Genomic DNA, 57,371 nt, shown 5'->3' with positions numbered 1-57,371 from the left:
AAGCTTGAAATCTCTTGCGGGCACAAGCTTTATGATGGTGCATAGCACCCGTCAATCATGTATGCACATCAATCATATGAGCGGGCAAGTCAGTTCGGGGCGGGTAATGTGCGGCTTGTTTGGAAGCTTGAAATCTCTTTCAGGCACAAGCTTTATAGAAGCTGAACCGGCATTATTCTTTTTACCCTTCAAAGTGATTTATTCGACAAAGCAAGGATCACTAAGCTTTCGAGCCGAACGAACCATCAGCAGTTTTTCAAGCGACGTTTTGCAATGAACTGTCTTTGCAGCGGGAGATCGGGAAGGTTTGTTTTTTTTGTGAGCTGCATCGACAAAAACAAACTATCCGGTATTTTACAAAAAAACCGCCTGAAAAGGCGGTTTTCAATTCGTTATCTGTTAAAGGCCGTTCATGGCCAAAGTTTTAGCGCAAGCTTGCGCAGAAGCGTTGAATGCGCCGGCAGGCTTCTTCCAGCAATTTTTCAGAAGTTGCATAGGAAATGCGGAAAGCTGGTCCCAGACCGAAAGCGGCTCCGTGAACAACTGCAACAGCTTCTGTTTCAAGAAGGGCGGTGACAAAATCTTCATCAGTCTTGATGACCTTGCCTTCCGGTGTTTTCTTGCCAATCAGTTTTGCGCAGGAAGGATAAACATAGAATGCGCCTTCCGGTGTCGGGCATTCAAGGCCGTTTGCCTGATTGAGCATGGAAACCACGAGATCGCGTCTTGCCTGAAAAATCGCTTTATTTTTCGCAATAAAATCTTGCGGGCCGTTCAAAGCTTCAACAGCAGCCCATTGCGAAATCGAGCTTGTGCCCGATGTCTGCTGGCTCTGGATGGTTTCCATTGCCTTGATAAGCTCGACCGGACCGGCTGCATAACCAATACGCCAACCCGTCATTGCATAGGCTTTTGAAACACCGTTTACTGTCAATGTGCGCTCGTAAAGCTTCGGCTCTACCGCTGCCGGTGTAGCAAACTTGAAATCGTTATAAGTGAGGTGCTCGTACATATCATCGCTCATGATATGGACATGCGGATATTTCAAAAGCACATCGGTCAGTTTTTTCAACTCGTCATGGGTGTAGGCAGCACCCGACGGGTTACACGGAGAATTGAAAACAAACCACTTTGTTTTATCGGTAATGGCTGCTTCGAGATCTTCCGGCTGAAGCTTGTAATTGAATTCTTTTTTGGCATCGACGAAAACCGGTGTGCCATTATTGACAGCGACCATTTCCGGATAGCTTACCCAATAGGGGGCTGGGATAATAACTTCGTCGCCCTTGTTCAATGTTGCCATGAAAGCATTGAAAAGAACCTGCTTGCCACCAGTACCGACAATAATCTGCTGCGGCTTGTAATCAAGATTGTTTTCACGCTTGAATTTTGTTGCAATGGCTTGGCGAAGCTCCGGAATGCCGGCAACAGGAGTATATTTTGTTTTCCCCTGACGGATTGCCTCGATAGCAGCATTTTTAACGTTATCGGGTGTGTCGAAATCAGGTTCTCCTGCACCGAGTGAAATTACATCACGGCCGGTAGCCTTGAGGTCACGGGCCTTTTGTGCAACAGCAATAGTCGCGGAGGGCTTGATACGGGATAGCGTATCGCCAATGAATGCCATTCTATTATCTCCTCAGATTGAATAAGCAATAGACTGATTCTTGCCTTGAAGTGCAATAAGTCAGCATAATAAATCTATGTCCCAAGCGCTTTAAAAGTGCAAGAATTGTCTTCATCAATTTATCGTAGAGGGAAGGAAACTATTGGTGAAGCCACCAATAGTTTAGAGTTTAGCCGGTCTGTCGGGACCAATTCTTGCAAATTTTATCATTCTTGAGAAATTCGCGCCATTCTCCCGATATTCCAGCATTTGCGCAACGTTTTCTATTCCCCTTTATCGACACGGGAAAAAATGTCGTCAAAGCGCTTTTTTGCAATGCCGGGCTGCTTATGATCGCGGTAGGACTGCGGCAAAGCCTGATCGTCACCCACTTTAATCAACATAATCATTCCCATGGCATAATGGGGAATACATTTAATGCCGTAAAAGCCGGGTTTATCGAAAGTCACTTGCAGTTCTTCATCAATCTTGCCTTTGAAGGGTGTTGCGCCTTCCGGTATCATGTCATCAATGGTTGCAGCGTTGTGACTTTTCTGTGTGGCAATGAATTTCACCGAGTCGCCGGGTTTGAGTTTTAGATAATCCGGCTCGAACACCATAGCACCGGCTGTTCCGCGATTGAGCATTTTGACTTCGTAAGTTTCGGCATTTGCAGAAGCGGTAAAGGCGAATAAAGCCAGAAGAGCGACGAGTGTTTTCATTTTTTATCCTTTCAATGAAGGTGGCAGCAGGTAACGTATATGAAGCCTGCCATTTTCAAGCTTGTCTATTTCGGCATTGGCACGGAAGTTGGTCAATATTGTTTGTTTCGTCAGCACGTCTTCGGGAAGCCCCGAACTTATCAAACGCCCATGATCGAGCAAAGCGATGCGATCGCAAAACATGGCTGCATGATTAAGATCGTGAAGGGCAATCAGTACCGAAAGATCAAGCCTGCGAATGAGAGAGAGTATCTCCAATTGACATCCTATATCAAGATGATTTGTCGGTTCATCGAGAATGAGAATACGCGGTTTTTGTGCCAATGCACGGGCAATGTGGATGCGTTGCTTTTCACCCCCCGAAAGACTGTTCAGAAGACGCTTCTCGAAGCCTTTCATATTGACTTTTTCGAGTGCATCCTGCAACGCCTCTTCATCTTCGGGAAACCACGGTGAAAGCAATGTTTTGTGTGGTGTGCGGCCAATTTCTATGGCGTGGCGCACGTCGATGCGCTCATGCGGTTCGACCTGTTGTTCGACAAAGGCAATTGTTTTTGCAAGTTTACGCCGCGACCATTTGGACAAGGCAATATTATCAAGGCTTATATCGCCTTTTGTCGGTGTAACAAGGCCTGCAAAAACAGATAAAAGCGAACTTTTGCCCGCGCCATTGGGGCCGATAATGCCTAAAATTTCATGGTCGTTCAATGTGAGCGTTATATCATCAAGAATCGTGTGATGGTCACGTTCAAGCGATAAATGTTCGCCGACAAGCATATCAATTTCCTTTCTGCCGCAACAGCAACAGGGCAAAAAGCGGAGCGCCGATCAATGCCGTGACAATACCGACCGGAAAAGCAAGGCCGGGCACAATAATGCGCGAAATCACATCGGCGGCAATCATGAAAAGTGCGCCGATCAATGCCGAAGCGGGTATCAGAAGCTGGTGGCGCACGCCGACAATAAGCCGTGCCGCATGGGGAACAACCAGTCCGACAAAGCTGATTGTACCCATAATGGAAACCATAACGGCAGTAACCAGAGCAACAAGAGTAATCAGCAACATGCTCACATAATTGACAGAAATACCAAGCGATTTGGCGGCACGCGAGCCGAAGACGAAAGCATCGAGAATGCGGGAAAATGCAAGGAAAATTAAAAATGCCAGAAGTGTTAACGGGAAAGCCAGTAAAGCATCACTCCATCTTGCTCCGGAAAGATTTCCGATCATCCAGGCAAAAATATTCGAGCGTCCTTCAAGTGGCGTAAAAATCATCAATATGAGTGCTGTCAATGCGTTGAACAGCATGGCGCTCGCAATACCGGCGAGAATAATGGCGGTTGCATTGCGTCCGGAATGATAGGCAAGAAAAACAACAAAGAAAAACGATAACAGACCGCCGATCAATGCACCCGTTGAAAGTGACAGAATACTCAAATTCATGCCGAAAGCGGTAACCAATGCCGCACCTGTTCCCGCACCCGACGAAATGCCGAGAAGATAGGGTTCGGCAAGGGGATTTCTCAACAAGGCCTGTAAAATAACCCCGCACATGGCAAGACCGGCACCACAACATGCGCCCACCACTGCACGCGGCAGACGCCACAGCCAGATCACCCGACTATGGAATATATCCACCTCGTAACCGCTACCGAACAGATGGTTGGCAATGGTTTTCAAAAAAGTTGAAAACGGAATGGCAATCTCGCCAATTGCTGCACCTGTCACAATTGCGCATAGCAAAAGACAGATGCAAAAAAGCCAGATGATAATCGTGCGGGGTAAATGTGTCACTCTTTTTCAAGACCAAGTTCGACAATGGCATTTGCCAGTTTTTCGATACCGTCAATGGTGCGCATGGTTGTATTCATGGATTGCACGTCCATGTTGACAAGACGGTTATTCTCGACAGCCGGTAGCAGTTTTGTAACGGGATCTTTCTTCAAGAAATCACGTTTCACGACAACATCATCGGCGGGAAAACGGCGGCGATCCATTTCGGCAAGAACAATAATGGTCGGGTTCGCTTTAACGATGGTTTCCCATCCCACAGTCGGCCATTCATAATCGGATTTGATAACGTTTTGAATGCCGAGAATTTTCATAATATAACCGGGTGCACCAAGGTCTCCGGCAACATAGGGGTCAATATCAAGATCGGCACTCGAATACCAGAAAACCGCGCTGAGTTTGCCCTTGGGCAGGTTTTTGACTTTGTCGATTGCAGCCTGTTCGCGCCCTTTCAGCTCTTTAACAAGTTGTTCTCCTTTATCCTGAACGTTGAAGATCACTGAAAGTTCGGAAATTTCCTGATAGATGAGATCCATCGTAAAGGGGGCTGTTCGCAAACCGTCGCTACCGGCAAGGTTGTCTTTTCCCACGCAATCGGCAGGAGCGGTATAAACCGGAATTTCAAAATCCTTGAACTGGTCATAGGTTGCAGCACTTCCCGCAGGCCCTATAACCCATTCCTGATGGCTTGCCACAAGATCGGGTTTTTCGGCAATGATGCTCTCGAAACTTGGAACATCATGGGAAAGCATTTTTACGTTTTTGTTGACTTCGGTAAATTGCGGCAAAACCGGCGAATACCAGAGTGCAGTCCCTTTGACCTTGTCGGATAATCCCAAAGCATAAAGTATCTCTGTCGTATTTTGTCCGACCGAAACAACGCGTTCCGGTGCTTTGTTAAAAACCAGTGTGCGGCCGCAATTTTTTACCGTTAACGGATAATGCGTTTCTTCAGCCAAAGCATTGCTATAAAAATTAACCGCAAAGAAGGAAATCACCGCAGTTAAAATTGTCGTCTTCAAATGGATGGTTTTCATGAGTTTGCTCTTCTCGTTCAAGCCCAAGGCAAGGCCGTTTTATGAAGGTTTTGCCTTGTCACGGGTTTCAAATATTTCACGAGGGCGTTCGGGAAAGTTTTCAAGCAGGGAAAAGCCCATTCGTTCAACGTCGAAGGCTCTATTTGCCGCGTATCATCCGAATGAAGAGCCTTACAAAAATTCTCCACCGGGAAGGCATTGATAAACGCTGTTGAAACGCCTGAAAGCCCTTTTATTGCGGTTGTTTTTAAAGCAATAAAAAACGCTTTGCCAACGTGGTTTATCTTTTCTTCTCTTGAGCAAAATAATGAAAGAAGCGGTTTCCGGATGTGTTGTTGGCAAACGATCAAAAAGCGCAAAAAATACAATATTTGTTGCAACACAATCTGCTGCAACATTGCTATCACTTCATAAACCGGACGGGATAAAAAAATCCGTATAAGCATATGAGAGGCGACAAACTTGGCGCCTGACCGGATTGCCATGGTTACCTTTCCTTTGCACCCACCGTGCGTTAGGGATATTCAATGACAGGCTCGTGAAAGCCTATGATTGACGGCAGGTCTCCTGGCTCGCGGCATTTTTTTTGCACCTTTTACCTTCCCGCTTTCGCAGTGGCCGGATAAATCCCTAAAAAAGGTGCTGCCGTTTACAGTTGCGGGGGCAGCCACGGTTGAAATCCCTTGAGTGCGGTCAATTTTTCCGTGTTCCCTATTATTCCCCTTTTGAAGACATCCTGAAGGGGAACCGTCAATAAAATTTATAGCTTATCTAAATAGAAGTGCAAGCAGCTTGTTGACGTTCTTCTTGAAATAGCAAAACGATATTCTTCCGTTTGGCTTTCAAGAGCGAATGTTTGTTATTCCGGTCAGAAAACAACGCGGGCGACGTTCAAGAAAAATATCGCAGGAAACTTCTTAGGAAACATGGGGACAAAACAACGGGAAAGATGTGACGAAACATTGCCGAGCCGACATGGGAAAATAAGGGGGGAAAAATAAGGGGGGGAAAAATAAGGGGGGAAAAATGAGGGGGAAAAAATAGGGGGAAAGATCGAGGAAAGAACGGAAACATATAAAAGTGGGGGGAATGGGGGCTTCGAGATCAAATTGATAAAATGATTAGACCATTAAAAAAGCCCTACCGAAAAACCGGTAGAGCTTTTTGTAATAACTCGTGAATGGTAGCGTTGAAATGCCGATAAATCTTTTATTGTCGAATTAAAAGCATTCAAGCCGCTTGTCATTAAAGAGCTGAAAGATTGCCTGCAGCAGATTTTCCCGAACGGCGATCCTGCACAACCTCGTAAGACACTTTTTGTCCTTCGGTAAGACCATTCATGCCTGAACGTTCAACAGCCGAGATGTGTACAAAAACATCTGCACCACCATCATCAGGTTGAATGAAGCCGAAGCCTTTTGTTGTGTTGAACCACTTAACTGTTCCTGTAGCCATAGGAAACTCCTGTAATAAGAAATGATTGCATCGACACATACAGTGTTGATACATTTGGTAGATCGAAATTTAGAAAGGGGAGTTTCGTTAAATAGTGCTTGCTGCACGGTTAAGAAAGTCGCACAACCGAAAAATCGATTGGCGCTTCATTAGACCCTCTAAAACCGGAAAGCAAGTTTTATTAATATTAAAATTGCAAGCATTCTTGCTTTTGCTATTTTGATTGCCGACACTATCTGGTGTATAAGGGTGCAATCAATATTTTTAACTGTCGTCAGAATGTCGCGATTGTCATGTAAGGGGAATTGATTGAATGGCCAAAAATGGCAGCGATAAAGACGACGTTATGCCCGATAATCCGGTCGATGCCGCTCCCGGTTCATTGCGCGAAGGCATTGTCAAAAATACCCGTTTTTCCCATCAGGCAAAAATTCTTTATATCGCTTTCTGGCATTCGCACACGCGCAACACGTTGATTGCGACATTTCTTGGAATACTCGTGCTCATTATTCTGATTGGCCGCGGGCAATTGCAAATCAATGAGTGGACCAAGGATTTCTGGAACGCGATCAGCCGTAAAGATTTGCATGAGTTTGTTTTCCAGCTCGGTGTATTCTTTGTCATTGCCTCGGTTCTATTGATCTTCAACATTGTCCAGACTTTTTTGAACCAATATTTGAAGATGAAATTGCGTGAAGGATTGACTGACGACCTTATCAGCCAATGGATGCAGCCCAAGCGTGCCTTTCGCCTGACAATGGCAGGGGAAGTCGGCGTAAACCCCGACCAGAAACTCCACGAAGATGCCCGACATCTTGCCGAATCAACCGCTGATCTCGGCATCAATCTGTTGCAGGCCAGTGTAACATTAATCATCTTCATTCCGACGTTATGGGCAACAACGGCCGGTTTCGTTTTCAGCTTTTCCGGCTACAGTTTTCCGCTTCCCGGTTACATGATCTGGGCGGTGCTTCTCTATGTCGGTGCGGCTTCCTTTCTCACCTGGTTTGTTGCGCGTAATCTGGTAACGATCAACGCCAACCGCTATGCGCGTGAAGCAGATTTGCGTGCCGCTTTAATGCACACCAACCGCTCTATTGATTCGATCACGCTGATGGGGGCTGAGAAAGACGAGAAGCGCTATCTCGACGGGCGTGTGCAAAATGTTTTGAACGCCATTTGGCATATTGTTGTCGCAACGACCAAATTGACAGGCATTACCGCCGGTTATGGCTGGGTATCGAATGTTGCCCCTTATATTATCGCCTCGCCGATCTATTTTGGCGGCGGTATTGACCTCGGCGGTCTTCAGGCTGCTGTTCAGGCCTTCAATCAGGCGCACCAGTCATTGCGCTGGTTTGTTGACAATTATGGCGCTCTGGCCGACTGGCGGGCAACGATGTTGCGTGTTGCAACTTTCAGACAAGCTGTTGTGCAGATGGATGATGTCGATCGGCTGAAGGGCGAACATATCGTCGTCAAAACCAATGATTCCGATATTATGACCTTCGACAATCTGTTGATCCGCACAGCCAACGGCAAATTGACTTTGACACCGTCGAATTTGGCAATCAAACGCGGGCAGAATACTCTGATCTATGCGCCGCAAGACGTTGACAAAACCATTCTTTATCACGCTCTGGCCGGTTTGTGGCCATGGGGGCAGGGAACGGTAGGTCTGCCCAATTCCGGTTTGCCGAACTATATTCCCGATGCGCCTTATATTCCACCGGGCACATTGCGCACGGTTCTTCTTTATCCCGCAACGGATAAAAACCCGACAGACGATGAAATCGAACACGCGCTCGAAATCACCGGTTTGAGTGATTATTTTTCGGCACTTGATGAAGAAAATGTCGATTGGGAAAAACGATTGAACGATGTTGAACGCCGTTCAATTGCTTTTGCCCGCGTGCTTCTTACAAATCCCGAATGGATTGTCGCCAATCAGGTTATGGACGGTATTGATGAAACGGTGCGCAAGCGCATTGCCGCGGTTGTGTTCCAGCATCTGAAACATACCACTTTTGTTTATATCAGCCGCCGCAATGACGAAAGCTATCTGTTCGACGTGATTGTGGAAGTCAAATTCGAGCCTTCGGAACAGGCTTTGCAAAGGAACGAGAACGAAACATCAAACGGCAGAACTTCCGCTTCAACAACAAACGATGAAAACACGACCGCAAGCAGGACAGTGCCCGCAGCGGACGCAGGTGATAAATCTGCAGATAATAAGCCGGAAAATGATGAGCCGGAAATAAAATAGTCAGGTTTTTGGCAAACAATCTTTCATAATTTTCGGGCAAAAATACCTTTATCCGTGCGAACACGTTTCTCTTAGAACACAAAAGCCTTTTGAAGGCGAAACTCTTCCGGAAGAGTATGCCCTTTTTGAAGACTGGCTCCTTTTTGAAGACACTCCCCTTGTAGAAGAAAAATTTTTTGTAAAAGAAAACCTCTTTATAGAAGGCAAAAGCAACGCAAATCTTTGCGGATAGGGTTTCTTTATCGGTGATTTTATTGATGGTCTGCGTATGGCACCTGCTTTTATAATCTGCATTGAGAACCTGCTTTAATGAAAAGCAAAGAGAATGTGCATGGTTGATTTAGGGGATGAAATCTTGATTGATTTGGCGGTGGGCAACGCGTTCTCAATTCCATTGAAGGCATAAGATTTATAAAGGCTCGATAAGGCTTTTGAAAAATTCCGGCGACAGGTTTTGGTTGAACTGCGGCTGATCTAATGAGCTTTGAAGAAAAAAACACATCCGAGTTATAATGGGCGGGATAACGGACGGGATAACAGGCAGGCGATTTTTTAACGAGGGTCGAATTTTAAGCTGTTCTCATGCCGGAAATACCGGATTATTTTTGAGCGGGAGCGGGAGCGGGAGCGGGAGGATGGCCGATATAGCCGTTCGATTGTACCTCGTCGAACGGTTCATGTATTTTTCGCGTCAATCTTGTGGGGGTATGTTTTAGGGCGTTATCGGTTTTGGCGGGATTGTTTTTTTGGCATACCGATTTTCGGGGTTATTGGTTGCAAATTTAAAAGCTCCCGTTCAACCGCCGGTTCGACGCTATGATCGGATTTTACTTCCCGCCGACCGGTAAAAACCGGAATGCATGAAGAGGTCAGGTAGCCAAATGGCATATGTGCCAAATGGAAAGGGTTATTTGCCTGATTGTTTGCAAGATATTGCCGATCATTGGCTCTTTTGCATTATCTCTCTTCCTCGAGCTTTTGAGGTGGTCTCCCGCCTCAAGAATAGGGCGGTATGATGGCCTTTAACGTTTAAGCAGCCATTTGCTCACGCGACATTTAGAAAAAACTGTTTTACCAGCCCCAGAACATAAGCCACCATGCATAGACGATAGGAACACAAGAAACAGCAAAAAGGAAAAAGCCCAGATATTTGCGGATGAGGCTTGCCGGCGTTCTTTGCAAGATTCTTGCCGCAAGATAAAGGCTCCAGAGCGCAGTTAAAGCAAGAATGAACGCACGTGCATATGGCAACCACCAGAAGGTGATGCCATCATACATTAAAAGTTTTACAGTTGTTGCTGTAAGCCCCAAAAACAGACCGGCAGCCGCCAGTGGCAAAAACGCTTGTGCCAAATGATGGAAAAGTGTCTGCGAACGCATGAGCGAGGCGATAGCCCATAACATCAGGGTCAAAAATGTGCCAAAAAGCAGACCACTTCCTAAGATGTAACTTGCAACACAAAAGCCGTCTACCCAGTTGAAACTGTCATTATTGGCGGGGTGGTTTGTCAATACCCACCACGGAGCGGTCGGGTCGAGTGGCCAGAAAATATTGTGGTCGACAAGCCATTCGGCTATTGCCTGCTTGAAAGTCACAAACCACGGGCTGACAGTCCATGTAAACGCCCCGATTGCAACACCGATCATACCGAAAAGCAGTAATCTTGTTTCCCATGGGCTTGCGTTTTTGTCTTCACCGTAAACGACAACTTCTTCCATAACCGAGCGTGGTTTCAGAGCCACAGCATCGCGGAAGCCGGCACAGCGCGCGCACATATGGCAAGCATTAACACCATGAAGCTGGTGAATATTTATCATTGGAGGGCAATTGGGGTTTTCCTGACGGCCACCACAATAATGCGCCCATTTTTCCTGATCTGTCTTGAACGAAATAGGAGCAAGGCGGGAAAGCAGGTTGAAAACGCCATTAACAGGGCAAAGATAACGGCACCAGACGCGCGTTCCTTTACCGAAAAAGAAACCGATTGCCATTGCTGCCAATGTCGAGCCGCCCAGAATGAGAAGTGCTGCTTCCGCATAATCATAAACGCTGATTAACTGGCCATAAAGCGTTGTCAGAATAAAGGCAACTGTCGGCCAGCCGCGCCATTTGAGCCAGCGCGGGATACTTTTATTACGCCCGACAGTGCGGCTGGTAAATTCGGCCAAAGCCCCTTCAGGGCAGAAAACGCCGCACCAGATACGTCCTATAAACAGCATGGAGAGAATAACGAATGGCCACCAGATTCCCCAGAAAACAAATTGTGCAAACAGCACGAGATTGCCAAGGATATGTTCCTGCCGTGGCGGCAATGGCAGAAATGACGGCACAATCAGGAGAAACAGGTAAATGGCAACAACACACCACTGTATCGTCTGGATCACTGTCCTATGGCGATGCATGACAGTGCCCAGATGATAGACGGCAGTGGTGATGATACGTGACATGGTTTTTTTTAAAAAATTGGTTTCAGGTAACTTTCAATGGGGGGCGAACCGCCGTTTTGGCAGGCTTCCTGTTACAAAGAACAATGGCTGCGATCCAGTAAACTGCCAATACAACGACTTGCATCAAAGACGGTTCCGCATGGTAGCCGGTCAGTCCCGTCAATGTGCTGTTATCGGGAATAAGCCAGCTTGTACTCCATAGCGGATCATCCATAAAGCTGTAGAGCCATTCGGGTAAATCATAAGCCGAAATCTGGGCTGCCGCTTTGTCAAAGGCAGTAATCAACAAACCGCCACCGATGAGGAGAAGGACAAATTCACTTCCCAAGAAAAACCATCTCCACGGGATGATTTTGGAAAATTTCTGCAACAACCAGAAAGTGAAAAGTGCAAGAATAAAGCCGAGCACACCACCAAGAATGAACATGCCGAGCGAAGCGCCATTTTGTTGCGCACCGACACCGGCAAGAAACACCACTGTTTCAGAGCCTTCGCGGGCAACGGCAATCATTGCAAGGAGCATAATACCGAATCCGCCGGAAGATTGCAGGCTTTCGGCCGCTTCACGTTCCAGAGTATGTTTCATTGAAGCACCGTGGTGGTGCATCCAGACGATCATTTGCATAATGAGAAGGGCGGCCACGGCCATCATAGCGGTGAAGAACCATTCCCCGCCGGGGCCTGCAAACCATGTGCCCGCAACATAAAACAGAATGGCGAGAATTCCGGCAAGAACAAGCCCTAATGCAGTTCCCGCCCACAAACGGTTTTTAAGCGTTAAAAGATTTTCGCGCCGCAACCACGTATAAAGGATGCCGATAACGAGTAGCGCTTCGATACTTTCACGCCAAACGATGAAAAGAGGTGCACCCATTTGTCTGCTCTCCTATTTTACGTTAATGTCGAAACCGGCCATATCCATGTGAAATTCGTCAATAAAATGGTAACTGCCGGGTTTGAGCGGGTGAATGACAACAAATGATTCAACGCCTGCGCCTAAAACTTTTTCAACGCGCATTGACAGGTTTTCAAATTCGGCCGGCCCAGAACCGATATTTTTAACCGAAATTTTAAAACGTTGTCCCGCGGGTACTTCAATTGATTGCGGTTCAAATACACCATCTTTGATGGTTACATTATAAAGCGAAAGTTCGTCGGCTCCGGCAAAGAGGGGAAACAGACAAAACAGCAAAACCAATATTGCGCGCATAACAAAACCCTTTTTTGAACCAAAGCGAGCTTTCCGGAATGAATGGTTTACTTTCCAGAGAACCAAAAAATCCCCGCTAAAAAGCAAGACCGGCTGTGGAGGTCACAACGGCCGGTCTGCTCGGAGGGGTTACTTCTAATGGTGGATGATCGAAAGTAAACCCCGACATTACAAACAGGTCTCGATCTTTGGGGATAAGATTGACTGGAAACTTATCCCGAAACTGTTTCCGGCAGAATTAGACTGCCGGTCATAACAATCAATAGCCACCCTTTTTGCCGGTACCGGCATAGGTGAAGTCATATTCGACAACGCATTTGTCAAACCACGGGCCAACGCCGGTTTCTTTATCGACATGGCGGCCGAACATGGACTCTTTTGAAGGTGGCAAAATGGTGTATTTCAAATGATATTTGCCAGCACCATCGAGCTTGATATTTTCGCCATAGTGCGGGCCGTCATTGGCAACCATAGGATGGAAATGACCGCTCAAAGGCTCTTTTGCACCTTCTTTGGTCAATTCATATGAGACCTGAAGATAGGGTGCCCATGCGCCTTCCGGAAGACCGTTCTTATTATCCTCTGTCGCATGAATATCCGCTTCCAGATGGATGTCGGACTTCGCAGCCGCAAGCATAATGCCCTCCGGCTCCATTTCGATCGGTTGCAGATAAACAGCCGCAATCTCAAGGCCACCGCAGTGCTGTGGTTCGCCAATCGGATATTCGACAGCCAAAGCCGGTGTTGCAAACAGAGTGCAAGAAGCAGCCAGAATTAGTTTGTTTAAATTCATAATTTAACCCTCGGAATAAAACATGACTATATATATCATCTTTTATCAAAAGCGCAAATTTAAAATTTACCAAAATTATCAAGTTCATTTATAAAACTTATAAAAGTGGCCGAATTTTGCTTTTGTTTGTTGAAAAATAACAATTGAATATATAATAGATAACGGGATATTAGACGGCGTAAAAGAAGTAAAAAAATAAAAAATATACTATTTATTTTATCGCAATAATGAAAATATTATTCAAAAAAATATTGATGCTAATTTTATTTCATAATGAAATAAAATAATTTATTAAAAATAACTGGGTGAGTTTGTTATTTTAAAATTTTTTAGCTTTAAAAAAATTTAAGAAAATATTGAATCAAAGAAACATAAAACGTGACAATGTCGCTCATGAGACCCGTTATTTTAAGGCGGGCATGTGTGGGGCAGGATTATGGCGGCGAGGGGCAAGTCGGGTAGGGTTCAGCCAAAACGGCTTTTAGGGTGAAGCAGAAGTGATAATCGCTTTAAACCGAAGTGGAAATTATTGGCGCATCAAATGCGATCGGCACTTCATAGGGGGTTGGCACGCCGAACGCGATCGGCACAATGAAAGCGATCGGCACGTTGAAAATAGTCGGGACGTTGCAAATGATCGGCACGTAAAAGGTTGGGGGTGGCAGAAATGATAAGTAAAGCAATGCGATAGAAACACTTTCCGCATTTTCCCTTTCCCCATTTCTCATAGTGCGCGAGATGAAGAGCCGGTAACACGAAAGCTGTCCAGAAATGTGCTGATAAAAGCTTGAAAGCTATTTGTTGCAAGAATCGGAATTGCGCTCATGACTGGCGGGGGCGGGATAATTTTGTTTAGCGGCTAAGTCATTTCTTGGGCGCTGAGCAATCCGGTCGAAAATTATAAAACTTTGCAAAGTCTGTTGTGTGGCAAAATAAACCGCGTAAAGTTGTGTGCCGGAATGAGCCGGTAACACGAAAGCTGTTCAGAAATGTGCTTATAAAAGCTTGAAAGCTATTTGTTGCAAGAATCGGAATTGCGCTCATGACTGGCGGGGGCGGGATAATTTTGTTTAGCGGCGCAGTCATTTCTTGGGCGCTGAGCAATCCGGTCGAAAAGCATAAAACGTTGCAAAGTCTGTTGTGTGGCTAAATAAACCACGTAAAGTTGTGTGCCAGAATGAGCCGGATAAAAATGTTCATTCCGGTAAAATCCGTAAGTTATTTCAGGCCTGGCGGCTTGAAAGCAGGCTCATATGATTGGCTGCGGGAATAGATAAGCTCAATCAGGAAGTGTTTTTGTCGTGTGAAAGTTGAAACAGGTCAGGGCTTGAGGGGCTAATGCCTTGAAGGCAGGCGGCTAATGGCTTGAAGGCAGGCACTTGGAAATGGAAGAGTGATGGTTAAGCCCGATCGAGAAGTGTTTTCACCCCGTGGCAGCTAAAACAGGGTAGGCCTTCGGGCTTGATGGCTTGAAGGCCAGCACACGGGATGGGGTGGAGAAATGAATAAGCCCACGGCAAGTTATGCTTTTGCCGTGGGCCAGACGATTATTCGGTATATTCTTGCAGCGAACGCACTTGAATTGTGCCATTCTGCAAAGCTTCTATTGCGTCAACAACCGATATAGCGCCCGACATTGTCGTGTAATAGGGAACCTTTTGCATCAAAGCCGCGCGACGCAGCGATTTTGAATCAGAAATTGCACTTGCCGTATCCGTTGTATTGAAAACAATCTGCACCTGACGGTTGCGAATAGCATCTTCAATATGCGGGCGACCTTCGAGAACCTTGTTGATCTTCTTGGCCTTCACGCCATGCTGTTCGAGAAATTTTTGTGTTCCTGTTGTTGCAAGAATGGAAAAACCGAGTTTTGCCATGCGCTTGACAGCGCCAAGGACGCGGGTTTTATCATCATCCTTGACGGACACAAAAAGTGTTCCTTCCCGTGGCAAATCATTTCCTGCACCAAGCTGCGCTTTGGCATAAGCAAGAGCAAAGCTGTAGTCGAGCCCCATGACCTCGCCGGTTGAACGCATTTCCGGTCCAAGCAAGGTATCAACGCCCTGAAAGCGGGCAAACGGGAAAACAGCCTCTTTCACAGCAATATGCGGTTTTTTCTGGGCTTTTGGTCTTCCGCCATAATAATTGATTGTTTTTTCGAGCTTTTCACCGGCCATGACACGGGCAGCCACCTTGGCAATCGGCCGTCCGATTGTTTTGGCAACAAAAGGAACGGTACGGGAAGCGCGCGGATTAACCTCAAGAATATAGATAACGCCTTCTTTGACGGCATATTGCACATTCATCAAACCGCCAACATGAAGCGCTTTGGCAAGCTCGATTGTCTGGCGTTTCAACTCTTCAACGATTTCAGGCGATAATGTGTGAACGGGGAGCGAACAGGCCGAGTCACCCGAATGGATACCGGCTTCCTCGATATGTTCCATAATACCGGCAACGAAAGTATCTTCGCCATCGCACAGGCAATCGACATCAACCTCGATTGCATTGGTGAGGTAGGTATCGAAAAGAAGAGGATTTTTGCCGAGAAGTGTATTGATCTGGCCGGTTTTGTCGTTCGGGTAATGAGCCTTGATTTCTTCGGGAACCAGTTCGGGAACAGTGTCGAGAAGATAGGATTGCAAATTGCGTTCGTCATGGATGATTTGCATGGCGCGGCCGCCAAGCACATAAGACGGGCGCACAACCAGCGGAAAGCCCAGATCATTGGCAACAAGGCGCGCCTGTTCGACCGAATAGGCAATGCCGTTTTTAGGCTGCGTCAAATCAAGCTTGATGAGCAGTTTCTGGAAACGGTCTCGGTCTTCTGCGAGATCAATAGCATCGGGCGAGGTTCCAAGTATCGGAATGCCGGACTTTTCAAGCGAGGCTGCAAGCTTCAAGGGGGTTTGCCCGCCAAATTGGACGATAACACCGACAAGTTCGCCTTTTTCTTTTTCCGCTTCGAGAATTGAAAGCACATCCTCGGCAGTCAACGGCTCGAAATAAAGCCGGTCGGATGTATCATAATCTGTCGAGACAGTTTCCGGATTGCAATTGACCATAATGGCTTCATAGCCGGCATCATGAAGTGCAAAAGCGGCATGACAGCAGCAATAATCGAACTCGATACCTTGTCCGATACGGTTAGGGCCGCCACCAAGGATAACCACCTTTTTCCTGTCGGAAACATCGGCTTCCGAACGCATTTTACCGGCGAAAGGCACTTCATAGGTCGAATACATATAAGCAGTCGGTGAAGCAAATTCGGCAGCGCATGTATCAACGCGCTTATAAACCGGCTTTACATTGAGTTCATGGCGCGCTTTTGTAACCTCTTCGGTTTCAAGACCGGTAATGCTGCCAAGCCGCGCGTCTGAAAAGCCCATGGATTTAAGCATACGGAAATTCTCCGCATCCTTCGGCAGGCCTTGTTCGCGCACACGCTGTTCCATGTCGACAATCGAGGCAATCTGTTCAAGAAACCACGGGTCGATTTTGCTGATCTGGTGAATTTCGTTTAATGGCATCCCCATGCGCATAGCCTGCGCAACAAAGCGCAAACGATCAGGCGTCGGTGTGCCGATAGCGGCACGGATAGCATTTTTCTCATCGCCTTCAGCGTGTTCGGGAATAGAGATTTCGTCAAGACCGGTTAAGCCGGTTTCAAGCCCGCGCAAGGCTTTTTGCAAAGATTCCTGAAAAGTACGGCCAATTGCCATAACTTCACCAACCGATTTCATCGCCGTGGTCAAAGTATGCGAAGCACCAGGGAATTTTTCAAAGGCGAAACGCGGAATTTTGGTAACGATATAGTCGATTGACGGCTCGAACGAAGCCGGTGTTGCTCCGCCGGTAATATCGTTTTCCAATTCGTCCAATGTGTAGCCGACAGCCAGTTTTGCGGCAACTTTGGCAATCGGAAAACCGGTCGCTTTCGAGGCAAGGGCGGAAGAACGCGAAACACGCGGATTCATTTCGATCACAATCAAACGGCCATTTTCCGGATTGACTGCAAATTGCACGTTGGAACCGCCGGTCTCGACACCGATTTCGCGCAAAACCGCAATCGAGGCATTGCGCATCATCTGGTATTCTTTGTCGGTCAAAGTCAAAGCCGGTGCGACTGTAATCGAGTCACCGGTATGAACGCCCATAGGGTCAAGATTTTCGATCGAGCAGACGATGATGCAATTGTCCTTTTTGTCGCGAACAACTTCCATCTCGAATTCTTTCCAACCCAGAACACTTTCTTCAATGAGAACTTCTGTGGTTGGCGAAGCTTCAAGCCCGCGTTCGATAATTTCATAAAATTCCGAACGGTTATAGGCAATGCCGCCACCGGTTCCACCGAGTGTGAAAGACGGGCGGATAATTGCAGGAAGTCCCACAACATCGAGAGCTTGACCGGCTTTACCGGTTGCATGGGAAATATAACGCTGTTTTCTGTCGCCTTCACCCAAATGCCAATCATGTTCGAGTTTTTCGAGTGCTTTATCAAGCTCGTCACCTTCAAGCTCGGCTTTGAGCTTGTCGCGCATTGCGTCGTGGCGTTTGCGATCTTCTTCCTTGATTTCGGTTGCATTGGCAAGCATGGATTTCGGTGTTTCAAGACCGATTTTTGCCATGGCTTCACGGAACAATGCACGGTCTTCGGCTTTGTCGATTGCCTTGGCATCCGCCCCGATCATCTCGACATTATAACGATCGAGAACACCCATACGTTTTAGCGATAAAGCGGTGTTCAAGGCAGTTTGCCCGCCCATAGTGGGAAGCAGTGCATCCGGCTTTTCGCGGGCAATAATTTTGGCAACAACTTCCGGTGTTATAGGCTCGATATAAGTGGCATCGGCAAGATCGGGATCGGTCATGATTGTTGCCGGATTTGAATTGACCAGAATGATCCGGTAGCCTTCTTCCTTCAAGGCTTTACAGGCTTGCGTTCCGGAATAGTCGAATTCGCAGGCTTGACCGATAACAATAGGCCCCGCACCGATGATGAGAATGGATTTTATATCTGTGCGTTTTGGCATGGCTGCATCCTATCGCAAACACCCGCGCAGGAAAAAACTGGCAGGTTCAACATTTCTTTTTTTAAGGCTAAGCCTGCCTTATAGGTAAAACCGGCGTGAAAGTAACCCCCTAAATTTTGCTTTTCCTAATTTTTTTTGCTTTACTAAGGGCGGGAGCCTTCTCTTCCTGGAGGAGGAAGTTATATGCTCTTTAATAAGGTAAGCGCGAGGAGTGGCTTATGCGGTGGGAAGGTGGAAGACAAAGCGACAATATTGAAGATCGTCGCGGCGAAGAAACGAACGGTGCAAGTCCGGTTTTTCGCACAGGTTTGAGCGGCGTCGGTTTTGCCTTGTTGTCGCGTGGCGGTTTCAAGGGAATTCTTGTTCTTGTTGTTATTTTTCTGGGGCTTAGCTTCTTCGGTTATAGTCCGACGCGTTTTCTGTTCGGTGATGGCGCGCTGGTGAACGAACATAGTGCGTCATCGGGAACGAAAACACCGTTGCAGACAAATGACCGGCGCAGCCGGTTCATCGCAACGGTTCTTGCCGAAACCGAAGATACATGGGGTGATATATTTCGTCGACATAATGCCAAATATAAGCCCCCCATACTCGTGCGTTTTTCCGGCGCGATTGATTCGCCATGCGGGCTTGCAACGGCAGCCGTTGGCCCTTTCTATTGCCCTGCCGATCAAAAGCTTTATCTTGATGACGAATTTTTCGACAAACTGGCGACCCATTTCGGCGCACCGGGGGAATTTGCCCAAGCTTATGTTATTGCGCATGAAGTCGGCCACCATGTCCAGAATCTGACCGGTGTTCTTGACCGGATGAATAAAGCGAGGGCGCGCGCCGATACTTCGACTGCCAATGCGCTTTCGGTGAAAACGGAATTACAGGCCGATTGTTATGCCGGTGTGTGGGCGCATTCGACAGAAGATGACGGGCTATTGGAAGAAGGCGATGTCGGGGCGGCATTGAATGCGGCGGCAAAAATCGGCGATGATACGCTGCAAAAACAGACCCAAGGCTATGTAGTGCCGGATAGTTTCACTCATGGCACTTCCGCACAAAGAGTGAATGCTTTCAAAACCGGTTACCAATCAGGTAAAATGGAATCATGTGACCATTTTTGAAATATTCCGGTAATTTTAAATCATTCCGCGCGATTTGGAACAGTCTGCCCGTGCCGTTTCAAACCCTGCCTTAATGTTGTTTCAAATCCTGCTTTCAAAACTGTTGCGAGTGTTGTTCTTTGCCTGATTGATGTTCGGGGGCCAATTTTCCAAAGCAAATATAAAAGCACAATAAATAGTCGTGCAGCGATCATTGCCGGTCGTGGCCGCCATCCGCTACCGATTGCTATTTCTACATAACCAAAAGAGTGCTTCCATATGTTATGACTGCTGACATAATGTGAATGATGACCGGTTGTGAATGATGCGGGCGTCAAATCCGGATTTTGGTTGTAAAACTATCAGAAACAGTTATTGGCAAATATAACCGGTTTTAAAAATTTACATGTTCATGGCTTTATTATCCATCTTTTGGCTTTTCTTGCCCGATTATTCGGCCTATTAGGCTTTTTAAAAGCAGCACGGAAACTCGTTATGTCGCAAAGTCTCGATGCAAAATTTGTTCACAAGGGACTTGTTCTGGTCTTCATCACGCTGTTACTGGATATTATCGGCATTGCGATCATTGTGCCGGTTATGCCGGAATATTTAAGCCAATTGACCGGCGACAGCATCAGCCGCGCTTCGGTTGATGGCGGTTTTCTGCTCATGGTCTATTCGACCATGCAATTTCTGTTTGCTCCCTTTATCGGCAATCTTTCCGACCGTTTCGGCCGACGGCCAATTTTACTATTTTCCATTATTACTTTTGCGATCGATAATTTTATTTGCGCCATTGCGTGGAGCTATTCCATGCTTTTTATCGGCAGAATTCTTGCCGGTATAAGCGGCGCCAGTTTTTCCACCTGTTCGGCTTATCTCGCGGATATTTCCGACGATAACACCCGCACACGCAATTTCGGTCTGATCGGCATTGCATTCGGAGTCGGCTTTTTCCTGGGGCCATTGATTGGCGGCATTCTGGGAGAAATGGGGCCGCGCATTCCTTTCTATTTCTCGGCCGGATTGTCGTTCGTCAATTTCATTTTCGCTATGTATATGTTGCCCGAAACCTTGCCAGCGTCACTACGCCGCCCCTTTGACATCAGAAGGGCAAATCCGGTTGGCGCATTGCTGGAATTGCGGCATTATCCGACTGTGCTTTGGGTTGCTTTTGCTTTCTTCCTCTATTGGCTTGCAGAAGCGGTTTGGCCTTCAACTTTGGCTTTTATGGCCAAAGAACGTTATGGCTGGAGCGAATTTTCCATCGGTTTCGCTTATGGTGTTTTCGGCATCGGCCAATGCATAGTGATGGGATTGCTCCTGCCTTATATGACAAGGCATTTGAGCAACTGGAAAATTTCTATGGTCGGGCTTCTCTTTGCGCTTGTAGGCATGGTCGGTTACACCTTCGCCTTTGAAGGTTATATGCTTTATGTCGTTTTCCTTTTCACTATGCCGGAATATATCGCCCACGTGCCAATGCGCTCGATTGCTTCTTCCCAAGTGCCAGCCAATGCGCAAGGTGCGCTTCAAGGCGCTTTGACATCAATAACCTCCATCACGTCGATGATCGGGCCGATATTCTATACGTCGATTTTCAGCTATTTCACCAGCGACACAGCACCGTTCAAATTTGCAGGCGCCCCTTGTGCAACCGCATTTTTCGTGTTGCTCGCAACAACATTGGTCTTCGGCTTTTTTGTTCGTGAAGACAAAAGCCCGCGTTTGACAACATATCAACTTGACGACCATCAGGAAAAATAAAAAACCTGCTGGAATTTTCCATTTTTTTCAAGAAAACAGGTGGCGTGTTCAAAAGCGGATAGCGCGTTTTATGCGAATTTTTTTGGGGCTATGCGCCCCGTGTTCCGGTTTAAACATGACGGCTCAAAAAAAGCCGCATTTTGCCCACCGTAACATAGGCTATATCATGTGGTCGTTTGCAACGCGTTTTTTAAAAAACACGATTAAAAATACCCGCTAAATGGATAATAAAAAACCCGCAAAAAGTTGCGGGTTTTTAAAACTCTGGAACTTCTGCGCTTTTATGAAACCGCCAACAAGTTGAACAGAAGCTTATCGTTTCACCAATTATGCCGCTTTTTTATGTTCGCGGATCATTTTTGCAAATTGCTGGAACAGATAATGGCTGTCCTGTGGACCGGGCGAAGCCTCAGGGTGCTGTTGCACCGAAAAGACGGGCTTGCCGACAAGCCGGATGCCGCAATTGGAACCGTCAAACAGCGAGATTTGCGTTTCTTCGACACCTTGGGGAAGGGTTTTTGCATCAACCGCAAAGCCGTGGTTCATGGATACAATTTCCACCTTTCCGGTTTCTTTATCCTGAACCGGATGGTTTGCACCATGATGTCCCTGATGCATTTTGACGGTCTTTGCACCCATTGCCAGAGCAAGCAATTGGTGACCAAGGCAAATGCCGAACATCGGAATGCCTGTCTCGACGAGCTTTTTAATCATCGGAACGGCATATTCGGCTGTTGCTGCCGGATCACCGGGACCATTCGACAGGAAAATGCCATCGGGATTCAATGCCAATATTTCTTCAGCCGTGGTTTTGGCAGGAACGACGGTGACACGTGCTTCAAGTCCGGCAAGCAGGCGCAGAATATTGCGCTTTACGCCATAGTCGACCGCAACAATGTGAATATCTTTCTTCTTTTCGTGACCATAGCCTTCATTCCATACCCATGGCGTTTCATCCCATTCGGATGTTTGGCCTTCGGTTACATCCTTTGCAAGGTCAAGCCCGACGAGCCCGCTCCACTTGCGAGCGCGTTCTTTCAAAGCCTCGACATCAAAAACGCCGTTCTTGTCATGGGCAATCACCGCATTGGTAAGGCCGTTTTCGCGAATAAACGAGGTTAATGCCCGTGTATCAATGCCGCAAAGAGCGATGATGCCACGCTGGGTGAGCCATTTGTCAAGACCTTCTGCAGCGCGATAATTCGAGGGGTGGGTAATATCGGCTTTGAAAATAGCACCCACAGCACCATGGCGCTGTGCCGGTGTCAGATCTTCTATATCTTCGGCATTGGCGCCGACATTACCGATATGCGGGAAAGTAAATGTTACAATCTGGCCGGTATAGGAAGGATCGGTGAGGATTTCCTCATATCCGGTCATTGCAGTGTTGAAGCAGACTTCCGCTTCAATGGAACCTGTTCTACCCAAACCTTTACCTTCAATGACGGTTCCGTCTGCTAATACCAAAAGCGCAGTGGGTTTTGTGGTGCCCCAAGGTAAAGTCGTTTTTGTTGTATTAGTCATCGCTCACTCTCAATTAAACGTTGGTTTAAAACGGCGCGTTTATTGTTCGCACTAAAAAGCCGCAAGCAAATGGCATCTGCTGGGCGTTCGAGTTTTCCAATCTTCGGCTAAGGTTTGTGATATAGGAGCTTTGCTCGGCAAGGTAAAGAGCAATAGAAGTCTTTTTCATGGCTTTTTCCATTATTTTTAATGCTTTCCATTGCATGAACGACAGCGATTTTGTAGACCAAGACAAATTTCCACAGGAGGGAACAGAACCATGTTGCGTGATGACATTAACAATGCGTTGAAAACTGCTATGAAGGAACATGATAAAGCCCGCCTTTCAACCCTTCGTCTTATCAATGCAGCCGTCAAAGACCGCGATATTGCCAATCGTGGCGAGGGAAAGCCCGCCGTTGATGACGCTGAATTGCAGTCCATTCTCGCCAAAATGATAAAGCAACGTGAGGAATCGGTTAAACTTTATAACGAAGGTGGACGGCCGGAACTGGCAAAAGCCGAAAGTGACGAAATCAATGTTATTCGCGAATTTTTGCCCCGCCAATTGGACGATAGCGAAGTTGATAAGGCAATTTCCGAGGCACTGGAGGCCACAAGCGCAGAAAGCCTGCGTGATATGGGCAAGGTCATGGCCTGGCTGAAAGAACGCTATAACGGGCAGATGGATTTTGCAAAAGCCGGTAGCGCCATTCGTGAAAAACTGAAATAAGGTCGAAGGTTTATCTTCCGTTTCGGGAACAACCGGAATTTTCAAACCGGTACTTTTTAAACAAGCACTTTGGCATAAAAAGCGCATGGGTATAGAAAGCATTTTTGTCAAAATTCACTTTGAAAGCACTTGAAATTCGCTTTGAAAGCATAAAGGCACCCTGAACGGGTGCCTTTTATGTTTTATGATTTTGGCAAACTATTTGTTCACCTCGAAACGGCGTTTGCGAAACGGGATTTACGAAACGGGGTTTGATTTCGTGAAACTTTACGAACGGATCAACCGGCCAAGCCAGATAAGAATGCAGGCCCCGATAAAGCCGGAAATCAAATATCCGAAACCACCGGCAAAAGTCACACCGAAAAGGCTGAACAAGAAACTCGCCAGTGACGCGCCGACAATGCCGAGAATGATATTCACAATAAGGCCGGTATTACTTTTCATAAAAGTTTTGGCTGCCCAACCGGCCAACCCGCCAATAATGATGGCGGCAATCCAACCCACACTTGCGTCGTGCATAAATGTCTCCTTTAATACGAGCAAATTTTATTAAAAAAGGTTAGGGCGGGCTTCCTCTTCTTCAAGTGGCAGGAAAATATCATCATTCATTTTCCATGATTGTCAGCTTCCATGATTGGCAGAAAAATATGTGCCGATTTTCGGTCAAAGCCGATGCGATCGCTGTGAGTCACAAAGTCTGTTTTATTCGACCTTGAATTGTCATGGCATTATGGCCGATAAAAGCGATATAGCCTTTTTCGTTCAGCTTTGGTTTTAAACTTTTATCGACTGTTCAAGGTGGTCTATTTGCGTTATCCGCTCGATTTGTGTCCGGTTTTTCAATGACATGTGAAACAGATGGCATTTTAAAACAAATGCTTAACCCTCTTTTCAGGCGAGGTGTTGGATTCGGCTGCAAGAATGGTTAAATTAATAAAACCGGAACCGGAGACTACGAGAAGTAATGCGTTTTTCACCCGATTTTCTCGACGAGATACGTGCGCGCCTGCCAATTTCAACCGTGGTAGGGCAAAGGGTGAATTTTGACCCTAAAAAAAGCAATGTTTCGCGCGGCGATTTTTGGGGTTGCTGTCCTTTCCATGGTGAAAAAACACCAAGCTTCCATTGCGAAGACCGAAAAGGCCGTTACCATTGTTTCGGCTGCGGAGCGAGCGGTGATATTTTTACTTTTGTTACCGAGATTGATGGCATTCCTTTTCCCGAAGCAGTCGAGCGGCTTGCCAATCAGGCCGGTGTTCAAATGCCGGTGCGCGACAAGGATGCAGAGAGACAGGAAAAGATCAAAAAAGATCTTTATGATGTCATGAATATTGCGTCCGCCTTTTTTCAAAGCAAGTTGAAATCGCAGGAGGGAAGCCTCGCCCGCAGCTATCTTGAAGGGCGGCAAATGCCGCAAGCAATGATGGACCGCTTTCATATCGGTTTTTCGCCGGATTCGCGCAATGCCTTGAAGGATGCACTCATTGCCAGAGATATTTCATTAAAACAGATGGAAGAGTGCGGGCTGGTTGTTGCTACCGAGGATGGCACAACACCTTATGACCGGTTCAGAAACCGCATCATGTTTCCCATTGCCGATTTGCGTGGACGCATTGTCGCTTTCGGCGGGCGGGCAATGGACAAGAATGTACGGGCAAAATATTTGAATAGTCCGGAAACAGTGCTCTTCCACAAAGGTAAAATGCTTTATAATGCTGCCACTGCCCGAAAGGCCGCGCAGCCGAAAGCGCAAGAAAGCGCAAAGCCTGTCTATGTTGTCGAAGGTTATATGGATGTGATTGCCATGGCAAAGGCCGGAATTGACACGGCCGTCGCACCACTTGGCACAGCTTTGACCGAAGATCAGATAGCGCTTTTATGGCGCATGACGCCCGATCCGGTCTTCTGTTTTGATGGTGACGAGGCAGGCATTCATGCGGCTTTTCGCGCGGCAGAACGCATTTTGCCGGTTTTGAAAGCCGGTGTTTCTGCCCGTTTTATTCTGCTTCCCGATGGCAAAGACCCCGATGATATTGTGAAGGCGGGCGGGGCAGACAGTTTGAAAGTCGAGCTATCAAAAACCATCCCGCTTTCCGAATTGTTGTGGCGCAGATACACGTTCGGCCAAACATTTGAAACACCGGAAGCGCGCGCGGCTGTCGAACGGGAGATCAAGTCGGTCATTTTCACGATCAAGGATGAAAGTTTGCGCCATTATTATTTGCAGGACTTGCGTGAACGCTTGCGCAATCTGTTTCGCCCTGCTTTTTTCAAAAATAATGGCAAGAATTATCGTGGTAACCGGAACTTGAACACTATTGGCGGCGGGCCAAGTGCAAGTTTGGCCAATTCCAATCTTGTAAAAAATTCGGCAAGTTTCATTCCGCTCAGGGAAGCGGCGATTCTGATGACTTTGGCTTCCCATCCCGAACTCTGGTACGAGGACTTTGAAACCTTGGCTAAGCTTGAATTGCAAAATCCTGCTTTAATCGGCCTTCATCGTGCAATGCTTGAAATTATGGGCGAGTGGCAGCCTGATGATGCCGACGCGATGATGAAGCTTTTGAAACAAAAAGGTCAGGGGCAAATTCTTGGTCAGATCCACGATGTATTGAAGAAGCTCGGCTTCCGCTGCGCTTTTGCCGAAGCACCTATCGAAGATGCCAGAGAAGCCTTAAAGCAGGCTGTCTACTTGCATCTGCGCGCGCATAACCTACATAAGAGGTTACGAGACATCGAAGCCGAATTATTGGAAAAGTCGGATAGCGGGATGTTTTCCCTGCTTGGTGATGTAAAAGCAGAACTCGAAAAAACCGAAGCTGTCGAAGCTTTGATTGATGGTTTTGGACGATGGAAAGAAGACGAATCAGAACAGAATGAGTCGGAAAAATAATAAATGATTCGCTTTTTGTCCGCGAATCAGCCACGAAAGCCCAGTTGTGCTATAATAGGCTGGAAAAATATCTGTTTAGAGTATCAGAGTGAGGTTAATGAGGCGGGGAACTTATCTTTTAATGACGATATGGCACGGGTGCAAGTGCTATGGTATTTTGGAACATTTCTGGAAGATCGGTGTTGAAGAAAAATCAGGCAGGATTTTTGCAATCTCTTGAAAAGAAAATCTCCTACATTAATCTTTTTTAAAAAAATGGCGGCTTTAAAAGTTTTTCAATTGAAAGATAGGTCGCCGAATTTGCGGGCAAGTTGGCCAGAGATAACGGCTGTAAGTGAAGAATGAGTAGAAAGTTGCAAAACACAATTCTTGAATGTGCGATGTGACCGAGCGGAGTTAACACGGAATGGCAACAAAGGTAAAACAGACAGAAAATGCAGAGACCGAGCGCGAGGTTAGCGGCGATGGTCCTCTTTTGGATCTGTCCGATGATGTCGTAAAGAAAATGATCAAGGCTGCGAAAAAACGCGGTTTTGTGACAATGGACGAATTGAACGCTGTTCTTCCTTCAGAAGAGGTAACTTCCGAGCAGATCGAAGACACAATGGCCATGTTGTCTGACATGGGTATCAATGTTGTGGAAGACGACGAAGAGGCCGAAGCCGAATCCGGTTCCGAAGAGGAAGAAACATCCGAAGGCGGCGAACTGGTGGAAGCTGGCGGTCGGGCGCTTGCAACAACATCAAAACGTGACCAGAACGACCGGACAGATGATCCGGTTCGCATGTATTTGCGTGAAATGGGTGCTGTCGAACTTCTTTCTCGCGAAGGCGAAATAGCGATAGCCAAACGTATCGAGGCCGGTCGCGAGACAATGATCGCAGGTTTGTGCGAAAGCCCGCTTACTTTTCAGGCGCTTATTATCTGGCGTGAAGAACTCAATGAACAACGCATTCTCTTGCGCGAGATTATCGACCTTGAAACCACTTATGCAGGCCCCGAAGCAAGACAGGCGCCGGTTATCGAACATATCGAGGATTTGAAGCCCAAGGAAGAAGCTCCCAAGCGTGTGGCTCACGATGACGATGATATAACCGATGTCGGCGGGGAAACCATCGAGCCGGATGAAGATGACGAGGATGACGATGAAAACAATCTGTCGCTTGCAGCGATGGAAAACGAACTTCGTCCCCAAGTTATGGAAACTTTGGACTTCATCGCCGATACTTATGTAAAATTGCGTAAATTGCAGGATCAGCATGTTGAAAGCAGTCTCGCCGACCATGATGAAGGCGCGCTGTCTCCTGCGCAAAAGAAAAAATACAAACAGCTCAAGGATGATCTGGTCAAAGCTGTCAAATCATTGTCGCTTAACCAGAACCGTATCGAAGCACTGGTTGAACAGCTCTATGACATCAACAAACGTTTGGTAAAAAGCGAAGGCAAGTTGAAACGCCTTGCCGATTCTTACGGTGTGCGCCACGAAGAATTCCTGAAACAATATCAGGGGCGTGAAATGGATGCCGATTGGGTTAATTATATTTCCACATTGCCCGGTCATGGCTGGAAGGAATTTGCCACAAGGGAAGCCAAAACCATTCAGGAATTGCGCAGCGAAATTCAGATGTTGGCGCAAGAAACAGCAATTTCGATCGGCGAATTTCGCCGTATTGTCAATCAGGTCCAGAAGGGCGAGCGCGAAGCTGCCATTGCCAAAAAGGAAATGGTTGAAGCCAATTTGCGTCTCGTTATTTCGATTGCCAAGAAATATACCAATCGTGGTTTGCAATTTCTTGATCTTATTCAGGAAGGCAATATCGGCTTGATGAAAGCTGTCGACAAATTTGAATATCGCCGTGGTTACAAATTTTCCACTTATGCAACATGGTGGATCCGTCAGGCCATTACCCGTTCGATTGCCGATCAGGCTCGTACAATCCGTATTCCGGTTCATATGATCGAGACGATCAACAAAATCGTGCGCACTTCACGCCAGATGTTGCATGAAATCGGGCGTGAACCGACACCGGAAGAGTTGTCGGAAAAACTCGCTATGCCACTTGAAAAAGTGCGCAAGGTTCTGAAAATTGCCAAAGAGCCGATTTCTCTTGAAACGCCCGTTGGTGACGAAGAAGATTCCCATTTGGGCGATTTTATCGAAGACAAGAACGCGCTATTGCCAATTGATGCAGCCATTCAGGCGAATTTGCGCGATACGACCACACGTGTTCTTGCCTCTCTCACCCCTCGTGAGGAACGCGTTTTGCGTATGCGTTTCGGTATTGGCATGAATACAGATCATACTTTAGAAGAGGTCGGACAACAGTTTTCGGTTACCCGTGAACGTATCCGCCAGATCGAAGCAAAAGCATTGCGCAAGCTCAAACATCCGAGCCGTTCACGCAAGTTGAGAAGTTTTCTCGATTCATAAGATTTATGCAAAAGGCGCGAAATCTTGCGGTTTCGTGCCTTTTCGTTTTTCAAGCAAGGACAAACCATGTCATTTTTGCAGAGGCTTTTTGGCAAATCTCCATGCGCTTCAAATGAAAACGCAGAAATCGACGGCGGCCAAACAGAATATAAAGGCTTTATCATTTCCGCGACGCCTTACAAAAATGAAGGCCAGCTCCAGAGTTGTGGCGTTATTTCAAAAACCGTCAATGGCGAGACCAGGAGCTACCGCTTCATCCGCGCGGACCGTTTTACCAATCTCGATGATGCCATCGCCATGATTCATATCAAAGGCCGCCAGATTATTGACGAGCAGGGCGAGCGTATTTTTGAATAATAGCCGGTTTTCGGTATTTGCAACAGCATGCATTTGTCGTGAACCGAAAAGCCCGCACCGTTTCCGGCTTATTACGGCAACAAGCTTTGAACGAAAGCCGGATGAAAGAATTGAGCATGGACAATCTTCCATTCTATAAAACGAAATCGTTGGAGCAAATGACTCCTGAAGAATGGGAAAGTCTCTGCGATGGTTGCGGGCTGTGCTGTTTGCAAAAGCTGGAAGATGAAGATAGCGGCGAAATTTTTGTAACCGCTGTTGGCTGCCGTTTGCTTGACGCGGAAACCTGCCAATGTAGTGATTATCAAAATCGCAAGTCGATTGTTCCCGATTGCCTTTATCTTGACATCGAAATGGTGCGCTCGGTGCGCTGGTTACCGGAAACTTGCGCCTATAAGCTGGTTGATGAAGGAAAAGACCTGCCGTCATGGCATCACCTTGTTTCGCATGATCGGGAAAGTGTGCACCAGGCCCATATTTCCGCCCGCGATAAAATTCTCGCTCATGAAGACGATCTTATCTCGGACGAAGATTATCTTGATTACATCATCGGCCCGATTAACGGCTGACGTTCAAGGATTTTGAGACACTTGTTCCGTTTGCTTGTCGGGATAGGTCTTTTGAAGAAACGCGGGAGATATGACGTAAAAATCGTGATTGTGGATAATAACGGCAACAATCGGAAGTTACAGTGAGCATTTGTTAAGGCCGTGACAAATCATCGGAATTTTCGTGTCAAAAACCGAAGCTTTCCCAAATCGACCCAATTGAAGCCTTATGAGAATACCCCCCCTTTATCCGAGAACTTCTGCGAATTTTTAAGGAAAGAAAAATCCTTGAAAGTTTATTTGGGCTTGAATGCCACTCCTCTTTATGGTGTGCTTCATAAGTGACGCGTGTTCCTGTCCGGTAAGATTGGTGTGCTCATAGTCTCATGCTTCATAGTCTCTCGCTTGCAAACATCTTACCAAATTGACCGGCGAGACCAAGCCACAGACTAAACCTATGGCCGTTTTCCCGATAAATGCTATGCCGGAAGCTAACCAACGAATAGCAGCACCGGAAGCAGTTCTCATTATTGTTCGATAGCGAATGTTATTGTCACATTGACCTTGTAATCAAGTTCGCCGGAAGAAAAATTTGTTTCATTCCGATATGCTGTGGCACTTGCATTCATAAGACGGGGCATCATCATATTGCCTGAATTATCTTCAGCAATGGTAATGACGTTTCCAAGTTTCACATTTGCACTTTCAGCCAAAGTTTTGGCCTTGGCTATGGCTTCCGCGACAGCTTTTTTCCTTGCATTTGTCAGGTAAGGCTTTGTATCGGCATTGGTAAACGTAATACCGTTTACAGAATTGACACCCAACTTCATCGCTTCATCAAAAATCTTGCCGGCCTTGTTTATATCGCGCACACGCACGCTCAAACTATTGGAAACACGGTAAAGAGGTGTATTTGCCTTTTTGTTTTTTTCTTGTTCCTCGACACGGTAAATAGAAAGCCCCGAAGTCATCAGATCGGCATTTTCGATCCCATCTTTCTTGAAAGCATCAAGAACCTTGTTCATTGTTCCATTATTGGCACTCAATGCAGAATCGGCGGTTTCCCCTTCGGTCTCGACAGCAAGGTTGATAATTGCAATATCGGGTTTTGCCTGTTCGTCTCCGCTTGCCTGAACAACAACGACAGGTTCTGTTTTATTCACATTTTGCGCATGAAGAGCAAGCGGCGAAGTGGCACACAAAAAGGCAGCACAAGCAGCAATTATTTTGGCGTTGCGGGGGAAAATACGGGACACTGTCATTTACTCCTCATTTTCAATAAGTCTCTGTCTTTTAGATAGAGTTTCAGGGGCGAGATAAAAGCGCGAAGCGCTAAAATTTTCAAAAAGATGAATAAGTTGACATGGGGGCACTTGTGCTGACGAAAATTTTAGGTTATTGCGGGGCTTCCGTGGGGCCTGTAGCTCAATTGGTTAGAGCCGGCGGCTCATAACCGCTTGGTTGGGGGTTCGAGTCCCTCCGGGCCCACCACCTTCCGTTTATCCCTATAATATATTGTTTTTATTGTCTTATTTATAAGGCGGGTAGAAAGAGATTCATATTTTACCCTGTTTTATAATTTGCCAGTGGCAAGCGTTTTGCTTGCGCCACTGTAGCCGGTCGCGCGGTTTTGCAGTATTTGACATGAGCTTTTGCAGAAAACCGTTTTTATAAAAAACATTTATCACTTGAATTATTTTCACTACATGCATGGGAGCTATGGCGCATGTTTTAGCGACTGCTTGTAAGTGGGAAACGAAGAATAGGATAAAGTATCGTCGGGGAGTGGTTTTAAAAAAAACATCTCGAACGGCATAATTAAGAAGTCGGCAATACAGCGCTCCTTTGCCTCTTGGAGCATTGTCCGGGCGTTTGTTTGTCGATATGGCTGGTTTATAACAGAATTTCTACGTCTATATCGCTTTGTGGTATTTGTTCAAAGCGGCAAGAATGTTTGTTTGTCAGGCATTTTCTCCCGAACTTTTGTAAGATTGGTTCAATTCAGACGAACCGGAATTTGTCTGCGTTGACCGATAGTGTGCCAAGCAAAAATATTTGAAAAACCGGCCTCTAAAACTCCGATTATAAAAGCCGGTGACTCTCTTCAGATTTGAAGTCGAAATCCTTGACTCTGCTACCTGATGGGAACATCACATTCCTGCAAAAGGAGTGAGAAGAAGTGAGTGAAGTTAGACAAAAAGACTATCAACAAGATGAAATTGACCATCTGATTGCAGATTATAATGGTGATGTTAAAACCCTGATTTCAAGGCTTTTGGACGAGCGTCAAATGCTCATCCGCCAAGTTGAAGTTGCTGCCTGTGCCATGTCTTTCGGTTACGGGCGCGGTTGGAAACCGAAAATTCCTGTAAAATGAGTCTTTAGTGTTTGCCCCTTTTCCGTTGCGGTGCATTTCATTTAAAGCCGCAAATTCTTTTTTAAATTTCGGGGTCAGTTTATAAAAAAGCGCGATGTCTAAATTCATTAGACTCGCGCTTTTTTAGATTTTCATGTTTGAAGTTGCCATCAAACAAATTTTAAATCCGGAGTGATTTTGCGGAAATGATAACCGGAAATCGGTTTGTTTTGATGTTCGATATAGCTTCATTGAATTTCACCGGATTTTCGATGTTCACTGCATTTGCTATAGGCAATCGGAACCGGATTTTTTAGAAAATATATCCGTCGCGAGAAAATTTTCGTATTTTCGTTATCGACAGAGCGTGAAGACGGGCATTCCAACGGAAAAACAAAACTTGCTTTCTTTCAGAATGTTCTGGAAAGAAAAATGGCGCAGAAATATGGGGCTCAGTCAAAACCGGTAACGACAATCAATTCGGCAATAATAAAGTTTCCCGCTTTAGCGGTTAAAACCGCGTTTTAAAGCTGTTCTATTGTTCATATTTTTCGGCGCGGACGCTTTTAACAGTTTTGATAACAAGATCGGGAATTTGCGGATGCCGCAAGATGATAACGCGATGGCGATCATTCTGTGGAATGCGGTGAAATTATCGTTATACAAACGATCTATTGAACAGCACCGTCCTTGCTCTTTATCAAAAATACCCATACCATAACTTTAAAATGGCCATAGTTTTTAAACAGCCATAGTTTTTAACGGCTTGGCTTTTTCGTCAAAAGCTTGACAATATGCGAGGGGAGCCGCGAGCCGACGGATTCAGGAGGAATAAGAATGAAATTATCGGATAATGGTCTTTTGAAAGACAAATGCCTGATTGATGGCAAATGGCTTTCTGCAAAAAGTAATGAAACAATTGCCGTTACCAATCCCGCAGATGGTACAGCCGTTGGAAGCGTCCCTTCACTTTCGGCTTCGGAAGTTGAAAAAGTTATCGAGGCTTCAAATGCTGCACTTGAACAATGGCGTGTGAAGACAGCTTCCGAACGATCGAAGATTTTGCGCAAATGGTTTGATCTTATGATTGCCAATGCAGATGATCTTGCAATGATTATGACCAGCGAACAGGGTAAGCCGCTAAAAGAAGCGCGCGGCGAAATCATCTATGCTGCCTCCTTTGTCGAATGGTTCGCAGAAGAGGCCAAGCGCACTTATGGCGATACGATTCCCTCGCCCCAGGCGAAACAACGTATTACCGTTATCAAACAGCCTGTCGGCGTAACCGCTGCAATTACACCGTGGAATTTTCCTGCGGCCATGATTACGCGCAAAGCTGCACCCGCACTTGCTGCGGGTTGCACGATGATTGTGCGGCCTGCAAGTTTAACGCCGCTCACCGCGCTTGCATTGGGTGAACTTGCAAATCGTGCAGGGATACCTGCCGGAGTTTTGCAAATTATCACGGGTAAATCTTCGACGATCGGTAAAGTGTTGACAGATAGCAATGTGGTACGAAAACTGTCCTTTACCGGTTCGACAGAAGTCGGGCGGACACTCATGGCCGAATGTGCACCGACGATCAAGCGTATTTCGCTGGAACTTGGCGGTAATGCACCTTTCATAGTATTTGATGATGCGGATCTTGATGAAGCGGTTAAAGGAGCAATTGCATCGAAATATCGCAATGCCGGACAAACCTGTGTTTGTGCCAACCGTCTTCTTGTTCAGGAAGGCATTTATGACGCCTTTACCAAAAAACTTGAACAGGCAGTCAAAGCTTTGAAAATTGGAGACGGACGCAAATCCGATACCGATATAGGGCCAATGATTGAAGAAAGTGCCTTGGACAAAGTTGAGGCGCACATTGCCGACGCTGTAAAGAAAGGCGGTAAGCTTGTTTGTGGTGGTAAAAGACTTGGTGGCCTTTTTATAGAACCTGCAATTGTAACCGGAGTTACGCAGGATATGCGCTTTGCCCATGAAGAAACGTTCGGACCGGTTGCACCTTTGTTCAAATTCAAAACGGAAGATGAAGCCATCAATATGGCGAATGACACAATTTTTGGTCTTGCCGCCTATTTTTATACCCGCGATTTCAGCCGTGCAGTCAGGGTAAGCGAAGCTCTCGAATATGGAATGGTCGGGCATAATACCGGTTTGATTTCCAACGAAGTCGCTCCCTTTGGTGGTGTCAAACAGTCGGGCCTCGGACGTGAAGGGTCAAAATACGGCATAGAAGAATATCTGGAAGTCAAATACATATGCAGTGCTCTTTAATGATCGCAGCCCATATGCAGGAGAAGTGATAAAGCCGATGAAAAAGCCGCAAGTTTAAACTTGCGGCTAAAGCTGAAAAAACAAGTTTCAACACCATCTTGAAGATGGAAGAGGAGGGAATATGCAAGAGTTCACTTTTGACGCCGTGCCGTCAATCACCGTCAAGTGGGGCGGTGCGCAGCAATTGGGAGAATTTGTTGAACAATATTATGAAGAGCGGAAGGTGCTTATTGTCACCGATGGCAGTCTTCATAAAGCAGGCCTTCTTGAAAAACCGAAGTTATCATTGGAAAAGGCCGGTTTCAAAGTTGCTGTGTTTGACAAAGTGGTTGCCGATCCGCCGGAAAATATTGTGCTTGAATGCGTAGAAAAAGCAAAAGCGGCAGGAATTAACATTGTTATCGGTTTGGGTGGCGGATCATCTATGGACGTTGCCAAGCTCTCGGCTGTGCTTATCCGTTCGGATCAGAAATTGCAGGATCTTTATGGCATTGGCAAAGTAAAGGGTAGCCGTTTACCACTTATTCAGATACCGACGACGTCCGGTACCGGTTCGGAATCTACCAATATTACGATTTTGACAACCGGCGAAACAACCAAGATGGGTGTTGTTGCCAATCAGCTTTATGCCGATAGAGTTCTTCTGGATGGCGAATTGACAGTCGGTCTGCCAAAATTGCAAACCGCTGCTACCGGTATCGACGCGATGGTTCATGCTATTGAAGCCTATACCGGAAAATTGAAAAAGAACCCGCTTTCCGATGCTTTTGCCCGCGAAGCACTAAGATTGTTGTCGGCAAATATCGTAACTGCTTGCAATGACGGACATAATAAAGAAGCTCGTCAGGCAATGCTGCTTGGAGCAAATCTGGCCGGCCAAGCTTTTGCAAATTCGCCGGTCGGCGCAGTTCATGCTTTGGCCTATCCGTTGGGTGGCCATTACCATTTGCCGCATGGCCTTACCAATGCACTCATGCTCGGTCCGGTTTTACGGTTTAATATGAAAGCGGCTGCCCATCTTTATGCGGAGCTTGGTGATGTTGTTGGTACTCATGCAAAAGGCACTGAAATAGAACGCTCCAAAGCTTTTGTCGAATTCATGGAAAAATTGATGAGGGAAACCGGTGCACCACGCCATTTAAAGGAAGTGGGCGTGACAGATAACAGTTTGGCATTGCTGGCAAACGACGCCATGAAGCAAACAAGATTGCTTGTCAACAATCCCGTCGAGGTGACAGAAGCCGATGCACTCGAACTTTATCGGCAAGCGTTCTGATTAACGCTTTTTTTGAGTCACATTGAATTGGTTCCATAACCCGTCAAAAACGGGTTATGGTTTTTTTTACGCTTGAACTTTAATGGATGGTGAACCCGAATTTATTTCCCGTTTCTACCTTTGTGAAGCGAGCTTTCCTCGATCATCTTCGCATCAAAAAATTGGTGTTTCACCGGTGTTTCAGTTCAAACCCGATTCAAGCTTAATCGTTGAAAAGATCTATTTGAAACGCCGGTTTTACGTTCTTGCCGCCGGCTGTTAGCGCTCATATTGTCTTTGTTTCTCTGTATCGTGTTTTAAGCCGTCCGGTGAAAGGAAAATATATGGCCTGAAGGAAAGGAAAAAACCGTTTTAACAAGCACAATATAGGCTTCGGACAAATGGAAATGATGGGGCAGGGCAAATATGATGGGGCAGGGGAAGGGAAAATTGTTTTTCAGCCTGATGCAAAGCGAAAGACCCACAATCAGAAAGAGACAATGGCGAAAAAGGAAGAGGGAATGAATAAACAAGGCGGGAATGGGCGATTGAACGATTGAAGCGAAAGAACCGGAAATGAACAAAACAGGGGGAAATCAGGTTAGTGAATGGTTGAAGAGCTTCTAAAGGATAATGAAAATGTGTGGGGAAACAGAAGCACAGGCGAGGGGGCACAGATAAATTGAAGCGCTGTTAATGCCTTTGAGAGAAGAAGCGTTAATTTTGGCTAGATGTGCAGGCAAGAAAAACCGACAGAAAAAACCGAACCATAAAAACCGAGCCAGAAAAAACGGATAAGAAAAACGGATAAGAAAAACCGACAGGATAAGACGAGACAGAAAAAAGGTCAGAAAAAAGGACAAGAAAAAACGGGCAAGAAAAAACGGGCAACAAAGCGGAAGCATGTTGTTGTTCCGCTTATATTATTGCCCGTTTTTTTAAACCGGATTAAAAATGTTCTTAACCGAAGAGCCGCACGACCGGTTTTGGTGACAGCTTGGCTACCGGTTCCAGTAACAGCCGGATTACCGGCTGATGGATTCGAGTGTGCGGCCTCGCGTTTCTTCCCCTAAAACGATGATGACAATCGCAACCGCAATGAGTACTCCGGTGAACATTATGAACACACTGGAAAATGCGGCTGCACCTGCTGTCATCATTTGGGTGACGACCATCGGGGCAACAATACCGCCAATCCGGCCGATGGCGGAAGCCCAACCGGAACCGAAAGCGCGGATATTGGCCGGATATTGTTCGGGCGTATATGAATATAGAACACCCCACGCACCGAGGTTGAAAAACGACAACAAGCAGCCCCACAAAATGATGAGGCCATCCGATGACGCCTGTCCGAAGAAATAAGCGCATATTGCACAAGCAGCGATAAAGCCGGACAAAGTAGCCTTGCGACCAAGTTTTTCAATCAACCAGGCTGCTGCCATATAGCCGGGAAGCTGTGCCAGAATAAGGATCAACGTGTATTTGGATGATTTGACTATGCTGAAGCCGTGTTGTTCCAAAAGGCTGGGGAGCCATGTGAAAATACCGTAATAGGAATAGACAATGCCGAACCATATGAGCCATAGCATGATTGTGCGTCTGGCAAGACCACTTGACCACAATTGCGTGAAAGAGACGTTGTGCTTTTCGGCAACGGGGGCAACTTCGATTTTTTCCACCACCGGAATGCCTGCTTCTTTTTCGAGTTGGCATACGATTTTATGAGCTTCCTCAATGCGCCCGCGATTAATGAGATAGGGAATGGATTCGGGAATTTTGCGCCAGATATAGAACACATAGAGTGCCGGTATGCCGCAAATGATGAAGGCTATTTGCCAACCGTAAGACGGAATAATAAAAAAGGCGATAAGCGCAGCCAACAGCCAGCCCACGCCCCAGAAACTTTCCAACAAAACGATGAAGCGTCCCCGTACGCGTGCCGGAACATATTCACTGACGAGACTGACGGCAACCGGCAATTGCCCGCCGAGACCGAAGCCGACAACGAACCGGAACACCAGCAGCCATGTCAGATCGGGTGCAAGACCGCATAAGGCGGTCGCAATACTATAAACAACAAGTGTTGCTGCAAAAACTGTCTTTCGACCAATTCGGTCGGCTATGCCACCGGCCAATACGGCGCCGATGGCCATTCCGACAAATCCTATACTGACAACCCACGCCTTTTCCGGCGCCGCCAACTGCCAGCTTTGCGATAAACGTGGCATGATAAATGCGATAAGGCCGGTATCCATAGCATCGAACATCCAGCCTAAACCGGTTACCAGCAATAATCTGTAATGAAAACGCCCCAGTGGTAGACGCTGTACGCGCGAAATCAGATCCATTATATCCTCTTCCCAGTTGAAGTTTTGAAGTGTAATTTTCAAAGAAACAATTTAATATAATATTGTAAAAATTTGTAAACACTATTTTTATATCAATTTTTATTTATTGAATTAAATTTATAATAATTATAAATAAGTAAAACGAATAAACCCCAAGTTAAAAAAATATTTTTATTTGTAACTGTGTTCAATAATCTCGACCGGTAAGCAAAAATGAACGAACCTGAGACATGAACCAGCTCTTCTGGCCGAAGTGGCGTAATACTATAAATGATAATAACATCTAATGGAAGACGAAAATTGAATACAATAGCGGTAGAGAAGCAAAATTGGAGAAAACCGTTAGGAACATAATAAATCTGTAGAAACAAGCGCGAAAATCGGGTCCGTGCGGAGCGCTCGAACAGAATAAAAAGGCTGATATATCAATACGATAAAGGTATGAAACAAACCGAAAAAGCGGAAACGCCAGAAAACGGGCATGAACGCGCCGAATGAATATCTAATGGCGAATGATTATCTGAAATTGGTCGAAGGATAAACAAATCTTGGTGAAAACGGAGAGACACGAAAACAAAAGTTTAGCCATTCACGATCAAAATAACGCTTTCGCAAGCGGTTAAGCGGGCGAGTATAACGATCAATGATAAGCAGGCGACCGCGCTCATTAACGACAATTCGGTGACCAAGTTAATAAAGTAAAGCCGGTGAGCGAGACCTATCATAAAAATTAAAAGCAGAATCGAACAAACGTAACAGCGGGGAAGTTTTCCGAAAGCCGGAAGAAACTTTAGTGGTGGTAGGCAAGCTCCATTACCGTTGTCGGTGGCAAAATAGGCGCGAATGAACCTATTTTAATAGGCGCGAATGAACATATTTCATTTTTAAAAAGAATGGGCGCCGAAACCTGAAACTCGACTGTTGGCAAAAAGTGGAGAGAAATAAATGCGGGCGCTAAAAATTCATGCGTCAAGTCAATCATGAAAGTCGTAAACGGGTTTCGTATTTGATAATGAAAAAACGGGGTGAAGCCCTGAATATTCCATTAAAAGTTCATGCTCTTTCGAGCGACGAGGTTTGTGTTTTTGATTTTTGCACATTGCCCGAAGTCTGAGCGGCTTCAATTGAAGCAGTATGCATTTCTTATAAGAAGCTCGCACTCGTTATAAAGTTCAAAATAAAGTGCAGGGTAAAGCTCAGGATAAAGCGCATGCAAAGCGCATGATAAAGCGCAGGGTAAAGCTCAGGGTAGAGTGAAGGCCGTCTATATTGCTTCTCCGGTTAATGTTCAAAGCAAGTTGAGCCAACAAAAAGGCAGATTTTAAAAAACGGGTTATGACGAGGGAAAGCCGGAAATTCCATTATAGGGAAAATTCCCAACCCGATAGCGCAAAATTTGGCACTATTGATCCACCGTTAAACAAAGAAATTTCGTTAGCTATCAAGTGCAAAATTCGCCAACTTTTCGCCAGAGCATCGGCTTTCCATATCATTCGAGAAAAGCAATTCACGGGAAAACCGCTGAACCGGACGGGACACAAGTCAACGTATCTCGACCGGCACAGTCAAAGAACTGTTCCAACCTTCTGGTGGCGTCGGGATAAGGCTCGATTTCCTTCTTTTTGCCAGGGCCTCGGCTTTCCATATCATTCGATAAAAGCAATTCACGGGAAAGCCGCTGAACCGGACGGGACACAAGTCAACGTATCTCGACCGGCACAGTCAAAGAACTGTTCCAACCTTCGGGCGGGGTCGGGATAGGACTTGATTTCTTTCTTTTCGCCAGAGCATCGGCTTTCCATATCATTCGAGAAAAGCAATTCACGGGAAAGCCGCTGAACCGGACGGGACACAAGTCAACGTACCTCGACCGGCACAGTCAAAGAACTGTTCCAACCTTCAGGCGGGGTCGGGATAGGACTTGATTTCTTGACAATTTGCAGTGCCAGATCATCAATTGTCGCATCGCCGGATGAACGCGACGTGTGTGCGCTTGTAATATTGCCCTTCTGGTCAAAGTTGAAAGTGACATAGGTCGTCGAACGACTGTTGGTTGTAGGTTTTTTTGTGCGCGCAGCAATCAGCGCAATACGGCGTTGAACTTTGTTTTGCCACGATGAAACAAGTCTGCCGTTACCGCCAAACACACGGTTTGTTGTCGGGGCTGCATAGGTCGGGCCTCTTTTTGCAACAATTTCCGGCCCCGATGCTTTTTGCGTTACATCACCCCTTTTGACATCTTTTTTCGGCTCTACTTTACGGGCTTCCACTTTCGGTTTTTTGACTTCTTTTTTCGGTTCGGGCTTCTTAACCTCTTCAACCATTTCCGATTTTTGTGGTTCAGGCTCCGGTTGCGGCTTTTCCTCTTCCTGCTTCGGCTCTTCTTTTTCTTCTTCCTGATCTTGAACCATTTCTTCTTTGATAACTTCGGAAATCGTTTCTACATCGGGAGCCGTTGCTTCTTCGGCAAATTCCAGCATGATGCCTTCTGCACCACCCCTTACAACATTCGGGTCGCCACGCATTGTACTTGCCCAATAGCCTAATCCTGCATAAACGGCGAGAACGAAAATGGTTGCCCCCAACCACAGCGGCAGATTATTGGGTTCGTCTATCTCTAAATTGGTCATTTATACGCTACAACTCGAAAGCTCGAAGGGTGATTGTTTCAAGCCCGAACTGTCCTATCGTTCAAGAAAGCAAAACTGTTATTCCTCATTCCGGTTTTTTCATAGTTGAATTGCCGGAATGACCAATCAACCCGTTTATTCATCATTTCAATCCCGAACCACTATCGGACATTCTGTCCTTCCCGAAGGTGGCTCTCGTTCAAAAGTGTGACTCCTTGAAAGCCAAGTGCGACAACTCCCGTGTTTCAAAACAAAGCGCAAAACAAAAAGCCTTTGCCCTTTTGCCTTTAACAATGAAGCTCTGTCAGTTTTGCTCCAACCAGATAAAACAACTCAGGTTCAATCCATGTTTTTTAAAAGTTACCTTAAGCCCACGGTTGAAATCCATGCGTTCAGGGATAACCGGAAAATACATGATATTTTTAATCAACTTAAATATTTTGTAATCCTTGTCAAGCGGTTTTGTCTTCGGAATTGACACGGAAAGGCTGGAAAAAACGGCATTTGTGCCATGTGTCCGGCACAAAAACCGCCCCTTACAACCTTGAAATCACTTATTTAAAAGCGGGAAAAGGAAAAAATTTCGCGAGCCGTCAGGAAATCTCCTCCGACTCGCTGTGGAAAACAGGCTATTTCACGGCGCGATAAAGCAGCATTTGTAAAATCTGTTTGGGAAGGATTTAGTCTGCGCGGTCTTTTTCAACAAATTCCAAAACCGTACCGGCTGCATGATCGGGTGCGATAACAATATTTTTGTTATTTTCCTGTTGAAATGTGATTCCGTTTTCTTCAAGCACATGTTTGGCCGTGCCAATATCTTTTACATGAATAGACAGTCCGGCATAAGCGTGGCGTGCAATTTTTTCCACCTTGAAGGACGGAAAAAGGCGTTTATAGGTTTCCTCTGTCAGGACACGAATAGTGGCTGAATTTTTTCCGGTTGTAACGATAAATTCGCGAGCCTCCTTCTTTACGCTTCCGTCTCTGAAAAGACGTGCATAGCGTTGTGCAATCTCTTCCGGCTCAGAGGCGATTATAGTAACCGATTTAAGGCCGATGGCGCTGTTCTTGTGTGTCATCAATTCAGAACGCCAAACCATATCGCGGGTCTTTTGTTCACACATGAACACTTGCCCATTGGGCACTTCGTTTTGCTCGAAAGCAATTGTCGAAAATGCGGCTCTCCCTGTTTTTCCATCAGGCAGCTTTACCGGTCTGGAAAAACTTTGCACATCCGTCACATCGAAACCCAATTCGGCAAGACTTTTTTTCGCGTTAACTGCATTCGCGATACGTCCGGCTATGGCGTAAAGTCCTTCGCCATATGTTTCAAGGTTATATTTCTTGTCGCGATTGGCCGGTGTTTCTTCGACAATGCCTAAAAGTTCAAAATAATCTTCCGCAAACATCACGGTATAATTGGCTGTTCCTTGTTCTTTGCTATGAACACCGCGGGGTGACAAAGTAAATCCCAAACGGCGGAAGCGATCAGCGTTTTTTTCAAGTTCGCTTGCCAATATGAACACATGATCTATGCCCAGAACCGGATGGCGGTTCAAATCGCATATTGATCCATTGACCGGCGTTGATTGTTTTTCTGCTTTCAGACCGGTCGCGGCCCTTGAAGTTTCTGCGGCCTTTAAAGTTTCTGCGGTCTTTGAATTTTTGTCTGTCTTTGAAGTCTTGATCGGTTGGGACATTGTTTCACCCTGATTGCGCTTGTTTTTAAAAAATATCACGACTCTTGCAAAAACGCCGAGCTAAATATGTGCCGAATAGCGCGGACTTCTGGTAAATTTTCCTCAACACAGGCAGGGTTTTAAAATTTTATATCGTAAAATCTTTATTCTTCGTCAGAATTTCCATGCTCAACCGTTTTTTTTAACTTTGATGAAGTCGCAGCTTCGTCTTATGAGCGCTTTCTCATGAGAAAAACCGAAGACAATATGGCAAATAGAACAGTATTATAGTGCAATAAAATGGCGAAAGCGCGGAGCCGGTGAATGGGGATGTGCGCCCGTTTCAGGAAGTAGAATTGATGATAACGCGGGTTATTTGCCGATTGGAAACTTTTCCATTTGGCAATCCCGATTTTTGCACCAATCCCGTTTTTTGCACAAAACATTCTTCCCGTTTTTTAAGTTCGGGGTTTTAACAAGAAATACCGGAAGTTTTTAAAAGAAAACAACATTTTGAAAGCTCTATGATGATCTCGCATTCTGAAACGGAAATAAGGGCGGGGAGTTTTAAAAAACAGAAGGTCGGAAATACCATTTTCAATTTTTCATAGAGTTGAAATTTAACGAGTATTAATTTCCAATCTTTCTAATCAAAAAAGAATAATTTTTTAAGTTTTTCAAAAGTTCAAAAGTGGCATCTGTTCAAAAATTCAATTGAAGCTTTATTCTTGGGGGCAAGTGAATTTTCAAACCGGTCGGCCATTGGGTGCATGAGAGCGATAAAAACCCGTCGCAAGTGCAAGAACAAAACGACGTTTCCCGAAGCAACCGGATTTGAAGATATTGACGAATTCAATAAAGGCGCAACGATTTGAAGGGCGGCACCGAAATGAAAAATTTGTTCAAAAAATTTCTTATTGCTTCATCTGTTGTTTCTGTCCTTTCTGTTGGTATGTCGGCGCTTCAGGCAGCAGAACCGGTAGAAGGTGGCACACTGATTTATCTCGACAAACAGGTACACACCAATCTCTATTCACCACTTGCCGGTACTTATACAAATGGCGGTATTCTCAACCAGATAACCGATCGTTTGACATATCAAAATCCGCAAACGCTCGAAATCGAGCCATGGCTTGCCAAATCCTGGTCGTTCAACGACGATAAAACCGTTTATGAATTCAAATTGCGCGAGGGCGTAACCTTTTCGGATGGAACGCCGCTTGACGCGACAATTGTTGCCAAAAACTTCGACACCTATGGCCTTGGCAATAAGGATTTGCACCAACCGGTTTCGGAAGTGGTAAACAATTATGACCATAGTGAAGTTGTTGATCCTTTAACAGTGCGTTTTCACTTCAAACGTCCTTCACCGGGGTTTTTGCAGGCAACCTCGACGATCAATTCCGGAATTGTTTCACCAAAAACATTGGCACTTTCCTTTGACGCCATGGGAAATGCCACAAAAATAATTGGTACCGGCCCATTTTATGTCGACAGTGAAACGCTTGGCAAAGAAATTGTTTTGAAGGTTCGCAAGGATTATAATTGGGCGCCGGAAAAATCACCCCATCAGGGACGCGCTTATCTCGATGAATTGAAATATCTGACTGTTCCGGAAGACAGCGTGCGTATTGGCGCATTGATTGCCGGTCAGGCGCAGTTTATCAGGCAGTTGCAAGCCTATGACGAAGATCGCGTCAAAAAGTCGGGGAATATCGTCTATTCGGTTGGCACTCGCGGTATCAACAATTCGATCGTCTTTCGCCCCGATAACGAGCTTGTAGCCGATTTGAAGGTGCGTGAGGCATTGCGTTTTGCGACCAATCGTCCGGAAATTCTGAAAACGCTTTATTCATCAAATTATCCGCTGGCCACATCTATCATGGCACATAATGCTTTCGGTTACTCCGACCAAAGTGCAAAACTTCAATTCGATCAGGCGAAGGCACAGGCACTCCTTGATGAAGCCGGCTTTAAAACAGGAGCGGATGGTATTCGTGAAAAAAACGGGAAAAAGCTTGTGCTTACTGCTTATGAGGCGATCCATCAGCCACAAAACAAAGCCATGTTGCAATTGGTTTCCCAACAGTGGAAGCGCGTCGGCGTTATTTTGAATGTCAAAACATTTGATGGAACCAATGCAGTGATCGACAATCTTGATCCGCAAAAAACTCCGGTGATGCCACATATGGTCGGGCGTGCTGATCCGGACGTGTTGAAAAGCCTGTTTTATCCCAAGAATCGTGATGCTTTATTGCAAAAAGGCGGTTTGAGCGACAAAGTCGTCAGTTTTGTTGATGATAAGCTGAACAAACAACTGGAAGACATTTCGGCAGAAACCGATCCGGTCAAACGCAATGCCGAACTTATTGCAGCAACCGATTATATTCTCGATCAGGCCTATGCCATTCCTATCTTTGAAGAACCGCAGGTTTATGGTGGCTCCGCAAAAGTCAAGGGTATCGGTTTTGAATCTGTCGGCCGTCCAAGTTTCTACAATAGCTGGATAGAAAAGTAGGATGATCGCGAAAAAGTAGCATGGTCGCGAAATTGCCAGCCTGTCGCATTGCCGGTTCGCGAAATTGACCGGCTGGCAAATCGAACCTTGATTTGAAATGTCCCGTTTAACAAGCCGGTTTAAAAACACTTTTGTCGAACGGGAAGAGATCAGCAAATTTTTTGCCGGAATGACAGTTTCAAGATGAGGCTTCCGACAAAAATAATGGCACCGGACTTTCTTCAAAAAAGCGGTCGAACATTTCTTTTGATGAAAAGTGAAGATTTCTTTTTAAGGAAAATCAGGGTGCGTTTTAACAAAAGCTCTCGTTAAAAGTTGGAAAACTGGTGAGAGTAAAGCACAAAGCCCGAAGGTTTATAATGCTCAAAATCGGTTTCTATCGTCTTTTACAAGCCATTGTGGTTCTCTGGGCGGCATTCACTGCAACCTTTATTTTGTTGCAAATTCTCCCCGGCGACGCGATTTTAGTCAAGTTTCTTAACCCCGAATATGGGCTGAACGCCACTGAAATTGCCAATCTGCGCGCCAATTACGGCATTGATGAACCCAAAATTATCCAATATTTCAAAACGATAGGTAATTTTTTGCATGGCGATCTCGGCTATTCGGTACAAGCAGGGGTTCCGGTTTCCGACCTTATTCTTACAAATTTGCCGGCGACTTTGAAACTTGCCGGTTTGGGATTTCTGGTCGCGCTGATACTGGCTTTTCTGATTGCTCTCTTGTTCAGTTTTTCGCCGTTTCAGGGCTTGAGAAATTTATTTTTCGGCCTACCCGGTCTTTTTCTCGCCATTCCGTTGTTTTGGCTGGGCATCCTGCTTGTGCAAATATTTTCGTTCTATTTAGGGTGGATTTCCGTCATTGTTCCGGGTCCCATTGAAGCAATGATATTGCCGGTTGCGGCTTTAGCCGTTCCGATTTCTGCACCGCTTGCACAAATTCTGATGCGTTCGCTTGATGAAATCGAATTAAGCCCGTTTATAATGGTATTGAAATCGAAAGGCGCGTCACATCTTCGCATTCTTGTTTGTCATTGTCTGCGCAATTGTGCACTGCCGGTTTTGACGATTGCAGGGCTGCTGTTCGGCGAACTGATAAGCGGCGCGGTGGTGACGGAGACTGTCTTCGGTTTGAACGGTATCGGCAAAATAACAGAACAGGCGGTACGTTCGCAGGATGTTGGCGTGCTTCAGGCCATCGTCATTGTATCATCTGCGGCATTTGTATTCATCAATCTCGTCATAGATCTGTTTTTTCCGTTAATCGACCCGCGGCTGAAACAAAAAGGCTGGAGGCGTTAAATGAGCAATACCGACTTTATCGACGTTTCAAATGTGCCGGAAAAGGCAAAAATCGTAACCATTAAAAGAGTGGAACCGGGGCTTGTCATTGCTATTGCCATTCTGGTTATTGCATTTTTATTTGTCATTATGCCATGGGCATTTACTTCATATAGTCCGGTTGACGAGGTTGGAGAGCATCTCGTTGCTCCGAATTTCACACATATTTTCGGAACCGACGAATTGGGGCGTGACCTTTACGCTCGTATTGTCTATGGGGCGGTGCATTCGCTAACCGGTGCTTTGGCAGCGGTTCTTTTCGGTTTCATTCTCGGCGGTTTTCTGGGACTGGTTTCGGGAAGTATCGGCGGCCTTGTCGACACAATCATCATGCGCATTGTCGATGTGCTTTTGTCTATTCCCTCGCTGCTTTTGTCACTCAGTGTGATTACGCTTATGGGTTTCGGGAGTTTACAGATCGCAGTGGCTGTCGGGGTTACCTCTGTGGCCGGATTTTCAAGACTTATGCGTGCCGAAGTGGCGCGTATCAAAAGCCTTGATTATATCGAGGCAGCCTATGGTTCGGGCGCAACATTTTTTGCAGTCATATGGCGACATATCCTGCCCAATGCACTTTATACGGTTATCAGCTATGCTGCATTGCAATTCGGTCATGCTTTGTTGCAAATCGCCACATTGGGTTTCCTTGGGTACGGTGTCCAGCCGCCAACACCGGAATGGGGGCTTATTATTGCCGAGGGGCGCAATTATATTGCGACCGGTTGGTGGTTGACGACAATTCCGGGGCTGGTCACAATTGCCGTGGTCTTGAGTTTCAATCGCATAAGCCGCTTGTTTAGCGCGAAGGGCAGGTGGTGAAAATGCCGCTTCTTGACGTACAAAATCTTTCTGTCTCCTATTTTGATAACGGGCGTTGGAACGAGGTAACGCATAATGTCTCGTTTACGCTTGAAAGTGGTGAAGCATTGGCACTCGTTGGTGAATCCGGTTCCGGAAAAACCACAACCGCACAAGCAATACTCGGACTTCTGCAACCGAATGCCCGCATCGAAACGGGAAAAATTTTTCTGAACGGCAAGGATCTCGGAGGCTTTTCAAAATCCCGACTTCAAGCATTACGCGGAAAAGTCATGAGCCTTATCCCGCAAGATCCTTCTTCTTCGCTTGATCCGTTGATGAAGATCGGCAAGCAGATTGGCGAAATTTTTCGCATTCATAAAGCCTGCCCGTCACATCTTATAAAATCCCGCGTGGTTGAACTTTTGAGAGAAGTCGGGCTTGATGAACCGGAACGTCGTGCAGAACAATATCCCCATGAGCTATCAGGGGGAATGCGACAGCGTGTTTTGATTGCTATAGCGATTGCTTTAAAACCGCAACTTATCATTGCGGATGAACCCACTTCCGCTCTCGATGTAACAGTGCAAAAGTTGATTCTCGATCTCATCGACGATATTCGCGTCAATTCAGGCGCTTCGCTTCTTATGGTAACGCATGATCTTGGTGTCGCATCCGACCGTGCCGATAAAATCGTTGTCATGAAAGACGGACGTGTGGAAGAAGCCGGTGAAAGCCAGATTGTGTTGTCGTCGCCCGAACAGGAATATACCAGAAAGCTTGTAGCCAATGATCCGTCATTAACGCATGTTCCGGCACGCGGGAAAAAATGGCACGATGATAAAACGATTGTTGAAGTTAAAAATCTGGTGATAGATTATGCGGGTAAACAATCGTTTCGGGCGGTGGAAGATTTATCTTTCAGCGTTAAGCGCGGCACTACCCATGCGATTGTCGGCGAATCCGGTTCCGGAAAAACCAGCGCAATCCGTGCGCTTTGTGGTTTTATCAAACCGGCTAGCGGGACAATTACAATCGACGGGAGTGATATGGTTCATCTTAAAGGTGAGGAACTGCGCCATTTCCGCCGCCGTATCCAGCTTGTTTCACAAAATCCGTTCGGTTCGCTTGATCCGCGTTACACGATTGGCAAAATTATCGAAGAGCCGTTGCTGAACTATCCCCACGAAGACAAGCAGCGCCGGCGCGCCCGTGTTATGGAGCTCCTCGATCAGGTGGAATTGCCAAAAGCGGTATTTGACCGCCTGCCGAGAGGGCTTTCAGGCGGGCAACGTCAACGAGTTGCTATTGCTCGCGCGCTGGTTCTCAATCCTGATATTGTTGTTCTTGATGAAGCGGTTTCGGCGCTGGATGTTACAGTGCAAGCTCAAATACTGTCGCTTCTCGACCGTTTGCAACAGGAATATACATTGACTTACGTTTTCGTCAGTCACGATTTGTCTGTTGTACGCCAGATATCCGACAGTGTTACGGTTCTTAAACACGGCCACGAGGTGGAAAGCGGTGATGTCGAGCAGATATTTACCCATCCACGTGAAAAATATACGCGAGATCTTATCGCTGCTATTCCGGGTAAGAAAAACGCACTTCATCAATCGCTTTTGGGAGCACAATTATAAATAACGAGCAGAGTTCCAATCGTTCCGACAATTATAGGTTAAAAATCATTGCCCGACCGTTATAGGATGAATATGACCATGCGAGCCGTTTCATCAAAAGGAAAAGACAACAGCTTGGAAACTTTTTGCGGCTTTTTGAATAATAGTGGTTGCGTCGAATCGTTTAATATTTTTCGGAATTTTATCAATCAACCGGTTTCAGCAATCAAGTTTTCCATAATAGGTTTTAGACAACCGTCTTTTGCGCTGTCTTTTCTAAAATAAGGGTAATGCCTCCATGCAGGTTTTTACCTTCACATATCGGTCTTTTATCGGGCTGAAATTGACAGAACGAAACAATCGAATTTCAAGCAAAAAGAATTATTCTGCCGGTCTCGTTGGCAGAACCTCTCGATATATGTTGATGACGCTATTCCTCGGCAAAGATGTAAAGAGGTTGTGGGCGACTTTCATCGTGAATGCGAGATCTCCATATTGGACGGATTTGGAAAGCGGGCGCAGCTCACTGACGATATTGTGAAGCAGAAGTTTGTGAATTTTGATTCAAAAAAATAGAACAACATATTGAAATTAAAATACTTTTATAAGTAAAAGAGCGGGTTTTTAGAGACTGTTTCTCGTCAGAAAAAGAGAAATTTTTGTTTAAAAGTTAGACGAAAAAATAGGTTATTCTAATCGAAAAAGTCGCTATTTCCGGAATAAAAATTTAAAACTGTTGACAATATCGTGTTTAAGGCAACTCTGATATTTGAATCCGGTATAATTAAGGGTTATAACGGGTTGCCAGCATAGATTATTCGCGTCATATCGTGATTTATATGGTGGCAGAAAGTAATATAGCTAAAACGATGTGTAAATTTGTTGCGCTGGGGGTGATATGTGCGCACCCGTTTCCGCGTTGAGGATATTTTACGAAATTTTTATTTACCTTCGGGGTTAGTTATCTAAGGAAGTTTTTCCATGAAAAGATGTGTGCCTGTCTTGGCTCTTTCCCTGCCATTGACGGTCTTTGCGCTATCTACGGCAGCTTTTGGTGCAAGTAGTGCGAAAGCCTCTCTGCAATCTCCACAATCTTTAACTGTTGATATTTATCGCGCAACCGAAAATGGTCTCGGCCATCAAATGGGCGAAGTCACCATTACCGAAAGTGCCTATGGTCTCGTGTTTACTCCGAAGCTGAAGGAACTGAGGCCTGGGCTTTATGCATTTCATATTCACGTCAATCCTGATTGTGGTTTGGCAAGTAAAAATGGCAAAGTCGACATTGCCGGGCTTGCCGGTGGCCATCTTGATCCACAAAACACCAACCGCCATTCTGCTCCATGGGATGATAATGGTCATCTTGGTGATTTGCCGCCGCTCTACGTGGACGAGAAGGGCAATGCAACATTGCCGGTTCTGGCGCCAAAATTGAAAAAGCTGGACGATGTGCGCGGACATTCGCTCATGATCCACTCCGGACAAGACAACTATTCTGATGCTCCCGACCAGATGGAGAGTATGGGCGCCCGCTACGGTTGCGGCGTAATTCGCTAAATTCGCACTGTAAAAAGGCTCTGATTGAAAGAGCCTTTTTACCATTGTCTATTCGTTGTTTTACCAACAAACGGACACAGAAATTCCGCGCGTTTATCAGCCGAGTGATTTAGCTATAAAATTCATGGAATATCCGCGACGACACATATCGTTAAGCATGAAACGTGGACAAGCATGATTTTGTAATTCGGTTATAGCGATTCCGGACAGGCTATTTGTGTGCCATAGATCGCCTTTCAGAGCACGATCGGCTTTCATCTTTGCACAATTCTGGCCTATTATTACCGGTCGCAACCATTTTCCGGCTATTTTTTCGACAAGTCAGTCAAGCAAACAAAGATTGAAGCCCACATTTTCAGTATAAGCGATGTTTCCGGTTTAATGAAGCGATGGACACTGTCACTCTAACCGTTGTTTTTTAACGGGCTGTGAGCGTTTTTGAATGCCGGTTTCATGAGGTAAAGCTTGCATATGATGCGACTTTCTTCACCGGTTTTCATGACCGCCCGTTTCAAGCTTTTATGCAACATAATAATCTCTTTTGGAACATAGTTCGTTCCATTCCGTTCTATAACCAAACAACAATCGAAAAACACCATGCCACGGATAAGGATTATGTTTTTTAAATGGTGGCTTTATCGACATTGAAGGGCAGACAATGGGAAAGGCAAACAATGGGCGTTTTTATGGGACGTGACTTATTTTCGGTATCATCGCAAATGCGCGAGTTACGGGAACGTGCGGGCTTGTCGACAATTGATATGGCCAAAAGCCTTGGTGTTGCGAGCGCTGATATAATCGAAAGCTATGAAGACGAAAATGCTTTTACACCCGACTATTTCTCCATTGAACTGACGGAAAAGATAGCCCGCGTTTTGATCGGACTGGGCAAACCGTCTATTCGTCCCGACGAAGTTTGGGCATTGGCTTTGCCTGATGCACGCACGCGGCTTCTTGCCAATCGTAAGGAGGCTTATAATGAAAGTGTCACCGTGCGTATTCCGCCGGAAATAGTCACCGGACAACTCGCTGCCAATATTATGGAAATGGCAGCCGCAAATTCTGAAGATGGGGTTGTTCCATCTGCAACCGGAAACAAAAAGGGAAAAAAACTGAAACCAGCGGATAATAGCCCCGTCAAAAAGGGTAAAAAGTCGCGAAACAAACAAGGAAAAAATAACATCGAACATTCAAGAGAAGAGAATATGAAAACAATCTATCAACCGGTTCTCATAGACGAGCCATTGGAAGCTTTTAATGAAAGTCGTTTGAAAAGCGTTGAAGACAGCCTTGTCGATTTCGAGCAGAACCGCCTGTTGCCGGTTTATGGACAGGAGGTCGGTGGAGAACATGGCGAATTCGATCTTGATGGCAATGTTTTATATGAAGTGTCATGCCCGCCGCAACTTATCCGGACAGTCGACGCTTATGCTGTCGAAATATCGGGAGAAACGATGTGGCCACGTTATCGTGATGGAGAAATTGTTTATTGTGATCCGACAAGGCGTGTGAAAAAAGGTGATTTTGTTGTCGCGCAAGTTATGTCGGATGATAATTCGGTTGCCCCCAAAGCATTTGTAAAAATGTTTTCTCATCATACTGATAAAGAGCTTGTACTCGAACAATTCAATCCGCCACGGAAGCTTGTTTTTCCTCATGACAAGGTTTTGTCAGTTCACACCATCACCTTTTCCGGCTCATCATTCGCGGATGCCGCTTGAGGTTTAATGCGAATATAAATCCTCGCATAACCACAAGCAGGTTTTCAGGCTTATTGCATCGGATGTGATATTGAGCTTCCCCTTTTGACCGCAAAAAAATCCGCACATATTTGTATCATTTGTGTGCGGATAGGGCGGTGAAAGGGGAAGTTTTTTGTTACTGGAACAGATTTTTATAACAATTTGAAATATCTATGTTTTAGTCAAACGGGAAAAATATATGTTTTGTTGATAAAATGATTCATATTTCTTTCTTAACGTATTGTTTACGAATGAATAATTCAGCTTTTTAATAATTCGGTTGAACGAGTGTTAAAAACACTATTAGGAATCTTGAACTTTCATCTGTTTCACGATGATAAAGCGGGCAAATAATCGTGCGTTTTATCGTGATCCGGTTATGAATTTCCGGTTCAGCAAGGTGTCCGTTTGTATCAAAAAATAGAATCAAGCGGGTTTTTACAAAACTTTCGATAATTTTATATTATGAATCTGTTCAGAATGTTTGAATATCTTGATTGGTGTTTATCCGGTCGGCCTCAGGGGTGCGAGTTCCGGTTATGGCACATTGCATCCGGTATTTCCTTTTCCAACTGCTATAATTTTAGATCAAAAGTGAAGCGATCGAAGTGGACAGCATGAATTTTTTGATCGGGACAAGCTTTAAAGATTTATACAATTTTTTGATTTTGCAAGGAGAGGTAAATTCGGGGCAATCAACTTTTGATGTTGTGGTTGTTCAGAAAAATTTGTTCATCCGGCTTGGTGGTGCGTCCGATGATTTTATTGCGTTGCGGAAAACGCCCGAAACGTTTGATAATATCGTGCCGGATTTCAGCTTCGCGCAATAGGTCGGCATTGTTCAAAGCAGTAAATAGTTCAATACTCTTTTCCTGATCGGCAAGTTTCTCCGAATGCGCGAATGGCATATAGAGAAAACCGCGTAATTCCGGATTAGTCCGTTGATCTGTCTCATTCTCCAAAGCCAGACGGGCGGTTTTTAGTGCATCATAGTCGCTGCAATAAGCCCGTGGATCATTACGGAACATGTTGCGGGAAAACTGGTCAAATACAAGAATCAAAGCCAGCAAGCCGTCATCGCTTGCCTGCCATGACCTCAAACGCCCTGAGAGCGCCGTTTGCCAAAGTAAAAAATATTTGTCACTTATTTCTTTGCCAAACTGCTCGTCTTCACCGAACCATTTTTCTTTTCCGGCATATTGCCAAAAAAAGATTATCTCGTGTGGTTCAATTTGCCGTCCACCCATTCATGTGCACCCCGAACTTGGGTATTTTCCAATATTTCAACAATAAGCTTATCATGCACGCGATTCATAATAATAGGAAGAGGAAAATTAACATCCTGCTATATTTATCAAAAAAGAATAATAATTATAATTCCACTAAAGGTTGAAAATTGATTATTGCTATTTTTAATTTGAAAAATTCTAAACTTTATGAATTTTTTTAAAAATATTTTTGTATTTTTAGTCGTATAAATATATGTTAATTATAAAGTTGTAATTTTCATTAACTGTATAAAATTTCACAATTATTTATTGGATTTGGGCTTTGTGCTCATCACATTAGCAAAACATTTATAATCCTTCCGCGGACACAAAACCTGATTGCCGACAAATTTCAGTGAACCCGATTTTCGGGGGGGGCGCGACTGAACGGGAAGTCATCAGGTAAGCCCGGTTCACTACAATAGAACAATATTGCACCATAACAATCTATCACCTGAAAGTGCGTCACTCTTGTCAAATTTTGTTGAAGGCTGTGTCTTTCGCAACTGCCGAGTTTTCACCCCAAAAAAATAAAGGGAATTTTGTAATCACGATTCCGTGAACGTTGAACGGACATGTGATTAGTATTCAGCCGGCTAGTTTCTTAAGTCAGTAGCAAGAGATGTTCATCAAGTCGACGATTTGAACGGTCTTTTAAAAAAACGGATAACCCGATCAGATGCGGGGATTCCGGAAATAAAAATAAAAAGAAGGAGAGTTTATTATGAAAAGATTAATGCTTGTCGCATCTGCTTTGCTATTGGGCGTAAGCAGCGCTTTTGCCGGTAATAGTTTTGGTGATGGTAGCCGGGTAAACCACTATGTCATCGGTCATTCAACCAACGTTCCGAGTGAGCAGTTCAAAGGCAAAGATAAAGCCTATTTCTATCGTGGCGATGGTTCGGTTGAGGACTCCTACTATCCGGGGCGTCATCTGAACTCTCCTGTTTCCCGGCATGGTGTGAGCGATCAGGAAATGCATAATTTTGATGATGGTTCGCCAGTAAATCATAACATGTAATTTCATCATTGCTACGATTTTTGAAAGCCCGGAGGTCATTCCTCCGGGTTTTTGTTTGCGAATTCTGTTCCGAATAATTAAAAGTAATTTAGACAAATAAAATAATTTCAAAACTATCAAACCAAGGGAAGAGAAATTCAAAATGACAAAGGTTTTAATATTGGGAGCAGGCGGGATTGGTGGCTATTTTGGCGGGCGGTTGCATGAAGCCGGAGGGGACGTGACTTTTCTTGTGCGTCCGGCAAGACAAAAACTGCTTCAGGAACATGGATTGCGTATAAAAAGCCCGGCAGGCGATCTGACAGCACAAGTCAAAACCATTACAAAAGAAGAGCTTTCCCGACAGGTTTCGCAAGGTATAACCTACGATTACGTGTTTCTTACAGCCAAAGCATATGATCTTCAAAGCGCGATTGATTCAATCCGTCCTGCTATGGGAAAAAACACCGTTCTTGTACCGGCATTGAATGGATTGGCGCATATTGATCGTTTGAATAAAGAGTTCGACAAAAATAACGTATTGGCCGGTTCCGTTATTATCCAGTCGACACTGACAGCCGAAGGCATTGTTTTACACCTCAACGACGACGCGATCGGAGTTTTCGGCTCTCAAGAGGTCGGTGAAGACGAACGTGCAATCCGCTTTGCCAGTCTTTTTGACAATGCCAAAGGTGTAGAAGTGAGGGCCGTAAAAAATGCCATACAGCGTATGTGGAACAAATGGGTGCGGCTTGCTACACTTGCCGGTATGACATGTTTGATGCGGGCAAATGTCGGAGAAATCAACCGCGCTCCGGGCGGGCAGGAAGCAATGATGGATTTTCTCGTTAAAAACGGTGAAATCGCAAAGGCTTCCGGCTATCCTCTTCTCGCCGGACAGATTGACGAGATGAGCGCTTTTTTCAAAGATTCGCGGTCACTGGCAACAGCTTCCATGTTGCGTGATATAGAAGCAGGTCACCAAACCGAAGGCGACCATATTTTGGGTGATTTGTTAAATCGGGCAAAGCATTTCGGCATTACACATCCTTTGCTTTCACTCGCTTATACAAATGTCAAAGCCTATGACGAACGCCGTCTTTCCGGTCGCGATAAGAAAAATTAGGCGGTTTTTTGACAGTCTGAAACAGTATGACCGAAAGCTGTAAAGAACGGCGCGGTGTTTTGAAAGCTGATAGCCTGCGGGTTGAATGCGATCCTAATTCCGATGGCAGACGTTGCGGGGTGGCTATCGGCTTCCTTTTATAATGGCTCTTTATAAGAAATGCCGGATAAGGACTGCCGGATAAGGAATGCCGGATAAGGACTGCCGGATAAGGAATGCCGGATAAGGAATACCGGAATTGCCCACACTTCCGCTTTGAAGAGACAAAGCCTTATTCTCATCATTGATCGTTCTCTAGCAACCGGGGAAGGGGGGCTTTTTGACTGTGAAATCCGGTTACAACGGGAAAATCTTGCATTGATCGTGTTTTCGCCCGCGAACGGGAAAGCAAATAACAAAAGAGCAGGTTTATACCTGCTCTTTCAATCAATTTTGTTGCAAATAGCCGTCAAGCCAATGTTTCGCGGTGCCATTCAATCGAAAGCTGTTCCTTGAAAGCAAATCGTAAAAGGTGCTGGTCAAAAATACCTTCAATTTTGATTGCTTCAAATTCATTAGGTGACACAATCTGAACAACGAGAGAGTTTGTTTCGGCAAACATGTCAACGGTAACATCATCGGAAAAAGGGATGTGAGCCTCTTTTTCATTAAATGTCAGATCCGGAAATTTATGGCTCCAATGTTTTGCAAGCTGTTGAAGATATTTGCCAGCATTTTCTGTCTCGATGATTGCACGCGAACGAATGGTCATTTCAGTTTCCTCCGGAATCTTCCTGTCAGTAGTCTTGCACTTTAGATAGGTATTTTTATTTGCGTCAACTATAAGCAAGGCTAAAAATAGATAAGAGATCGAAACATTTCCAATCAAACATGTTTTGAAAACCCGAATTGTTTGGCTTGAAAGTCAATCAAAAAGCCGCAACAGGCAGCTATTGCCGTTAAAATAGTCATCAAATGCCTGAAAAAATGATTTAAAAAACTGAAAAAATTGCGTTCGGGTGGGCTTGTCCCATCCGGTCAATAATGAGCAGGTTCCGACAGATGTTGGATAGCTGTTGAGAATTGTTGAATATCATCTCAATTCGTCAGGTATAAACATAGTTTTACCGAAGATTTTCATCTTTAAAGTGTGCAGAGATTGATTTAACCCTTAGATCAACTGGCGATATACAATAATCGGGTTTATGGTAAACGGGGGACTTCGTTACTGTTGTTTGACATTGCATTTTTGAGTAAGTTTGCTGTTTTAATGTGAACCTTTATGTTGACGTTAAAAACGTAACGTCAACATCAACGAAATAAAAACATTTTAATTAGTATTGAATTAATACTCAAAATGATGGTAACCTTCAAATTGGATTCTTGTTTTCTGTCGTAAAAACAAGTGGGGACCGGTTTTTACGATTATATTCAACTCGGGGATTGAATATGAGGGGTGGTTTTTTAAGTCGTTTTGCAAACAAAACGATTTCGTGGCTTACAATATTCTTTTATATTTGTTCGACATTTCTTCTTACGATCGCACAGGCGGATGCAGCACAGAGAAACCGTGATCGTCAGTATGAGGGGGCTTATGGTAGCAACTCTTATCACGGTGGTGGTTATCAGGGTGGTGATTATCAATCGCGAGGTTTGAATCCTGATAGTTATGGTAGCTCATCGTTAAATGATACCTATTCGACGCCGGTGATGACACGCGCCTATGTGCTGGTGTCCGGTGATACGCTGGATAATGTTGCCAAACGCTATAATCTGAGTGTTGAGGGGTTGCGTCGTCTCAATCAGGATCGCTTCTTCAAGAACGGCTTTGACAAGGTAACGGTGGGGGATACGGTTTATGTTCCGCTGTCACCGGTTTCTGATGACATGGCGCATTATCTCGAAACGGGATCCTCGCAGGATAGTGCAATCAGTTCGCTGGCAACACGGGCAGGGCAATTTCTTTCCAATGGTGGTCATAGCAGTGAACTGGAAAATATGGCCAAAGGATATTTTTCGGGTAAGGCCAATGGCGAGATCAATCGCTGGTTCAACCAGTTCGGCACGTCCCGCATCCAGTTGAATGTTGATGATGGCTTTTCGTTAAAAAATTCGCAATTCGAGATGTTGTTGCCGGTTTATGACAAAGGCAACAGTCTTGCGTTTACACAAACCTCCATTCATCGCA

General features: G+C 45.5%; 43 protein-coding genes, 1 tRNA gene and 1 riboswitch. Of the genes, 23 read left to right on the top strand and 21 right to left on the bottom strand.

Annotated elements, in window-relative coordinates; translation table 11 throughout:
* On the top strand, positions 1-277 hold a 277-nt coding region (locus tag H3S94_RS11830; protein ID WP_210328013.1), incomplete at its 5' end, for a hypothetical protein.
* 147 nt (positions 278-424) lie between these two features.
* Here the strand turns inward: H3S94_RS11830 and H3S94_RS09385 are convergent.
* From H3S94_RS09385 to H3S94_RS09360, 6 genes are all read right to left on the bottom strand, one after another.
* Positions 425-1,627: a pyridoxal phosphate-dependent aminotransferase gene (locus H3S94_RS09385; RefSeq protein ID WP_198231385.1), complete on the bottom strand. Its 1,203-nt coding sequence runs from the start codon at positions 1,625-1,627 to the stop codon at positions 425-427.
* 263 nt (positions 1,628-1,890) lie between these two features.
* A complete protein-coding gene (locus H3S94_RS09380) occupies positions 1,891-2,328 on the bottom strand; it encodes a pseudoazurin (protein ID WP_077992931.1) in 438 nt (145 codons plus the stop codon).
* Positions 2,329-2,331: 3 nt separating this feature from the next.
* Positions 2,332-3,105, bottom strand: a complete 774-nt coding sequence (locus tag H3S94_RS09375) for an ABC transporter ATP-binding protein (protein ID WP_198240890.1) — start codon at positions 3,103-3,105, stop codon at positions 2,332-2,334.
* A 1-nt stretch (position 3,106) separates the two neighbouring features.
* On the bottom strand, positions 3,107-4,123 hold the full coding sequence (locus H3S94_RS09370) for an iron ABC transporter permease (protein ID WP_077992929.1): 1,017 nt from the start codon (positions 4,121-4,123) through the stop codon (positions 3,107-3,109).
* Positions 4,120-5,157, bottom strand: coding sequence for an ABC transporter substrate-binding protein (locus H3S94_RS09365; RefSeq protein WP_077992928.1), 1,038 nt, complete (start codon positions 5,155-5,157; stop codon positions 4,120-4,122). The genes H3S94_RS09370 and H3S94_RS09365 overlap by 4 nt, the downstream gene beginning before the upstream one ends.
* A gap of 539 nt (positions 5,158-5,696) precedes the next feature.
* Positions 5,697-5,924: riboswitch (cobalamin riboswitch) on the bottom strand.
* 478 nt (positions 5,925-6,402) lie between these two features.
* Positions 6,403-6,612: a cold-shock protein gene (locus tag H3S94_RS09360; RefSeq protein ID WP_077992924.1), complete on the bottom strand. Its 210-nt coding sequence runs from the start codon at positions 6,610-6,612 to the stop codon at positions 6,403-6,405.
* 313 nt (positions 6,613-6,925) lie between these two features.
* Between H3S94_RS09360 and H3S94_RS09355 the strand changes: the two genes are divergently transcribed.
* The gene (locus H3S94_RS09355) at positions 6,926-8,878 is read left to right on the top strand and encodes an ABC transporter ATP-binding protein/permease (protein ID WP_077992922.1); all 1,953 of its coding nucleotides are present in this window, start codon (positions 6,926-6,928) and stop codon (positions 8,876-8,878) included.
* Between the two features lie 1,071 nt (positions 8,879-9,949).
* Here the strand turns inward: H3S94_RS09355 and H3S94_RS09350 are convergent.
* The 6 genes from H3S94_RS09350 to carB form a co-directional block, all read right to left on the bottom strand.
* Positions 9,950-11,326 carry a 4Fe-4S binding protein gene (locus tag H3S94_RS09350; protein WP_149866660.1) on the bottom strand — a complete coding sequence of 459 codons (1,377 nt, stop codon included), beginning with the start codon at positions 11,324-11,326 and terminating at the stop codon, positions 9,950-9,952.
* A gap of 22 nt (positions 11,327-11,348) precedes the next feature.
* The gene (locus H3S94_RS09345) at positions 11,349-12,200 is read right to left on the bottom strand and encodes an FTR1 family protein (protein WP_077992914.1); all 852 of its coding nucleotides are present in this window, start codon (positions 12,198-12,200) and stop codon (positions 11,349-11,351) included.
* Between the two features lie 12 nt (positions 12,201-12,212).
* Positions 12,213-12,536, bottom strand: a complete 324-nt coding sequence (locus H3S94_RS09340; protein WP_077973587.1) for a cupredoxin domain-containing protein — start codon at positions 12,534-12,536, stop codon at positions 12,213-12,215.
* Positions 12,537-12,795: 259 nt separating this feature from the next.
* Complete coding sequence (locus H3S94_RS09335; protein ID WP_077992912.1) at positions 12,796-13,329, bottom strand: iron transporter; 534 nt, start codon at positions 13,327-13,329, stop codon at positions 12,796-12,798.
* A 555-nt stretch (positions 13,330-13,884) separates the two neighbouring features.
* Positions 13,885-14,136 carry a hypothetical protein gene (locus tag H3S94_RS09330; protein ID WP_198240889.1) on the bottom strand — a complete coding sequence of 84 codons (252 nt, stop codon included), beginning with the start codon at positions 14,134-14,136 and terminating at the stop codon, positions 13,885-13,887.
* A 740-nt stretch (positions 14,137-14,876) separates the two neighbouring features.
* A complete protein-coding gene (gene carB / locus H3S94_RS09325) occupies positions 14,877-18,362 on the bottom strand; it encodes a carbamoyl-phosphate synthase large subunit (protein ID WP_077992908.1) in 3,486 nt (1,161 codons plus the stop codon).
* A gap of 218 nt (positions 18,363-18,580) precedes the next feature.
* Here carB and H3S94_RS09320 point away from each other — a divergent pair, with 218 nt between their 5' ends.
* Entirely contained in the window at positions 18,581-19,477 is an 897-nt protein-coding gene (locus H3S94_RS09320) for a neutral zinc metallopeptidase (protein ID WP_198240888.1), read from the top strand.
* 474 nt (positions 19,478-19,951) lie between these two features.
* Complete coding sequence (locus H3S94_RS09315) at positions 19,952-21,223, top strand: MFS transporter (protein WP_198240981.1); 1,272 nt, start codon at positions 19,952-19,954, stop codon at positions 21,221-21,223.
* Between the two features lie 327 nt (positions 21,224-21,550).
* Here H3S94_RS09315 and carA read toward each other — a convergent pair whose 3' ends face one another.
* Positions 21,551-22,747 (bottom strand): glutamine-hydrolyzing carbamoyl-phosphate synthase small subunit, encoded by a 1,197-nt coding sequence (gene carA / locus H3S94_RS09310; protein ID WP_198231377.1) that lies wholly within the window; start codon positions 22,745-22,747, stop codon positions 21,551-21,553.
* Between the two features lie 259 nt (positions 22,748-23,006).
* Between carA and H3S94_RS09305 the strand changes: the two genes are divergently transcribed.
* Entirely contained in the window at positions 23,007-23,459 is a 453-nt protein-coding gene (locus H3S94_RS09305) for a GatB/YqeY domain-containing protein (RefSeq protein ID WP_077992896.1), read from the top strand.
* Between the two features lie 267 nt (positions 23,460-23,726).
* On the opposite strand, the gene H3S94_RS09300 is transcribed toward H3S94_RS09305, so the two are convergent.
* Positions 23,727-23,978: a GlsB/YeaQ/YmgE family stress response membrane protein gene (locus H3S94_RS09300; protein ID WP_077992894.1), complete on the bottom strand. Its 252-nt coding sequence runs from the start codon at positions 23,976-23,978 to the stop codon at positions 23,727-23,729.
* Positions 23,979-24,423: 445 nt separating this feature from the next.
* Between H3S94_RS09300 and dnaG the strand changes: the two genes are divergently transcribed.
* The 4 genes from dnaG to H3S94_RS09280 all read left to right on the top strand — a co-directional run bounded on the left by dnaG (position 24,424) and on the right by H3S94_RS09280 (position 29,709).
* Positions 24,424-26,352 (top strand): DNA primase, encoded by a 1,929-nt coding sequence (dnaG, locus tag H3S94_RS09295; protein ID WP_198240887.1) that lies wholly within the window; start codon positions 24,424-24,426, stop codon positions 26,350-26,352.
* Between the two features lie 406 nt (positions 26,353-26,758).
* A complete protein-coding gene (gene rpoD, locus H3S94_RS09290) occupies positions 26,759-28,783 on the top strand; it encodes an RNA polymerase sigma factor RpoD (protein WP_077992891.1) in 2,025 nt (674 codons plus the stop codon).
* Positions 28,784-28,849: 66 nt separating this feature from the next.
* A complete protein-coding gene (locus H3S94_RS09285; RefSeq protein ID WP_077994600.1) occupies positions 28,850-29,140 on the top strand; it encodes an HlyU family transcriptional regulator in 291 nt (96 codons plus the stop codon).
* A gap of 101 nt (positions 29,141-29,241) precedes the next feature.
* The gene (locus H3S94_RS09280; RefSeq protein WP_077994598.1) at positions 29,242-29,709 is read left to right on the top strand and encodes a YcgN family cysteine cluster protein; all 468 of its coding nucleotides are present in this window, start codon (positions 29,242-29,244) and stop codon (positions 29,707-29,709) included.
* Between the two features lie 506 nt (positions 29,710-30,215).
* On the opposite strand, the gene H3S94_RS09275 is transcribed toward H3S94_RS09280, so the two are convergent.
* Complete coding sequence (locus H3S94_RS09275; RefSeq protein WP_077992889.1) at positions 30,216-30,950, bottom strand: SIMPL domain-containing protein; 735 nt, start codon at positions 30,948-30,950, stop codon at positions 30,216-30,218.
* A gap of 152 nt (positions 30,951-31,102) precedes the next feature.
* Between H3S94_RS09275 and H3S94_RS09270 the strand changes: the two genes are divergently transcribed.
* The 5 genes from H3S94_RS09270 to H3S94_RS09250 all read left to right on the top strand — a co-directional run bounded on the left by H3S94_RS09270 (position 31,103) and on the right by H3S94_RS09250 (position 36,139).
* A tRNA-Ile gene (locus H3S94_RS09270) sits at positions 31,103-31,179 on the top strand.
* A gap of 688 nt (positions 31,180-31,867) precedes the next feature.
* Positions 31,868-32,065 carry a hypothetical protein gene (locus H3S94_RS09265; protein WP_077992888.1) on the top strand — a complete coding sequence of 66 codons (198 nt, stop codon included), beginning with the start codon at positions 31,868-31,870 and terminating at the stop codon, positions 32,063-32,065.
* 816 nt (positions 32,066-32,881) lie between these two features.
* Positions 32,882-34,324 carry an NAD-dependent succinate-semialdehyde dehydrogenase gene (locus H3S94_RS09260; RefSeq protein ID WP_077992887.1) on the top strand — a complete coding sequence of 481 codons (1,443 nt, stop codon included), beginning with the start codon at positions 32,882-32,884 and terminating at the stop codon, positions 34,322-34,324.
* A gap of 121 nt (positions 34,325-34,445) precedes the next feature.
* Positions 34,446-35,600, top strand: a complete 1,155-nt coding sequence (locus tag H3S94_RS09255) for an iron-containing alcohol dehydrogenase (protein WP_077992885.1) — start codon at positions 34,446-34,448, stop codon at positions 35,598-35,600.
* A 380-nt stretch (positions 35,601-35,980) separates the two neighbouring features.
* Positions 35,981-36,139: a hypothetical protein gene (locus H3S94_RS09250; RefSeq protein WP_198240886.1), complete on the top strand. Its 159-nt coding sequence runs from the start codon at positions 35,981-35,983 to the stop codon at positions 36,137-36,139.
* Between the two features lie 465 nt (positions 36,140-36,604).
* Here H3S94_RS09250 and H3S94_RS09245 read toward each other — a convergent pair whose 3' ends face one another.
* From H3S94_RS09245 to H3S94_RS09235, 3 genes are all read right to left on the bottom strand, one after another.
* Positions 36,605-37,927 carry an MFS transporter gene (locus tag H3S94_RS09245; protein WP_198240885.1) on the bottom strand — a complete coding sequence of 441 codons (1,323 nt, stop codon included), beginning with the start codon at positions 37,925-37,927 and terminating at the stop codon, positions 36,605-36,607.
* A 1,856-nt stretch (positions 37,928-39,783) separates the two neighbouring features.
* Entirely contained in the window at positions 39,784-40,557 is a 774-nt protein-coding gene (locus H3S94_RS09240) for a TonB family protein (RefSeq protein ID WP_077992876.1), read from the bottom strand.
* Positions 40,558-41,237: 680 nt separating this feature from the next.
* A complete protein-coding gene (locus H3S94_RS09235) occupies positions 41,238-42,257 on the bottom strand; it encodes a VOC family protein (protein ID WP_198240884.1) in 1,020 nt (339 codons plus the stop codon).
* Positions 42,258-43,125: 868 nt separating this feature from the next.
* Between H3S94_RS09235 and H3S94_RS09230 the strand changes: the two genes are divergently transcribed.
* The 5 genes from H3S94_RS09230 (at position 43,126) to sodC (ending at position 50,068) form a co-directional block, all read left to right on the top strand.
* Entirely contained in the window at positions 43,126-44,754 is a 1,629-nt protein-coding gene (locus H3S94_RS09230) for a TIGR04028 family ABC transporter substrate-binding protein (RefSeq protein ID WP_198240883.1), read from the top strand.
* A gap of 359 nt (positions 44,755-45,113) precedes the next feature.
* Complete coding sequence (locus tag H3S94_RS09225; RefSeq protein ID WP_198240882.1) at positions 45,114-46,055, top strand: ABC transporter permease; 942 nt, start codon at positions 45,114-45,116, stop codon at positions 46,053-46,055.
* The gene (locus tag H3S94_RS09220) at positions 46,056-46,913 is read left to right on the top strand and encodes an ABC transporter permease (protein ID WP_198240881.1); all 858 of its coding nucleotides are present in this window, start codon (positions 46,056-46,058) and stop codon (positions 46,911-46,913) included.
* 2 nt (positions 46,914-46,915) lie between these two features.
* Positions 46,916-48,532 carry an ABC transporter ATP-binding protein gene (locus H3S94_RS09215; protein ID WP_198240880.1) on the top strand — a complete coding sequence of 539 codons (1,617 nt, stop codon included), beginning with the start codon at positions 46,916-46,918 and terminating at the stop codon, positions 48,530-48,532.
* Positions 48,533-49,492: 960 nt separating this feature from the next.
* The gene (sodC, locus tag H3S94_RS09210) at positions 49,493-50,068 is read left to right on the top strand and encodes a superoxide dismutase family protein (RefSeq protein ID WP_198240879.1); all 576 of its coding nucleotides are present in this window, start codon (positions 49,493-49,495) and stop codon (positions 50,066-50,068) included.
* A 404-nt stretch (positions 50,069-50,472) separates the two neighbouring features.
* On the opposite strand, the gene H3S94_RS12000 is transcribed toward sodC, so the two are convergent.
* Complete coding sequence (locus H3S94_RS12000; RefSeq protein WP_255520165.1) at positions 50,473-50,598, bottom strand: hypothetical protein; 126 nt, start codon at positions 50,596-50,598, stop codon at positions 50,473-50,475.
* A gap of 96 nt (positions 50,599-50,694) precedes the next feature.
* Between H3S94_RS12000 and H3S94_RS11910 the strand changes: the two genes are divergently transcribed.
* Entirely contained in the window at positions 50,695-51,789 is a 1,095-nt protein-coding gene (locus tag H3S94_RS11910; RefSeq protein WP_246786480.1) for a S24 family peptidase, read from the top strand.
* A 716-nt stretch (positions 51,790-52,505) separates the two neighbouring features.
* On the opposite strand, the gene H3S94_RS09200 is transcribed toward H3S94_RS11910, so the two are convergent.
* The gene (locus tag H3S94_RS09200; RefSeq protein WP_077992859.1) at positions 52,506-53,057 is read right to left on the bottom strand and encodes a DUF924 family protein; all 552 of its coding nucleotides are present in this window, start codon (positions 53,055-53,057) and stop codon (positions 52,506-52,508) included.
* Between the two features lie 745 nt (positions 53,058-53,802).
* Between H3S94_RS09200 and H3S94_RS09195 the strand changes: the two genes are divergently transcribed.
* On the top strand, positions 53,803-54,099 hold the full coding sequence (locus tag H3S94_RS09195; RefSeq protein WP_198231364.1) for a hypothetical protein: 297 nt from the start codon (positions 53,803-53,805) through the stop codon (positions 54,097-54,099).
* A 142-nt stretch (positions 54,100-54,241) separates the two neighbouring features.
* Complete coding sequence (locus H3S94_RS09190; RefSeq protein ID WP_198240878.1) at positions 54,242-55,204, top strand: ketopantoate reductase family protein; 963 nt, start codon at positions 54,242-54,244, stop codon at positions 55,202-55,204.
* A gap of 448 nt (positions 55,205-55,652) precedes the next feature.
* Here the strand turns inward: H3S94_RS09190 and H3S94_RS09185 are convergent, their stop codons facing one another.
* The gene (locus tag H3S94_RS09185) at positions 55,653-55,955 is read right to left on the bottom strand and encodes a DUF2218 domain-containing protein (RefSeq protein ID WP_077992850.1); all 303 of its coding nucleotides are present in this window, start codon (positions 55,953-55,955) and stop codon (positions 55,653-55,655) included.
* Between the two features lie 677 nt (positions 55,956-56,632).
* Here H3S94_RS09185 and H3S94_RS09180 point away from each other — a divergent pair.
* On the top strand, positions 56,633-57,371 hold a 739-nt coding region (locus H3S94_RS09180; RefSeq protein ID WP_198240877.1), incomplete at its 3' end, for an inverse autotransporter beta domain-containing protein.

It is taken from the genome of Bartonella sp. B10834G3, assembly GCF_016102505.1.
GTDB classification, from domain to species: Bacteria; Pseudomonadota; Alphaproteobacteria; order Rhizobiales; family Rhizobiaceae; genus Bartonella; species Bartonella choladocola.
Note: the sequence above shows the minus strand (reverse complement) of the source record. Positions and strands in the feature narration are given on the sequence as shown.

Coding starts and splice junctions, on each gene's coding strand:
- H3S94_RS09385 (WP_198231385.1), bottom strand. CDS start 1,627: ATGGCATTCATTGGCGATACGCTATCCCGTATCAAGCCCTCCGCGACT.
- H3S94_RS09380 (WP_077992931.1), bottom strand. CDS start 2,328: ATGAAAACACTCGTCGCTCTTCTGGCTTTATTCGCCTTTACCGCTTCT.
- H3S94_RS09375 (WP_198240890.1), bottom strand. CDS start 3,105: ATGCTTGTCGGCGAACATTTATCGCTTGAACGTGACCATCACACGATT.
- H3S94_RS09365 (WP_077992928.1), bottom strand. CDS start 5,157: ATGAAAACCATCCATTTGAAGACGACAATTTTAACTGCGGTGATTTCC.
- H3S94_RS09360 (WP_077992924.1), bottom strand. CDS start 6,612: ATGGCTACAGGAACAGTTAAGTGGTTCAACACAACAAAAGGCTTCGGC.
- H3S94_RS09355 (WP_077992922.1), top strand. CDS start 6,926: ATGGCCAAAAATGGCAGCGATAAAGACGACGTTATGCCCGATAATCCG.
- H3S94_RS09350 (WP_149866660.1), bottom strand. CDS start 11,326: ATGTCACGTATCATCACCACTGCCGTCTATCATCTGGGCACTGTCATG.
- H3S94_RS09345 (WP_077992914.1), bottom strand. CDS start 12,200: ATGGGTGCACCTCTTTTCATCGTTTGGCGTGAAAGTATCGAAGCGCTA.
- H3S94_RS09340 (WP_077973587.1), bottom strand. CDS start 12,536: ATGCGCGCAATATTGGTTTTGCTGTTTTGTCTGTTTCCCCTCTTTGCC.
- H3S94_RS09335 (WP_077992912.1), bottom strand. CDS start 13,329: ATGAATTTAAACAAACTAATTCTGGCTGCTTCTTGCACTCTGTTTGCA.
- carB (WP_077992908.1), bottom strand. CDS start 18,362: ATGCCAAAACGCACAGATATAAAATCCATTCTCATCATCGGTGCGGGG.
- H3S94_RS09320 (WP_198240888.1), top strand. CDS start 18,581: ATGCGGTGGGAAGGTGGAAGACAAAGCGACAATATTGAAGATCGTCGC.
- H3S94_RS09315 (WP_198240981.1), top strand. CDS start 19,952: ATGTCGCAAAGTCTCGATGCAAAATTTGTTCACAAGGGACTTGTTCTG.
- carA (WP_198231377.1), bottom strand. CDS start 22,747: ATGACTAATACAACAAAAACGACTTTACCTTGGGGCACCACAAAACCC.
- H3S94_RS09305 (WP_077992896.1), top strand. CDS start 23,007: ATGTTGCGTGATGACATTAACAATGCGTTGAAAACTGCTATGAAGGAA.
- H3S94_RS09300 (WP_077992894.1), bottom strand. CDS start 23,978: ATGCACGACGCAAGTGTGGGTTGGATTGCCGCCATCATTATTGGCGGG.
- dnaG (WP_198240887.1), top strand. CDS start 24,424: ATGCGTTTTTCACCCGATTTTCTCGACGAGATACGTGCGCGCCTGCCA.
- rpoD (WP_077992891.1), top strand. CDS start 26,759: ATGGCAACAAAGGTAAAACAGACAGAAAATGCAGAGACCGAGCGCGAG.
- H3S94_RS09285 (WP_077994600.1), top strand. CDS start 28,850: ATGTCATTTTTGCAGAGGCTTTTTGGCAAATCTCCATGCGCTTCAAAT.
- H3S94_RS09280 (WP_077994598.1), top strand. CDS start 29,242: ATGAAAGAATTGAGCATGGACAATCTTCCATTCTATAAAACGAAATCG.
- H3S94_RS09275 (WP_077992889.1), bottom strand. CDS start 30,950: ATGACAGTGTCCCGTATTTTCCCCCGCAACGCCAAAATAATTGCTGCT.
- H3S94_RS09260 (WP_077992887.1), top strand. CDS start 32,882: ATGAAATTATCGGATAATGGTCTTTTGAAAGACAAATGCCTGATTGAT.
- H3S94_RS09255 (WP_077992885.1), top strand. CDS start 34,446: ATGCAAGAGTTCACTTTTGACGCCGTGCCGTCAATCACCGTCAAGTGG.
- H3S94_RS09250 (WP_198240886.1), top strand. CDS start 35,981: ATGGAAATGATGGGGCAGGGCAAATATGATGGGGCAGGGGAAGGGAAA.
- H3S94_RS09245 (WP_198240885.1), bottom strand. CDS start 37,927: ATGGATCTGATTTCGCGCGTACAGCGTCTACCACTGGGGCGTTTTCAT.
- H3S94_RS09240 (WP_077992876.1), bottom strand. CDS start 40,557: ATGACCAATTTAGAGATAGACGAACCCAATAATCTGCCGCTGTGGTTG.
- H3S94_RS09235 (WP_198240884.1), bottom strand. CDS start 42,257: ATGTCCCAACCGATCAAGACTTCAAAGACAGACAAAAATTCAAAGACC.
- H3S94_RS09230 (WP_198240883.1), top strand. CDS start 43,126: ATGAAAAATTTGTTCAAAAAATTTCTTATTGCTTCATCTGTTGTTTCT.
- H3S94_RS09225 (WP_198240882.1), top strand. CDS start 45,114: ATGCTCAAAATCGGTTTCTATCGTCTTTTACAAGCCATTGTGGTTCTC.
- H3S94_RS09220 (WP_198240881.1), top strand. CDS start 46,056: ATGAGCAATACCGACTTTATCGACGTTTCAAATGTGCCGGAAAAGGCA.
- H3S94_RS09215 (WP_198240880.1), top strand. CDS start 46,916: ATGCCGCTTCTTGACGTACAAAATCTTTCTGTCTCCTATTTTGATAAC.
- sodC (WP_198240879.1), top strand. CDS start 49,493: ATGAAAAGATGTGTGCCTGTCTTGGCTCTTTCCCTGCCATTGACGGTC.
- H3S94_RS12000 (WP_255520165.1), bottom strand. CDS start 50,598: ATGTTGCATAAAAGCTTGAAACGGGCGGTCATGAAAACCGGTGAAGAA.
- H3S94_RS11910 (WP_246786480.1), top strand. CDS start 50,695: ATGGTGGCTTTATCGACATTGAAGGGCAGACAATGGGAAAGGCAAACA.
- H3S94_RS09200 (WP_077992859.1), bottom strand. CDS start 53,057: ATGGGTGGACGGCAAATTGAACCACACGAGATAATCTTTTTTTGGCAA.
- H3S94_RS09195 (WP_198231364.1), top strand. CDS start 53,803: ATGAAAAGATTAATGCTTGTCGCATCTGCTTTGCTATTGGGCGTAAGC.
- H3S94_RS09190 (WP_198240878.1), top strand. CDS start 54,242: ATGACAAAGGTTTTAATATTGGGAGCAGGCGGGATTGGTGGCTATTTT.
- H3S94_RS09185 (WP_077992850.1), bottom strand. CDS start 55,955: ATGACCATTCGTTCGCGTGCAATCATCGAGACAGAAAATGCTGGCAAA.